Annotated in this window: 56 protein-coding genes and 2 pseudogenes (1 of these 58 running past the window's edge); 27 read left to right on the top strand and 31 right to left on the bottom strand. The window is 40.8% G+C overall.

From position 1 onward, the window contains the following. Positions 1–922 carry the 5' portion of a hypothetical protein gene (locus GKS34_RS19990; RefSeq protein ID WP_163386757.1) on the bottom strand. 356 nt of this gene lie to the left of the window's left edge, so the window shows 922 of its 1,278 coding nt (coding positions 1–922); the start codon lies at positions 920–922; its stop codon lies off the left edge, out of view. Between the two features lie 335 nt (positions 923–1,257). Then, positions 1,258–2,391, bottom strand: a complete 1,134-nt coding sequence (locus tag GKS34_RS19985) for a dienelactone hydrolase family protein (RefSeq protein WP_163386756.1) — start codon at positions 2,389–2,391, stop codon at positions 1,258–1,260. A 456-nt stretch (positions 2,392–2,847) separates the two neighbouring features. Here GKS34_RS19985 and GKS34_RS19980 point away from each other — a divergent pair, with 456 nt between their 5' ends. Both GKS34_RS19980 and GKS34_RS23795 read left to right on the top strand, forming a co-directional pair. Beyond that, positions 2,848–4,005, top strand: a complete 1,158-nt coding sequence (locus tag GKS34_RS19980; RefSeq protein ID WP_163386755.1) for a DUF4221 family protein — start codon at positions 2,848–2,850, stop codon at positions 4,003–4,005. Between the two features lie 20 nt (positions 4,006–4,025). Continuing rightward, positions 4,026–4,211, top strand: coding sequence for a phage tail protein (locus GKS34_RS23795; protein WP_353960096.1), 186 nt, complete (start codon positions 4,026–4,028; stop codon positions 4,209–4,211). Here the strand turns inward: GKS34_RS23795 and GKS34_RS19970 are convergent. Then, complete coding sequence (locus GKS34_RS19970; RefSeq protein ID WP_163386753.1) at positions 4,198–4,365, bottom strand: PIN domain-containing protein; 168 nt, start codon at positions 4,363–4,365, stop codon at positions 4,198–4,200. The genes GKS34_RS23795 and GKS34_RS19970 overlap by 14 nt on opposite strands. Positions 4,366–4,389: 24 nt before the next feature. Then, entirely contained in the window at positions 4,390–4,542 is a 153-nt protein-coding gene (locus GKS34_RS19965) for a hypothetical protein (RefSeq protein ID WP_163386752.1), read from the bottom strand. Between the two features lie 425 nt (positions 4,543–4,967). On the opposite strand from GKS34_RS19965, the gene GKS34_RS19960 reads away from it, so the two are divergent. The 4 genes from GKS34_RS19960 to GKS34_RS23790 all read left to right on the top strand — a co-directional run bounded on the left by GKS34_RS19960 (position 4,968) and on the right by GKS34_RS23790 (position 10,439). Then, on the top strand, positions 4,968–6,164 hold the full coding sequence (locus tag GKS34_RS19960; protein WP_163386751.1) for a DUF4221 family protein: 1,197 nt from the start codon (positions 4,968–4,970) through the stop codon (positions 6,162–6,164). A 448-nt stretch (positions 6,165–6,612) separates the two neighbouring features. Continuing rightward, positions 6,613–8,787, top strand: a complete 2,175-nt coding sequence (locus GKS34_RS19955; RefSeq protein ID WP_163386750.1) for a TonB-dependent receptor — start codon at positions 6,613–6,615, stop codon at positions 8,785–8,787. A gap of 215 nt (positions 8,788–9,002) precedes the next feature. Further along, positions 9,003–10,067, top strand: coding sequence for a hypothetical protein (locus GKS34_RS19950; RefSeq protein ID WP_240459382.1), 1,065 nt, complete (start codon positions 9,003–9,005; stop codon positions 10,065–10,067). Between the two features lie 114 nt (positions 10,068–10,181). Next, complete coding sequence (locus GKS34_RS23790) at positions 10,182–10,439, top strand: DUF4221 family protein (protein ID WP_163386858.1); 258 nt, start codon at positions 10,182–10,184, stop codon at positions 10,437–10,439. Between the two features lie 839 nt (positions 10,440–11,278). On the opposite strand, the gene cysI is transcribed toward GKS34_RS23790, so the two are convergent. From cysI to GKS34_RS19895, 10 genes are all read right to left on the bottom strand, one after another. Continuing rightward, on the bottom strand, positions 11,279–12,979 hold the full coding sequence (gene cysI, locus GKS34_RS19940) for an assimilatory sulfite reductase (NADPH) hemoprotein subunit (protein WP_163386749.1): 1,701 nt from the start codon (positions 12,977–12,979) through the stop codon (positions 11,279–11,281). Positions 12,980–13,141: 162 nt separating this feature from the next. Further along, complete coding sequence (locus GKS34_RS19935; protein WP_163386748.1) at positions 13,142–14,962, bottom strand: assimilatory sulfite reductase (NADPH) flavoprotein subunit; 1,821 nt, start codon at positions 14,960–14,962, stop codon at positions 13,142–13,144. 213 nt (positions 14,963–15,175) lie between these two features. Further along, complete coding sequence (locus GKS34_RS19930) at positions 15,176–16,069, bottom strand: LysR family transcriptional regulator (RefSeq protein ID WP_163386747.1); 894 nt, start codon at positions 16,067–16,069, stop codon at positions 15,176–15,178. Between the two features lie 1,249 nt (positions 16,070–17,318). Beyond that, positions 17,319–17,576 (bottom strand): DUF6755 family protein, encoded by a 258-nt coding sequence (locus tag GKS34_RS19925; protein WP_163386746.1) that lies wholly within the window; start codon positions 17,574–17,576, stop codon positions 17,319–17,321. A gap of 2 nt (positions 17,577–17,578) precedes the next feature. Next, on the bottom strand, positions 17,579–18,097 hold the full coding sequence (locus GKS34_RS19920) for a QcrA and Rieske domain-containing protein (protein ID WP_163386745.1): 519 nt from the start codon (positions 18,095–18,097) through the stop codon (positions 17,579–17,581). A 13-nt stretch (positions 18,098–18,110) separates the two neighbouring features. Then, positions 18,111–18,680, bottom strand: coding sequence for a 4Fe-4S dicluster domain-containing protein (locus GKS34_RS19915; RefSeq protein ID WP_163386744.1), 570 nt, complete (start codon positions 18,678–18,680; stop codon positions 18,111–18,113). Positions 18,681–18,737: 57 nt separating this feature from the next. After that, positions 18,738–20,957 carry a molybdopterin oxidoreductase family protein gene (locus tag GKS34_RS19910; RefSeq protein ID WP_163386743.1) on the bottom strand — a complete coding sequence of 740 codons (2,220 nt, stop codon included), beginning with the start codon at positions 20,955–20,957 and terminating at the stop codon, positions 18,738–18,740. 20 nt (positions 20,958–20,977) lie between these two features. Next, positions 20,978–22,033 carry an MFS transporter gene (locus GKS34_RS19905; RefSeq protein ID WP_163386742.1) on the bottom strand — a complete coding sequence of 352 codons (1,056 nt, stop codon included), beginning with the start codon at positions 22,031–22,033 and terminating at the stop codon, positions 20,978–20,980. A 105-nt stretch (positions 22,034–22,138) separates the two neighbouring features. After that, complete coding sequence (locus tag GKS34_RS19900; protein ID WP_163386741.1) at positions 22,139–23,734, bottom strand: MFS transporter; 1,596 nt, start codon at positions 23,732–23,734, stop codon at positions 22,139–22,141. Positions 23,735–23,746: 12 nt separating this feature from the next. Further along, entirely contained in the window at positions 23,747–25,255 is a 1,509-nt protein-coding gene (locus GKS34_RS19895; RefSeq protein WP_163386740.1) for an MFS transporter, read from the bottom strand. A 230-nt stretch (positions 25,256–25,485) separates the two neighbouring features. On the opposite strand from GKS34_RS19895, the pseudogene GKS34_RS19890 reads away from it, so the two are divergent. The 10 genes and pseudogenes from GKS34_RS19890 to ric all read left to right on the top strand — a co-directional run. Continuing rightward, positions 25,486–25,695 (top strand): annotated as a pseudogene (locus GKS34_RS19890) (HPP family protein); the annotation flags it as partial. Between the two features lie 215 nt (positions 25,696–25,910). Beyond that, on the top strand, positions 25,911–26,345 hold the full coding sequence (locus GKS34_RS19885) for an RrF2 family transcriptional regulator (protein ID WP_163386738.1): 435 nt from the start codon (positions 25,911–25,913) through the stop codon (positions 26,343–26,345). A gap of 37 nt (positions 26,346–26,382) precedes the next feature. Beyond that, positions 26,383–28,242, top strand: a complete 1,860-nt coding sequence (locus tag GKS34_RS19880; protein ID WP_240459381.1) for a cbb3-type cytochrome c oxidase subunit I — start codon at positions 26,383–26,385, stop codon at positions 28,240–28,242. An 11-nt stretch (positions 28,243–28,253) separates the two neighbouring features. Next, a complete protein-coding gene (locus GKS34_RS19875) occupies positions 28,254–29,255 on the top strand; it encodes a cbb3-type cytochrome c oxidase subunit II (RefSeq protein WP_163386737.1) in 1,002 nt (333 codons plus the stop codon). An 8-nt stretch (positions 29,256–29,263) separates the two neighbouring features. Continuing rightward, a complete protein-coding gene (locus GKS34_RS19870) occupies positions 29,264–29,497 on the top strand; it encodes a hexameric tyrosine-coordinated heme protein (protein WP_163386736.1) in 234 nt (77 codons plus the stop codon). Then, a complete protein-coding gene (locus GKS34_RS19865) occupies positions 29,497–29,760 on the top strand; it encodes a hypothetical protein (protein WP_163386735.1) in 264 nt (87 codons plus the stop codon). Before GKS34_RS19870 ends, GKS34_RS19865 begins: the two co-directional genes overlap by 1 nt. A gap of 13 nt (positions 29,761–29,773) precedes the next feature. Then, entirely contained in the window at positions 29,774–30,196 is a 423-nt protein-coding gene (locus tag GKS34_RS19860) for a cytochrome C (RefSeq protein WP_163386734.1), read from the top strand. Continuing rightward, positions 30,196–30,591, top strand: a complete 396-nt coding sequence (locus tag GKS34_RS19855; protein WP_163386733.1) for a group III truncated hemoglobin — start codon at positions 30,196–30,198, stop codon at positions 30,589–30,591. Before GKS34_RS19860 ends, GKS34_RS19855 begins: the two co-directional genes overlap by 1 nt. Positions 30,592–30,700: 109 nt before the next feature. Further along, positions 30,701–30,832 carry a hypothetical protein gene (locus GKS34_RS23650; RefSeq protein ID WP_262888595.1) on the top strand — a complete coding sequence of 44 codons (132 nt, stop codon included), beginning with the start codon at positions 30,701–30,703 and terminating at the stop codon, positions 30,830–30,832. A gap of 324 nt (positions 30,833–31,156) precedes the next feature. Then, positions 31,157–31,897 carry an iron-sulfur cluster repair di-iron protein gene (gene ric / locus GKS34_RS19850; protein WP_240459380.1) on the top strand — a complete coding sequence of 247 codons (741 nt, stop codon included), beginning with the start codon at positions 31,157–31,159 and terminating at the stop codon, positions 31,895–31,897. Positions 31,898–32,018: 121 nt separating this feature from the next. Here the strand turns inward: ric and GKS34_RS19845 are convergent. The 3 genes and pseudogenes from GKS34_RS19845 to nadA all read right to left on the bottom strand — a co-directional run. Next, positions 32,019–32,324 (bottom strand): annotated as a pseudogene (locus tag GKS34_RS19845) (6-pyruvoyl trahydropterin synthase family protein); the annotation flags it as partial. A 40-nt stretch (positions 32,325–32,364) separates the two neighbouring features. Then, on the bottom strand, positions 32,365–33,912 hold the full coding sequence (locus GKS34_RS19840) for an L-aspartate oxidase (protein WP_163386731.1): 1,548 nt from the start codon (positions 33,910–33,912) through the stop codon (positions 32,365–32,367). A 12-nt stretch (positions 33,913–33,924) separates the two neighbouring features. Next, on the bottom strand, positions 33,925–34,899 hold the full coding sequence (nadA, locus tag GKS34_RS19835; RefSeq protein WP_163386730.1) for a quinolinate synthase NadA: 975 nt from the start codon (positions 34,897–34,899) through the stop codon (positions 33,925–33,927). A gap of 224 nt (positions 34,900–35,123) precedes the next feature. Between nadA and GKS34_RS19830 the strand changes: the two genes are divergently transcribed. The 3 genes from GKS34_RS19830 to GKS34_RS19820 are packed head-to-tail and all read left to right on the top strand — an operon-like array spanning position 35,124 to position 38,092. Next, a complete protein-coding gene (locus GKS34_RS19830; protein WP_163386729.1) occupies positions 35,124–37,244 on the top strand; it encodes a ribonucleoside triphosphate reductase in 2,121 nt (706 codons plus the stop codon). Further along, a complete protein-coding gene (nrdD, locus tag GKS34_RS23645; RefSeq protein WP_163386728.1) occupies positions 37,228–37,413 on the top strand; it encodes an anaerobic ribonucleoside-triphosphate reductase in 186 nt (61 codons plus the stop codon). Before GKS34_RS19830 ends, nrdD begins: the two co-directional genes overlap by 17 nt. Continuing rightward, positions 37,373–38,092: an anaerobic ribonucleoside-triphosphate reductase activating protein gene (locus tag GKS34_RS19820; protein WP_163386727.1), complete on the top strand. Its 720-nt coding sequence runs from the start codon at positions 37,373–37,375 to the stop codon at positions 38,090–38,092. Before nrdD ends, GKS34_RS19820 begins: the two co-directional genes overlap by 41 nt. A gap of 218 nt (positions 38,093–38,310) precedes the next feature. Here the strand turns inward: GKS34_RS19820 and GKS34_RS19815 are convergent, their stop codons facing one another. From GKS34_RS19815 to GKS34_RS19785, 7 genes are all read right to left on the bottom strand, one after another. Further along, positions 38,311–38,559, bottom strand: coding sequence for a cytochrome C oxidase subunit IV family protein (locus GKS34_RS19815; protein ID WP_163386726.1), 249 nt, complete (start codon positions 38,557–38,559; stop codon positions 38,311–38,313). A gap of 2 nt (positions 38,560–38,561) precedes the next feature. Continuing rightward, positions 38,562–39,149 carry a cytochrome c oxidase subunit 3 gene (locus GKS34_RS19810; RefSeq protein ID WP_163386725.1) on the bottom strand — a complete coding sequence of 196 codons (588 nt, stop codon included), beginning with the start codon at positions 39,147–39,149 and terminating at the stop codon, positions 38,562–38,564. A 115-nt stretch (positions 39,150–39,264) separates the two neighbouring features. After that, the gene (locus GKS34_RS19805; RefSeq protein ID WP_205602114.1) at positions 39,265–39,489 is read right to left on the bottom strand and encodes a hypothetical protein; all 225 of its coding nucleotides are present in this window, start codon (positions 39,487–39,489) and stop codon (positions 39,265–39,267) included. A 1-nt stretch (position 39,490) separates the two neighbouring features. Beyond that, positions 39,491–41,257, bottom strand: a complete 1,767-nt coding sequence (locus GKS34_RS19800) for a nitric oxide reductase activation protein NorD (protein ID WP_163386724.1) — start codon at positions 41,255–41,257, stop codon at positions 39,491–39,493. 39 nt (positions 41,258–41,296) lie between these two features. Then, a complete protein-coding gene (locus tag GKS34_RS19795) occupies positions 41,297–42,076 on the bottom strand; it encodes a CbbQ/NirQ/NorQ/GpvN family protein (protein ID WP_163386723.1) in 780 nt (259 codons plus the stop codon). Between the two features lie 147 nt (positions 42,077–42,223). Next, positions 42,224–43,585, bottom strand: a complete 1,362-nt coding sequence (locus GKS34_RS19790) for a cbb3-type cytochrome c oxidase subunit I (protein WP_163386722.1) — start codon at positions 43,583–43,585, stop codon at positions 42,224–42,226. Between the two features lie 120 nt (positions 43,586–43,705). After that, complete coding sequence (locus GKS34_RS19785) at positions 43,706–44,140, bottom strand: c-type cytochrome (protein WP_163386721.1); 435 nt, start codon at positions 44,138–44,140, stop codon at positions 43,706–43,708. Positions 44,141–44,982: 842 nt separating this feature from the next. On the opposite strand from GKS34_RS19785, the gene GKS34_RS19780 reads away from it, so the two are divergent. The 3 genes from GKS34_RS19780 to GKS34_RS19770 all read left to right on the top strand — a co-directional run bounded on the left by GKS34_RS19780 (position 44,983) and on the right by GKS34_RS19770 (position 47,100). Beyond that, positions 44,983–45,267 carry a hypothetical protein gene (locus GKS34_RS19780; protein WP_163386720.1) on the top strand — a complete coding sequence of 95 codons (285 nt, stop codon included), beginning with the start codon at positions 44,983–44,985 and terminating at the stop codon, positions 45,265–45,267. Continuing rightward, positions 45,264–45,599, top strand: coding sequence for a hypothetical protein (locus tag GKS34_RS19775; protein ID WP_163386719.1), 336 nt, complete (start codon positions 45,264–45,266; stop codon positions 45,597–45,599). The genes GKS34_RS19780 and GKS34_RS19775 overlap by 4 nt, the downstream gene beginning before the upstream one ends. Positions 45,600–45,828: 229 nt before the next feature. Then, a complete protein-coding gene (locus GKS34_RS19770; protein WP_163386718.1) occupies positions 45,829–47,100 on the top strand; it encodes a sensor histidine kinase in 1,272 nt (423 codons plus the stop codon). Positions 47,101–47,284: 184 nt separating this feature from the next. Here the strand turns inward: GKS34_RS19770 and GKS34_RS19765 are convergent, their stop codons facing one another. After that, the gene (locus GKS34_RS19765) at positions 47,285–48,295 is read right to left on the bottom strand and encodes a hypothetical protein (RefSeq protein ID WP_163386717.1); all 1,011 of its coding nucleotides are present in this window, start codon (positions 48,293–48,295) and stop codon (positions 47,285–47,287) included. A 320-nt stretch (positions 48,296–48,615) separates the two neighbouring features. Continuing rightward, complete coding sequence (locus GKS34_RS19760) at positions 48,616–50,334, bottom strand: hypothetical protein (protein WP_205602113.1); 1,719 nt, start codon at positions 50,332–50,334, stop codon at positions 48,616–48,618. Between the two features lie 427 nt (positions 50,335–50,761). On the opposite strand from GKS34_RS19760, the gene GKS34_RS19755 reads away from it, so the two are divergent. Next, entirely contained in the window at positions 50,762–51,415 is a 654-nt protein-coding gene (locus GKS34_RS19755) for a JAB domain-containing protein (RefSeq protein ID WP_240459378.1), read from the top strand. A gap of 460 nt (positions 51,416–51,875) precedes the next feature. Here GKS34_RS19755 and GKS34_RS19750 read toward each other — a convergent pair whose 3' ends face one another. The 4 genes from GKS34_RS19750 to GKS34_RS19735 are packed head-to-tail and all read right to left on the bottom strand — an operon-like array spanning position 51,876 to position 53,551. Then, positions 51,876–52,415 carry a hypothetical protein gene (locus GKS34_RS19750; protein ID WP_163386715.1) on the bottom strand — a complete coding sequence of 180 codons (540 nt, stop codon included), beginning with the start codon at positions 52,413–52,415 and terminating at the stop codon, positions 51,876–51,878. Then, entirely contained in the window at positions 52,412–52,930 is a 519-nt protein-coding gene (locus GKS34_RS19745; RefSeq protein WP_163386714.1) for a stage II sporulation protein M, read from the bottom strand. Before GKS34_RS19745 ends, GKS34_RS19750 begins: the two co-directional genes overlap by 4 nt. 6 nt (positions 52,931–52,936) lie before the next feature. Beyond that, positions 52,937–53,200, bottom strand: a complete 264-nt coding sequence (locus GKS34_RS19740) for a hypothetical protein (protein WP_163386713.1) — start codon at positions 53,198–53,200, stop codon at positions 52,937–52,939. 24 nt (positions 53,201–53,224) lie between these two features. Then, positions 53,225–53,551: a hypothetical protein gene (locus tag GKS34_RS19735; RefSeq protein WP_163386712.1), complete on the bottom strand. Its 327-nt coding sequence runs from the start codon at positions 53,549–53,551 to the stop codon at positions 53,225–53,227. A 183-nt stretch (positions 53,552–53,734) separates the two neighbouring features. Here GKS34_RS19735 and GKS34_RS19730 point away from each other — a divergent pair, with 183 nt between their 5' ends. From GKS34_RS19730 to GKS34_RS19715, 4 genes are all read left to right on the top strand, one after another. Then, entirely contained in the window at positions 53,735–53,956 is a 222-nt protein-coding gene (locus tag GKS34_RS19730; RefSeq protein ID WP_163386711.1) for a helix-turn-helix domain-containing protein, read from the top strand. A 1,007-nt stretch (positions 53,957–54,963) separates the two neighbouring features. Beyond that, positions 54,964–55,614, top strand: coding sequence for a hypothetical protein (locus tag GKS34_RS19725; protein WP_163386710.1), 651 nt, complete (start codon positions 54,964–54,966; stop codon positions 55,612–55,614). Positions 55,615–55,639: 25 nt separating this feature from the next. Further along, positions 55,640–56,314: a hypothetical protein gene (locus tag GKS34_RS19720; protein WP_163386709.1), complete on the top strand. Its 675-nt coding sequence runs from the start codon at positions 55,640–55,642 to the stop codon at positions 56,312–56,314. A gap of 91 nt (positions 56,315–56,405) precedes the next feature. Further along, a complete protein-coding gene (locus GKS34_RS19715) occupies positions 56,406–56,810 on the top strand; it encodes a hypothetical protein (protein ID WP_163386708.1) in 405 nt (134 codons plus the stop codon). Positions 56,811–57,033: 223 nt separating this feature from the next. Here GKS34_RS19715 and GKS34_RS19710 read toward each other — a convergent pair whose 3' ends face one another. Next, positions 57,034–57,525 carry a hypothetical protein gene (locus GKS34_RS19710; RefSeq protein ID WP_205602112.1) on the bottom strand — a complete coding sequence of 164 codons (492 nt, stop codon included), beginning with the start codon at positions 57,523–57,525 and terminating at the stop codon, positions 57,034–57,036. Between the last annotated feature and the right edge of the window lie 146 nt (positions 57,526–57,671).

The following is a 57,671-nucleotide window of genomic DNA, read 5'->3' as shown; positions in this document are numbered from 1 at the left end:
TTCCAAATACGGTTTCTTCCATATAACTTCGCTTGTCAAATCCTGCGCTGTAGGCGAGGGTAACTTCCTTTCGAAGCGCTTCTTTATAAGGATAAAAACTGTATTCAATAGCGGGCCTTACTGAAATTCCAAAGTCAATATTTCCATAAGTCGAAGAAATCATGGTGTTGAACAAACCTACCGACCAATGGGAGTTGATACTTTTTACTGCGCGCCCATAAAATCCATTCCGGTGAAGGATACTCTGGAATTCTTCCTCGTTTCTAATGAAATTTATTCGATTATAATTGAAATAGGGACGAAGGCGAATTCGCCAATTTTCGGTAATATGATCCGCAGAAAAGCCGTATCTCAGGTCAAGAGCACTTTTACTTGTTTCTTTTTCAAAGTTGATGCCTCCATAAATCTCAAAAATCCAGTTGTTCCAGTTATCCTTTTCAGGGGCCTGCTGAAGTTCCACGTCAGAAATAGAAACAACAAGTTTCTCAGCTATCGAAGTGTGGGCCACATAAGGTACTAGACCTAATTTTATAATGGAATTCAGTCCTTTTCTTTCTTCATCTCTGGTAGAAGTTTGGAGAGAGGTGTATGTCAATTTGTTGTTGATTCCTTCAAACTCACCTTTTCCTATAAATGAAAGAGAGAATGCACGTCCACCGCTGCCGGTACCTTGAGAATTTATAAAAAGATGCACTTGTCCTAAGGTCGGATCTCTAACATATTTGACAAAATCTATTTGCTGTCGGATAAAGTTGTTGTCGCAGCCTCGGCAATCCAAAAACACTGAAATAAAATCCTGACTCCGTATTTCCATGGTTTTTATACCTGATGAATCATTTTCTGAAGCGTCTATAATGGTCTGGGAAGCAAGTGTTCCAGTAAAAATCAAAAAAACGGATGCGATTACTAATGTTTTATTCATATGGGAATTGGTACTTGGAAAATTAATCAAACTTCTAAGCTGGTGATAATTTGTCTAATAGAGGGGGCGAAAGGGCATTTTTAAAAAACAGATAACTCTCTCTGGAATTTTCAGTCTATTGGGTATATAAAAGGATTAAGTCGATTTTATAGTTCAACTAAATACTGTTTTTAAAAGGTTTTAATGAAATTAGTCCAAATTTTAAATAGAAAACCCATTCTCAAAGGCTTTTTCTTCGGAATTCATTGTCTAATAAAAAAATCCCTGCTATTAACCTGGTAGCAGTGTGTAAATGGAAAAGCGGCCGATGTGGTCGGAAAGGACGATTTAATCCGCTATTTTTCGTTAATGGTTCCAGTTAGCCAGTGAGTCAAAAATCTTACCCCTTCCTCCACTATCGCCTCATGACCTCCTTCATGTAGTATGAGTTCTATCCGTTCTGGCATTTTTAGTTTATGATAATGAACCATTGCTTTTTCATACTCTTCCACAACCTGTGGCCAATGCGCTATATTGTCTTTCTTTCCATGCTGAATCATCAATGGCCGTGGAACGATCAGGGAAACGAGATCGTAATCTGAAAATTCTGTCAACCAGCCATTAAAAAAAGCATGTTCTTCCCTTGGTGAAAAGCTCGAGTAGCGCTCATCCGGCACCGCCATTTTATTTCTTCGTTGATTGAACCAGGCCGAAACCACCCCTGCTTTTATGCGGGGTTCAAGAGGCATCCAGAACATGGTCGCCATCCCTCCCAGGGAAACGCCCCACATCCCGACTCGTTCTGCATCCACCCGGGGATCTGCGAGTACAACATCCAACAGGTGCTGGACCCGAACCAATTCTATGCCGGGCAAACTGGTACCCGCCAGGCGAGCGTAGCGTTCCACATTATTTCGTCGCTCTACAGATCTCAGGTTCATCGGCAGCAGCACCGCAAACCCGGCGCCGAGCAGTGCTTTGGCGTACTCATGGTAGGCACCGGTAGAAAAAGGTGTTTCCGGTGTGCTGCCAATGCCGTGTTGCACAATGATCAGCGGTACCGGATGCTGTTCGCTGGTCCCTTCCGGAAAGGCGAGTACCGCTTCCGCTGTCAGCAAGCCCAAAGGAAGGGTAAGCCATTGGGCCTTTATTTCACCCAGGGGATGGGGTTTATTTTCGAGCGGTCCGGTCTTGGAGAGTACCGGAGGGCTCAACACTTCTTCCCATCGCCTGCGGTTGGGGCTGACGCTTCGTTCAAGGGCGGCAGGGCTGCTGTAATCGCGGTTCCACCGGTTGGCTGCACGGGCCTCGTACTCCTCTACCAGAAAATGCCGCAGGTAATTTTCCAGTTGCTCTTCGTAGGCATCCGTACGGGCGGTTTCCACTTCCGGCGCGATCAGCTCCGTGTTTTGAGCGACCGCTTCCTGGAAACCGGCAAGCAAAACCCAAGCAAGAAAGCATATCCCGGGGTAACACATTTTATTATTCATGTTTTTAAGGTAGGAAATTCCTGTCTTTAATTGGATACCTCCTGCAAAATAATTGTCCCCATCTACTTGATAGCCGCCTAAAGACAATTATAAATATATGAAATCGAGCATGACGAAAACGTCACACGGAGGGATGACTATAAAGCATGCGAGATTCCATATGGCCGCTGAAAAAAAAATATAAACAGATGAAACCAATCAACAAAAAAAAAACCGAACCAGGGAGTATTAGACCCGCAGGATGATCCAGGAAAAGTTTGCTCCTGTTTTATTTCGTTTTATCGGCATCTTGAATAAATTCTAAAGAGGGCATTAAAGGATTAAGCCTCACCTGGACAATTATCGCTTTAAGTTTACCAATCAGCATGTGAAATAATGGTTGAATATCAGACCATTGAATCGGGTTTTTATATCATAAAATTTGTTTATGTGGTTTTTTAGTTCAAAATTAGGCTTATGAAAAGTCTTCTAATTTTATTTTTAATAATACTTTCATTTTATTCCTGTGATCAATCCTCATCTGGGAATGAGAATGTGAATGGATTGGAGGTTTCCATTGATACGGTCTTGATCGATACAGGAGAGGATTTTATCAACCTGCGTTCCGGGATTTATTTTTCGGGTCTCAGCAATGATGGCAAGTACCTTTTTAATTCTGGCGGGACAAGTCCCTACCTGGAAAGGATAAATTTGGAGACCTTGAAGTTTGAAGAAAAGATGGATTTTGACGAGGATGGGCCCAATGCATTTGGTGATTATGTATATGGGGTAAGTTCGGATGTCAACAACAATTTGATTTTGACGAGTCATTTTTCCACAAGTATTTTCAACATTGAAAAGCAAAAACTGAAAAAGTATCTTTTAATTGGACGAGATTTTAAAGGGGATCAACTAGTAAAAAGGGAGCAATTTACCTCGAAAATTATTCCTACAAAGGATTATAAAACGATTTTTGGCCTGGTGCAGAATCATGATACCGGAGAAATATTTTTTGCAATTTTAAACGAGGAAACGGATGTTTTAAGAAAAGTAAAACTAAATGGATTTGAGAAGGCAAAAGATTTTACGGTAAGGTACCAGCAAGGAAGAGGTGCATCCGTTTCTCCCCAAAACACAGAAATTGTTCGATTGGGAAATAAACTCGTCATCACCAATCCCGTGTTTAGCAAAATCGCCGTATATGATTTAGTCGAGGAAAACTTGAAGTATTATGCCTGCTTACCAACACTAACAGCATCAGAAAAAGTAGGTAACTATACCAGGGAGGTCAATTCAAGAGAAGAATTTAACATTCGAAAAATAGAGATCGGGAAAGAGGTCACCTTTTTACCCTTAATGAGAGATTCAACTAATAACCAGTATGTTAGAATTTCAATCTTAGGTCTACCAAAGATGAATGAAAAAGGCCTTCCGGAAATGAATGACCACAAAGTGTTTATCAGTATTCTCAATGATTCTTTTGAAGTGATCAAAGAGGCAGCGGTAGCAAATGGTATTGGTAAACTTTTTTCGACTCCCATACCGCAAAAACCATTTATGAAAGACGGAAAAGTATGGCTTTATCTTAATGTCAATGACGAATTGGCTTTTGTCCGGTTGGCCCTTGATGCATAGCTGTTTTTCCCAATTTGAAAATGCCTGCGATGCACAAGTATGGTAATGTGATATTGAAGAAGGGTGTGTTTAAGACTGAGAGGCTATTTGGGGATTGGCACAACAAGATCAGGATGAATACCATTGAACCACAAACCGTAATCATCAAACTTTATGATGGTGAAGGTAACCCAACCATGACATGGACCCGTTCTATTCAAGGATGAATAACCCCGTTATCCTACGGGAAAGATCCGTATTTTTTGTGTCAATTTTCAAACCATTATCTTCTGCAGTTGCCCCAATCAATAAGTCGGGAATGGCTATCATCATGTTGTTCAGTTTTAAGTTCTTTTGAATACTAACCGCTTCTCCCGCCATTGGCTAAATTTTTTTCTATTATTTTCAAACTCCTTTTATTTTTTCATCGCCCATTACCGGGCCATTGGCGATTATACTTTCTAATTCATCAGAAGCATCGACATTTTTTTCAAAAGAAATTTTCTCAATTTCTGCTTTCAGTTTAATCCCTTCATCAAAAGAAAATTGGTTGTTCATAGCAATCAGCTGGTTAATGTAGTCGCTGCCAGGTGAGTGAATACTGGGTGATTATTTTTGGGGTGATTTCTGGAATATGAGGCTTTACCGGTAGATGTTTCAAGATAGGGTCGGATAGGTGCGCAAATTTAAAACATATGCAATTTTGTTTGTTTTGGAATCTGTTAAACCCAAAATAGTGACAATTTGAAAAGGGCAGGAGCGGTGTTCAATCATTCAGTAATATTTTTTGCAGAAAAAGAGTGGCTTAACTTATTTTTAAATATTATTATAAGTATAGTTTTGTAATAATTCCGTATATTTTAGTTTAAATTGGGTCAAGCAGTAAATTGCTCATTATGAGGATTTAAAGATAATAGCCAGTCAAATTGAATGGGTTTAAAATTGAGAGCAATTGAAATGGGACTCACTTAAACAACAGAGAAATGCGAAAGTTGAAACTATGTAGCTTGGAGCTTATTAATGTACCATATAAAAGTCAATTGACCAGGGCAGGTGAATTCCAGGGTTGGAAATGTTTACTATTTTCAGTTCTATTTTATATCTCCTCTGCTTGCCAGGAGAAGGGCACTGAACAGGGTAGTCAGATAACAGCCTACTCGCTAGATACGGTTATCATAGACTCAAAAGACCGAATATTGGATTTGTCAGGGTATATGCAGCGTACAGACTTGAATACTGATGAAAGATCCTTTTTCCTGTATAATCGCCATGATCATTCCATTGACGAAATTAACCTCGATCGGAAAACGTTTGTGAGATCCTTCCCCCTGGATGCTGAAGGACCCAATGGGGTAGGCCAGTATATTTTTGCTTTGCAGTCTTTGAAGGATAACCTGCTGTTTCTAAAATCCATACCGTTTTCCTCGGTGATTGATAAAAGCGGGCGTGTGGTGCAAAAAGTCAATTGGCTTTCAGCCAAGGATTCCTTAGGGGGGCCATTTGGTGATGTTCCGCCGAGAACGGAGTTAATTGTGGACATCGAGGACTGGCGGGTGGTGGGAACCAATCTCGATTTTATGAAAGAGACGGCATTTTTGGGAGTTTTTTCAGTCCTGGATAACCGGGTTAAGAATATCGATATAGATTCCAAGAATTCCTTTTCCGGCTATTTCTTGAAAGCTGGAACCAACTTTCGTCCCCCATGGGTATATCTCACTTCTGACGACAACCATATATATGTCACCCACGAATATTCCAATGAAATAATCCTATTTAATCCAGCGGGTGAGCTTGTAAAAGTAGTTGATTACGAACCAAAACTGACGCCTAAGAGGCCTAAATTGCCGGAAATTTTAAATGGAACCCGGGAGCAAATTAGAAAGGAGCAACGAAAGCTTGGGGAACAAGTCTATTTTCAACCCCCGGTATGGGACAAAGTAAACCGACGGTATTTCCGATTGTCGGCACAGTGGATCTACGGAGATGGATCTGATGAAACCGCATCGTTTCCCAAGGCCAGGGTGTTTTTGTCGGTGCTCGATGCTGAATTTGACCTCGTTGGAGAGGTTGAACTCAAAGAGCTGTTTTCCGCGAATTACAAGTATTTTGCGAAGGACGGGAAGCTTTGGGTAAGTCAGAATTTCTCGGATGAACTTGGATTTTTTGTTTTTGATCTATAAGGAGTACCCCTTGTTCAATCCCTGAAAGAGAAATTTCAATCAAAAACAATTTTACGTACCTTTAAGCGATGAAAGGATGGGTATTTCCATTGGTGTTATTAATCGGCTGGTTCTCCATAGTACCCTGTTGCGATGCAGCAAATCATAAGGAGGCAGAGGTTGATAGGTGTACAGGGGAGTCCCAAACAGCGGGAGAGGAATGCCCTGACGAACTCCCATGCTCTCCCTTTTACAGCTGCGGGGCCTGTGCGGGCTGTATTTCTCCAAAAACCTTGCTATTGGATTTAAAGGCTGCTAATCAACCGGTTTCCTTGTTATTTTTTGACTATTCTTTTAAACTACCTATTGGTGATTTATTTCTTCCTTTGAAGCCCCCTCGAACATTTTTTCAGCTTGCCTGATCAACCGTACTTTTCCTTTTATTATTCACCTTAATTCTATCCAAAAAATGAAATATTTATTTGGGCTGATGTTGGTCTTGCTATTGACCAATGAAGCCTTTACCCAATCCGCAGTTGACTATCAGGTTAAGATCATTGATGCCGAGTCAGGACAGCCCCTTCCGGGCGCTACGCTTCAGTTTTTAAATACTACTCTGGCTGCGGTAGCCGATGAAGAGGGAAAAATCAGTTTTGATTCGATTCCTTCCGGTACCTATATCATTGAAGTAAGATTTTTGGGATACCGAACTGCCAGATTGGAACGCAAATTTCCGCAGAATCAGACCCAACCTGATCTTATTGCCCTTCATTCACAGGAGGGTGAAATGGAAGCCATTGTGGTCCAGTCTATGCGTTCCAGCCGGGTGATCGAGGATGTACCTACCCGTGTGGAAGTCATCGCCGGGGAGGAACTTGCCGAGAAAGGCAATATGAAACCCGGCGATATCCGCATGTTGCTTAATGAAAGTACTGGAATTCAGACGCAGCAGACCTCCGCCACAAGCTACAATTCCAGTATCCGTATTCAAGGTCTGGACGGAAAGTACACACAGCTATTGCGGGACGGCCTGCCACTTTATGCGGGGTATTCCGGTGGGCTGAGTTTAATGCAGATCCCTCCGTTGGATTTGGCACAGGTGGAAGTGATCAAAGGTTCCGCTTCGACGCTCTATGGAGGAGGTGCCATCGCAGGCCTGGTGAATTTAATTTCAAAGCGGCCACAAGAAGATGGAGGCGTAGATCTGATGGTCAATGGTACTTCGGCTTTGGGGCTGGATGCCAGCGCTTTTTATTCTGAGCAATTCGAAAGCCTGGGGACCACACTATTTGTTTCCTATAATAAGGGGAATGCCTATGATCCTTCTTCGGTGGGATTGACGGCGATACCTGAGTTTGAACGATTCACTGTCAATCCCAAGGTGTTTTGGAATCCGAATGAGGAGTCGGAGTGGATGCTGGGCTTTAACTGGACCAGGGAGGATCGATTGGGAGGCAATTTGGACTACATCGAAGGGGAGTCCGTGAACGATCCCTATTTTGAGCGAAATGAAACGGACCGCTTTTCTACGCAATTGAGTTACCAAAAGAAATGGGAAGGGAATAAGGTATTGGAATTTAAAAACAGCCTGAACTTTTTCGATCGAAAGATCTCTTTACGGGATTATCAGTTTGGTGGTAAGCAATTTTCCTCTTTTTCCGAACTGAATTTCCAAATGCAAAGCGGCAAAACTGAATGGATATCCGGAGTCAATCTGTGGACCGAAAATTTTGATCAAAATAGGGGAGACCTGTCCGATCCGTTGGATTATCAGTTGAATACGGTGGGGGCATTTGTACAGAATATTTGGAATATGGCCGAAATGTGGACCTTGGAATCCGGGTTTAGGCTGGATTATCAGAATGACTACGGGCTATTTCCCTTGCCAAGGCTTTCTCTGATGATGGAGCCCTCTGAGCGATTGACTTTCCGGCTGGGAGGAGGGCTTGGATACAAATCTCCGACAGTATTTTCAGAAGAAGCAGAACGGATTTCCTTTAGAAATGTACAGCCTATCAATCCTTCCCAGTTTGATGCGGAACGATCTGCCGGAGCCAATCTGGACATCAATTATAAATTGGCGCTGGGTGAAGAGCTAACCTTGAATACCAATACGCTGTTTTTTTATACCCAGATTCAGGATCCACTATTATTGGTTGCGGAGGGGTCGGAATTTAAATTTCGCCAGCCTGAGGGTCAGATTCAGACCCAGGGATTGGAGCTCAATTTGAAGTGGAACTACCGGAATTGGAAGCTGTTTTTTGGATATACCTTTTCGGATGTCGAGGAACGGCAAGGTGGTATTAGCAAGGAATACCCACTGGTGGCCAAACATAGACTCAATAATGTGCTGATGTATGAAAAGCATGAAGATTTTTGGATTGGACTGGAGGCCTATTATTTCAGCCCACAGCTCTTGAATGATGGTCAGACAGGACAGTCCTATTGGATTGTGGGATTGATGTCTGAGAAGAAGTTTGGGGAGAATATATCGGTTTTCCTGAACTTTGAGAATTTCCTGGATACCCGTCAGACAGCTTTTGATACCATCTATACGGGCTCCATCAGCAACCCCCAGTTTAGGGATATCTATGCCCCGGTGGATGGGTTTGTGATTAACGGTGGGGTTAAGTTACATTTTTAAATCGGATCAATTAAATTCATCTTCATGGCCTACTTTTAGGGGAGCTTACACAGCCATTTATCTTTTTAGGAAAAAGGTGCCTGTAAAAGAATATTAGTTTTAACATCTTTCTTCGGAATAATGCTGTATTTCCACCTTACAATGGTTAATTTGTAATCTAAAAATATATTCGGTATAACTAAATGGTTTTGTTCGTTCTCCAAAAATTACATAGTATGAGAAATTTTCTGTTTCAAGTTCAGGCCCTCTTTTTGTTGGGGTTATTATTCTCTTTTTCAGATCCTGATAGCAATATCATAGCAACTGGAAAGCAGCCGCAACTTAGTATAGATTTTAAAGGTGTGGTTAGAACTGTTTTTGGCAGAAACGACAGTATATTTTGCTCTACTTCAATAGATGATGGAAATTCTTTTTCAAAACCTGTATTAGTGGGTAAGGTGTCCCAAATGCACCTGGGGATGACCAGGGGGCCTCAACTTGCCAGCTCAAAAAATTACTCGATAATTACCGCCATGGACAAACCGGGAAATATCCATTTTTTTCAATTGGATCATTCTAATGGTATATGGAGCAAAAAAGGCCTTGTAAATGACATTCCATCCCCTGCACCCGAAGGTCTAATGAGTATTGCAGCAGATAAGCAAAACAACTTTTATGCGGTATGGTTAGATTTACGGAATGACAGAAAAAATAAAATAGGTTTTTCCTCTTTATCTGCAAAGGAAGGCAAATGGGAAAATAATTCAATAGTTTATACCTCACCGGATGGGACGGTATGTGAATGTTGTAAGCCAAACATTGCTGTAGAGGGTTCTCAGGTAGTGATCATGTTCAGAAACTGGTTTGACGAATCAAGGGATCTCTATTTTATTCAATCTGCTGATAGGGGGAAAACCTTTGGGATAGCTCAAAAATTGGGAAATGGCACCTGGAAACTCAAAGGTTGCCCAATGGATGGAGGAGCAATAACTTTGGGTAAAAACTCGGCGATACATACTGTTTGGCAGCGGGAGGGAAAGATTTTTTATGCACAACCACAAAAGAACGAGATTCAAGTTGGAAATGGGCGTTCTTGCTATATAACAGGCAATAATCATCCAGTTATGACATGGCAGGAGGGCAAAAAATTGAAGGTGCAAGAATTGGGTTCTGCAAGTCCAGTTACAATCGGCGAAGGCAGCTTTTTAGTGGCAATCAGAACAACAGATAATAAAATAGTTTATGTGTGGGAAAAAGAAAATACCATAGTTTTTAAAAAAAGCCAGGGAAGTATTTTATAGACAACACCACTTCATTTCTTTTTCAGTGGTTGCAAAAAAAAAGGAACCGCTTGTGGGCATGAGACTGTGGAAAGCCAAATAATAGTACAGAAACAGACGGGATAAAGAACGAATATTGGATGCGTCAGGGTATATGAGGGTTTCGGACTTGGTGATGATGAAAAATCCTTTTTCATATCTAATTACCATGATCATTCCATTGACGAAATTAACCTCGATCGGAAAGAGTTTGTGAAAACCTTTCCCCTGGATGCTGAAGGGCCCAATGGGTTAGGAAATGCTATCTATGGGCTGCAGTATTTAGATGATGATAACCTATTTTTTCCAAATCAGTGCCTTTCTCCACGATTATCGATAGAAAGGGGCGTGTAGTTCAAAAGGTCAATTGGCTTTCAGCAAAGGATTCCGTAGGAGACCCATTTGGTGCTGTACCGCCGAGAATGGAGTTAGTGGTGAACACCAGGGATTGGCGGGTAGTGGGAACCAATTTCGATTTTATGAAAAAGACGGCTTTTTGGGAATTTTTTCAGTCCTGGACAATCGGGTTAAAAATATCGATATAGATCCAGTGAATTCCTTTACTGATTATTTTTTGAAAGATGTCAATTACTTACGTGACCCTTGGGTATTTCTCAATGTTGACGGGAATTATATTTATGTAAGCCACGAATATTTCAATGAAATAATCCTCTTTAACCCAGGGGGTGAGCTTGTAAAAGTAGTCTAGAATTTAATCACAGCGATGTGAAATTACGAAAAGGGGATAGTTTTGGAGCGATTCATTGTAGGAAGGATACAAAAATCCCGCGAATTTTTTGAAGGCACATGAACATGACTCGTATAACCATAGGCTCTTTGTTTTTGAAATGTACAGGTGAAAGATAAATATTCCATCATAGCTTGGAAGGCTTATCGCACATGCTCCAAAACTGTCTTTTCTGTTTTTGAGGATACTTCCTTTTTTTGTTCTTCCCCTGCAGCCTGGCCAATCTAACATCTAGGTTTTACATCTGGCGACTATCTGGCGAAAGCTGATGCTCAAGTTGTGGTTTTTCACCTTATCAAATACTGCTCTGGCGCTATAAAAGCCCGCGGGTAGAGATTGCCAACAGGAGTGAGAAATTGTATATACCGGGGAAAAGCTATAAGAAAATCTATCCTTTTTTTAAGGGCAACTTGTATAAAAATTCGGCAATAAAAGCGGTTTATTATTAAGATAAAACTTTTAGGGGCCGGTCTGTTGCTTCCACTATTTTTTTTCTGATCACAAAATCCCCAAAGTGTTCCTCTTTTTTCCGCTCCTTTGCATAGGCTGCAATGATGGGTTCCAGCTCTTGCAATATGGCATCTTCCGAAAGCATTTCTTTATATAAGGTGTTCAAACGATCCCCGTTATGGCTCGCACCCATATAGAGATTGTACCTTCCAATAGCACGGCCTACAAAGCCGATTTCTCCCAAAGATGATCGGGCACAATTATTAGGGCAGCCGGTCATTCGAATGTTGATTTCATCCTCTTCAAGACTATTTTTCCGCATAATTTCATCCAGCTTGTCAATCAGGGAAGGCAAGTAACGTTCAGCTTCCGCGAAAGCAAGTCCACAGGTATTTAGGGCAACACAGGCCATAGAATTTTTGCGCAGCCCGGTAAGCTTTGGATTATTTAAAACGCCGCTATCCACCAAAATGGCTTCAATGGTTTTTTTATCTTTTCCCTCTACGTTGGCAATAATTAGGTTCTGGTTTCCGGTAAGTCGAAAATCTCCCTTTAGTATTTTGGCTATTTCCCTTAATGCTTTTTTAAGTTGGTAACCTTCCTCATCTTTTATCCTGCCATGTTCTACAAATAAGGTGTAAAACCATTTGCCATTTGTTCCTTTAACCCATCCATATTTATCACCGTTGGTATCAAATTTAAAGCTCCGTGGACTTTCAATTTCCCAACCAAGTCGTGTATGCAATTCATTTACCAACCAATCCAATCCCCTGGTATCGATGGTATACTTGAACCGGGCATTTTTCCTGTCTTCCCGGTTACCAAAATCCCTCTGGATAGCGATAATTGTTTCGGCAACTTCAATAATTTTATCTTTTTTGACGAATCCAATTACGTCTGCCAGACGGGGATAAGTAGTTTTCTCACCAAAGGTACTTCCAAGTCCACCGCCTACACATACATTAAATCCCTTTAATTCATTATTTTCTTCAATGGCAATCAGACCTATATCGTTCGCAAATACATCAATATCATTATTGGGGGGGATAGCTATGGCAATCTTAAATTTCCGGGGTAGATAATGTTTATGATATAAAGGCTCCACATCGGGGCTTCCGGCCACTTTTTCCTTATCCAACCAGATTTCATGGTAAGCGGTAGTTTTAGGAAGAAAGGCCTCGCTTAATAGGCCAGCCATTTCATATACTTCCTCATGGATGGGCGACTGGTATGGATTTGGACTGCACATCACGTTCCTGTTAACGTCACCGCAGGTTGCGATAGTGGTTAACAACGCCTCGTTTACAGCTTTGATTGTTGGTTTAAGGCTGCGTTTTAGGATCCCATGAAACTGAAACGACTGCCTTGTGGTAAGTTTCATGGTGCCATTACCATTCTTATCTGAAAGTTCATCCAAAACAAGCCATTGTTCAGGAGTGGTAATTCCACCCGCTGCCCTCACCCTCACCATAAATTGGTAAAGGGGTTCCAGTTTCTGCTGTTTACGCTCACTATCCAGATCCCGGTCATACTGCTGATAAGATCCGTGGTATTTAATGAGCTTCGTATCATCCGGATCCAGGGCACCCGTCAGGGGATTGCTTAAGCTCTCCTTAATGGTTCCCCGCAGGAAATCACTTTTATCTTTAATGAATTCATCTTCTGATAGTTTCGGGTTATCCAATCGCTCTTCCATAAATCATTCAATTCTTTTCTGTAAAATACATTTATCCTCTGTTAATGCAAATGAGGTTGTGCTTCTTTTAATGGAATTTCAACCTTGGGGAAGTTATCAACCCAAAAGATCTCTGCGGTTGAAAGCAATGTACATTTTCAGTTTAAGTTCAATGTGAGTTATCTAATAGACATCTGACTGATAACGCTTTGATACCTGAAGATACTTTACATATTCTTCCGCTTTTTCAGGGGTTACCCCCCCTTGTTGCTGAATAATTTCCCTTAAGGCCATATCCACATCTTTGGCCATTTTTTTGGCATCGCCACAAACATAGAAATGAGCTCCTTTTTCCAGCCAGTCATAAAGCTCTTTTCCCTTTTCCATCATCCTGTGTTGCACATAATATCTCTGCTCCTGGTCCCGTGAAAAGGCTACATCTGCTTTTGTGAGTATGCCTTCTTTAAGATATTGCTGCCATTCCGTTTGATAAAGAAAATCAGTAGTGAAATTGCGATCTCCGAAAAAGAGCCAGGACGGACCTTTTTTCTCCGAAACCTCACGATGTTGCATAAAGGCCCTGAAAGGGGCAACTCCTGTACCTGGACCTACCATGATTACCGGAGTCTCGGGATCCGTAGGAAGCTTAAACCTACTGTTTTTATCGACAAAAACTTTGACTTTATCATCTACCTGAAGCCTGTCGGCAAGGGTCGTAGAACAATGTCCTTCTTTCTGCCTGCCAAAGGCGGAATAGCGCACAACAGATACACACAGGTGCACTTCATTTTCCACGGCATCCTGCGAAGAAGCTATGGAATACATACGGGGTGTATTTTTTCTTAATACAGAAAGCAACTCGTTTGCCTCAAATGTATGAGGCTCCTCTTCCAATAAATCCAAAAAATCACGTCCGGGCAGGTATTCAAGAATTTTCATATTATCTGAAAGGACCTCCTTTAGCTTTTTGCTCCCTGTTAATTCCTCATATTTAGATAAGTTTACTCTCGAAAGCGGGGTAAGCTCATAATCGTAAGTGAGCGCTTCTTTCAGGCTTTTTTCGCCCTTATGACTCTGTACTTTTTCATTTCCTGAAAGGTTGGTAGCACCTAACACCTTTTCTATAAGCAAAGGAGGATTGGCTCCATAAACCCCCAACGCATCACCTGGCTCATATTGCAATCCTGAACCTTCCAAATCCAGCTCCAGGTGTATGTTTTCCTTGGATGATCCTCGCCCATTCAGTCTTACCTTTTCCAGAATAGTTGCCTCAAACGGATTGTTTCTGGAGTATTTTTGTTCCTTAACCGGGACAGCAGTATTGATTTGTGTCTCTCCGGTAGACCCGGCATCTACAGATTTTGAAAGCCTCTGGAGAAAAGTCTGTTGCCATGCCTGGGCCTCTTCTTCATAATCCACATCACAATCCTGGCGGGAGATTACGCGCTGAGCACCGAGTTTCCCTAATGCATTATCAAAATCTTTCCCTGTCTGGCAAAAATCAACATAGCTGCTGTCACCAAGGGCCAGTACCGAAAATCGCACATGTGAAAGGTCAGGCGCTTTTTTGCTGTGCAGAAAATTATAAAGATCCTCTGCCTGTACAGGAGGCTCTCCCAATCCGTGGGTGCTTACAATTACTGCGAGATTGGTGATCTTCTTAAGGTTCCGGGGTTTAAAGGAAGCCATATCAGAAACTTCCGTTTCTATGCCCATCTCCTTCGCCTTTGAGGCCAGGCTATATGCCAAACCCTCGCTATTTCCCGTGTGGCTTCCAAACAAAATGCTGAGTTTTTCTGCCTGGCTTTCAGAGGCAGCATTTTTAGAAGCAACAGGTTGTTGATCCACCGTCCTAATTGTTGCAGGAGAAACCTGGCCAATACCTGAAAAAAATCCGCTCAGCCACTGAAGCTGTCCGGAATCTAGTCCCGACAGGGCTTCATTTAATTTTTCCGCCTGCGTATCATTGAACGGCCCTCTTTCCAATCCTTTCTTTATATCCATGGCAACAAAATTAGCGTGCAAGAAATTTAAATACCAATTGCAAATATTAATATTGGATAACCATTAGTTATAGGGAGAGCAATGTGAAATAATAATTGAAGGATATCGGGACCTCAAATCTGGCTCATTTTCAAAAGGAAATATCCTTAATTAAAGTTCTTCCAAAAAAGGAAATGGACTGATTGCCCTGTTATTTCTCTTACACGTGTATAATCAAAAATTATGGTTCCTAATCAAATATTGGATGATTAATGCGGGGAGCCCCCCTTCGGGTCCCTGAGGAGTTATAAAGTAGAAATCCCGGTGAATTTGCAACTTTTTAATCTCGATAATTTTCAGGGTTCCGTTTTTCAGCTCGTTGAGGATTGCATGTAAAGACACAAAGGCCATACAATCAGAATGCTGCATGTAGGATTTAATAGCTTCGGTACTTCCCAGCTGCATTTCGACCTGGAGTTCAGCAAGGTTAATTCCCTTTTGCTTTAACGCATCAGCAGTTACTTCCAGCGTTCCCGAGCCCGGTTCTCTCAATAAGAGAGGGATTTTTTTCAGCTCTTCCGGCATGATTTCATCTTTTTTTGCCAACGTATTTTTACTGCTGCACACCAGTACAATTTCGTCTTTTAGGAATGGCGTATAGTGAATTTCCCGGCGTTTGGATTTACCTTCAATCACCCCAACTTCAATTTTTTTATTTAACAGGGCCTGCTCAATCTGCTCGGAGTTTCCACTGAACAGTTCTACCCGTACATCCTGGTGGATCTTGTGAAACCGGGCCAGTAAAGGGGGTAAAATATATTGTGTAATAGATGTACTGGATCCTATATGGAGGACACCTTTAAAGGTTTGATTGAGTTGGTTTAGGTCGAATTCTATCTGTCTGTATATTTCCTTTATCTCTTCGGTATGTTTCAGAAGTACCTCTCCGGCAGGAGAAAGCTGCACCTTATTTCCTCTTCTGTCGAAAAAGGCAAGATTAAACTGGTTTTCCAGTTCCTTTATATGCTTGGTCACCGCAGGCTGCGTTATATGTAATTCTTCGGCAGCTTTCGTGAAACTTAACCTTCTGGCAACAGTATTGAATACTTTAAGACGGAAATCGAACATACATAATAATACCCATAAATGTCATTATCGCCTAATTTCAAAACGGTTATTGTGAAATCTATTTGGCCTTCAAAACTTCCTGATTCCCGAAATTATTTCAACCAATTTCAGGGTTATCGAGTAGTGATAGCAAATAATTGCGGTAGTAGCTTAGGGAATTCGCTAGTTTCAAGGATAAAGTCATACCGTACTCCTCTTTCCAAGCTCTTTTTATTCTCCATTGTCGGAAGGATTGGAAGTTCATACTTCTTCCATTCCGATTACGCACCCGCCAAATGCTTATGTACCCAAACGTATTTGAAGTCGTCTCGGAGCAAGTCTTCAACGATTCCTAATGTCGCGAAGTCGAGGATTATTCTAAAACAACCAGATGCCGTTTCGTAAATCGTATTAATGTTCTCTTGTAGGCTAACTTTCTTCATTTCTTAATGCACACCAACAATTTTTAGTGAGCATTTTTATTTTATTTATCAAATTCGCTTTCAATGTCAATGATTTTTTCTGACGTCCTTTTTCAACTTAATTCGTCCAAAATCCTCCTGTTTTCTATAGATGGATAAACCCTTTTACTGCTAAGCATCATTCCCTGATTCTTTTTTATTGCAGCTTTTCCAGTAACATGGCCTATCCTGTTTCCGGTTGTGAATTGTGATTAACGCAAAGATGGGGGCTGCGATCCATCCGCCAAGGGTACGCTTGGCCCGCTCAAAATATTGGATTTTCCAGAGGAATCCTTCCCCCATTTTTTTGCCCGGCCCTTGGCTATGGCAGCCGCCTTTCTCTCAATCAAATTTCAAACCTTAAATAGTAAACGTCATGTCACAATTTGAAATCGAGCATGACGAGGGCTACCTACGGAGGGATGATTTTAAAACATGAGAGATTCTCCCGATTTAGTATGGGACAGGCTATGTGACCTATAAAAAACAATTATTAACACATGAAATCGAGCATGACGAGATCGACACACAGAGGGATGATTATCAGGCATGCGAGATTCCATCTGACCGCTGAAAAAAAAATATAAACAGATGAAATAACCTACATCGGCAAAGGAACTCAGTTAAAGGATCTCAAAATTATCTGGGTATCCATCTCCAAAGAAACATTGGAGGAAATTCTTAAGGAACATCTGGTCGACCACGACGGCAATCAGAACTTGATATTTGAAGTCGCCTCGGTGAAAGAGCCGGATCAATTTGGAAAAACCCATACCGTCTATATCAGCAAAAAGGTAGCTAAAAAACATTTATAATTCGTTATCCGGAGAGTCAATTGGATCAGGCAAGTAGCGCAGCAACCAAAATGAGGCTACTGCTAAAATGGATGAACCGATAAAAGTTGTGAGTGCAAAATTAAAATTTTCTCTTAGTGCATTGTTTAGGGCGCCAAACAAGAACCATATCTGTATGCTGACAAAGAGTATGAGCAGCACAAGAATTCCAGTCATCAATGCATTGGTTTTATTGGGGTGCGCCTGGTTTTGCGATCTTCTGTAATTACTCATGGCTAAATGAATTTTTCCTGATCTTTGGCTTTCACATAAATTTGCCCATCTTTTACCACCACCGCCAATTGTGGCAGTGGTCTTGGGGGTGGTCCCTGCAGGACATCTCCTGTTCTTGGATTAAAGTACCCTTTGTGGCACGGGCATTCTATTTTTTCGATATCCGCTCTATATCGAACGGCGCAAGCCAAGTGTGTGCATTTTTGTTCGAATGCCCTCCACTCATTATCCTCCAGATGAATAAGTATATACGGCACCACGGTAGTGCCCGCTACTTCAAACTGGAACATTTCACCTACAGGCACATCAGCCTGATTGCACACAAAATGTTCTCCCTTTAATTCTTCTTCAGGAAAATAAAGAGATTTGATAACTATTGCTCCATTCCCTAAGGCAAGTGTCCCGGAAAACAGACCCAGGTATTTGGCAAATTCCCTGCGGCTTACATGAGTTGCCTTTTTTTTCTGTATCGGAAAATCCCTTTTCCAATTGGGTACTTTATCAGGTTTTTTTTCGTCCATTTTATTGAATTGTTTATTCAACTATTAATGTGTGGGTGCCTTTGGGCATCATAACATTTACCTTGGTTTTTACCTCCTGGTTTCCAAATTTGAAGGAATTGACAGGAACACTATCGGGTCTCATTTCTTCTATTTCTTTTACTGTACCATAAAAAAGGGCCTGGCTAGGACAAACCGTTGCGCACATTGGTTTTTTACCCACGCTGGTTCGGTCATAACACATGTTACATTTCATCATAAGTTCTGCTTTTTCCTCTTTTTTAGGCACTCCAAAAGGACAGGCCAGCACGCAGTTTGAGCATCCAATACACCTTGAAGTATTGGCGGTATGTACTACTCCAAAATCGTCCTGATGAATGGCATCTGCCGGGCAAACATTGGCACAGGTAGGGTCTTCACAATGCATACAGACCTGAACGGTGGTCTGCGTACTTACGGCCCGGTTTACGTAATTTACGTGAATCATACTTTCCTGCCCATTTGTTTCGCATTCAGCACAGGCCATTTCACAGGCATGGCACCCAATACATCGTTGCATGTCTACAAAAAAGGCCATTTCGTGATTGTAATTGGTTTCCGGCATAATTTCAGGTTTTAAATTTTAAAATTCAGTTATTGCTCAAAGCTCGATTTAATCACTTTATGTATAGCTTTGATAAGCTGTGTCAGTAAGTTCTTGTGTCGATTTTTTACCTGTTACTATTAGCTGACAGGCACATACCTTAAATTCCGGTATTTTTGAGACCGGATCCAGCGTGCCAATTGTAAGCTGATTTGCGGATTGTTTCCCACCCCAGTGATAAGGAATAAAAACAGTATCCTCTCTGATCGTTTCTACAATTTGAGCAGGAAATTCAGCCTCTCCTCTTCTGGTTATCACTTTTATCATATCCCTGTCTTCTATTCCGTACTGGAAAGCCAATTTTGGATGAATTTCCAGTAAGGGTTCAGGGTATTGATCTACCAATTTACCTATTCTGCGTGTTGATGTTCCACTCAAGTATTGGGAGACTACCCTTCCCGTCGTCAGTAAAATGGGATACTCTTTATCGGTTCTTTCAGCAGGAGGCCTGTAGGAAACCGGGTTAAAATGGGCTTTACCATCTGACGTTTTAAATTTTCGGTCTTCCCAAAGGCGAGGTGTCCCCGGATGATCTTCTGAGGGGCAGGGCCAAAAAACGCCCATATTATCTACGACTTTCTTATAGGTTATCCCGAAGTAATCGGCTGTGCCTCCCTTTGAGGCCACCCTTAATTCATTGAATATATCCTCGCTGGTAGGGTAATTAAATTTGTCTCCGACACCAAGACGATCGGCGATCTCCATTAAAATCTGACCATCTCTGCGTGTATTTCCGGGAGGAGAAACCGCTTCATTGATCCTTACCACTCTTCCTTCGGCGGTAGTTACGGTACCATCTTCTTCTTCGTGAAGCGAACCGGCCATAACAATATCCGCATGCCGGGCAGTTTCAGAGAGAAATGTATCAATACAAATGTAAAATTCTAGCTTTTCTAAAGCTTCCCTTACAAAATTATTGTTAGGCAAAGAAACCAGCGGATTGAAGCAAATAGAGATCATACCCTTTATTTCGCCTCTATGAATGGCCTCTATTTGTTCATAGGCAGTTAACCCCTTACCGGGCATGTCTTTTTCGTCTATTCCCCAGACTTCAGAAATATATTTTCTATGTTCGGGATTGGTAATATCCCTATTCCCTGGCAGCTGATCGCATTTATGACCATGCTCTCTACCTCCTTGTCCATTTCCTTGCCCGGTTATAGTACCATACCCGCAGTAGGGTTTTCCTATTCGACCTGATGCCAATACTATATTGATACAGCTCAATACATTTTCCACTCCTTTGCTGTGGTGCTCTATTCCTCTGGCGTGAAGTAAAAAGCTGGATTTTGCTTTGCCCCAAAGGGTTGCGGCTTCTAAAATCTGCTCCTTGGGTATCCCAGTTGTTTTTTCTGCCCAATCCAAATCATAATCTTTTACGGCTTCAATGGCTTCCTCGAAGCCGGAAGTATGATTGTTGATAAAATCATGATCAATCCAGTCATTGTCCACCATAATTTTTAGGATGGCACCAAAAAGAGCTGAATCACCTCCGGGTTTAACGGGTAAATGTAGGTCGGCGGTTCTTGCAAGAGGAATAACTCTAGGATCAACGACGATTAACTTTGCTCCCTTATCCCTTGCTTGCCAGATGTAATGGGTCAATGTCGGGAAGGTTTCGCTGATGTTTGCCCCAGCGACTAGTATAACTTCAGCATGTTTTAAATCAGCCCAGCTATTTGAAGCCCTGTCCAATCCAAATGCTTTTTTATTACCTCCACCCGCACTTACCATGCACAAACGTCCATTGTAGTCAAGATTGGCGGTCTTTAGGGCTACACGGGCAAACTTACCAATCATGTAGCTCTTTTCATTGGTCAGCGATACACCGGACAACATGGCAAATGCATCATTGCCATATTTGGCTTGAATGCGTTTGATTTCGCTAATGGTTTTACTCATTGCCTGTTCCCAACTTATCGGCTCAAAACCGGCACCTTCTACTCGCTGTATTGGATCCATCAGTCGGTCAGGATGGTTGTTTTGCATGTATCGTTGTACCCCTTTTGGGCAAAGCCGTCCTTCATTAAAGGGGAATTCCATCCAGGGTTCGAATCCTGCAATTTTATTATCTTTCACTTTAAGCTGGATGCCACACTGCATGCCACAATAGCAACAATGCGTTTTTACCAATTTATCAGGCTCATGGCTACCTTCAAAGCCACTTTGTGGTGGGTAAGCTTTGTGAGGCCCATATTTATCTATTATTTTTTCAACTGATGCTGGTAGTTTCGCCATTCCTTTACCTCTTTATATTTTTATCCAAAGAATTTTCCTGATTCCTTTCTTGCCTCAAAATGGGCTTTTGCCAAAGCCGAACGCTTGCCTTCAGGGCTAAGATCCAAATGATTTCTTCCGTCCTTTTTATCATAATCAAATCCTAGTTCCTTGGTAAGGGTCTTGAGGTCATTCACATGCAATTGGGTAGCAAACTCCTGTCCAGTGTGTTCACAGGTTGCCATTCCTCTGCGCTCCCCTTCATGCTTGTACAGGTTTGCACCCAATTGGGCGAGACGTTGGAAAATATGAAAAAACTTTCCAAAAGGTAGCCATACCAGCCATAAAATCACGACAATCGCATGGGTAACGGCCATAAACTGGTAGGTTTTGCCTTGGAGAAACGTATAATCGTAGGATATGCCAAGCCCTGTCACTGAAATAGCGATAAGTAAGATCAACGGTAGTAAATCTTCGGAAAATGATTGGGTAGCTATTAGCCCACCGTCTGTCACCCTTCGCTTCATCATCATCACCGAACCGATGATGACTAAAAATGAGCACCAAACCAATCCGTGGAATGCTACGAATGCCTGAACGGATCCCAGTGGAAAAGTCCCGGCATCAAAACCAAAAACTTTGGCGTAATAGGTAACATCATCACCTGGCCTTAACTCAAAGTGAATCCAGCCGAAGGTAAGCGGGATGGTAATAGCAAATGCTAATAAACAGCCAATGGCCATGAGAAAATGTCCGGCCCAACGAGTTTTGCTACGATGGGCTATGAACCGTTGTAAAAGGATATTTTTAAAAAACAGCCTGATGGAGCGCAAGACATACTGAATGAAATCCTTGCTGAACAAAAAGCTCATACTCCTACGCCAGTAAAGGCGGGTGGGTGGTCTTTGCAGCCAGACAGAATATCGGTAGGCGATGCCAAATACGGCAAATAAAGTTCCGATCAAGTAGGAAATTAGTGCTGGATCAAAATTTTGCAAATCACGGGATCCGAGCAAAACCAAAAAAGCCACAAATACCACGGCAATCGTGGCTTTGATCACTGCTATCCGGTTAAGGGTTTGAAATAGTTTGAACATAATCAAAAACTTCAATTAGGTTTCACTAATGATTAAAGATACTAATATCAGCAAGCTTAACCTGATCTTCCGCACTTTTTTGGCCTTTTCATAAGAAAAATTTAATTAGCAATGAATTCCAGATCCTTTTCTATCGTAGTACCACCAGTTAAGCACCAAGCACAGCAGATAATAAACGGCAAATCCATAGAGGGCAAATTCAGGTGTACCCAATTGAATTTGCTCACCAAAAACATTGGGGATAATGAATGCCCCGTAAGCAGCAATTGCCGAAGTCCATCCTAGAACCGGACCTGCTTTTTCCTTGCTGAATATGTAGGGAATACTTCTAAAAGTAGAACCATTCCCAATCCCTGTAGTAATAAACAAAACCATAAAACAGGCAAAGAAAGGCCACCAGTAAATCTCCGGGCTCGCACTATCTCTGGCCTGTACCACGAAATAGGCCACTGCCAAAGTCGCAATCACCGTAACTATAGTACTGTATGTAGTAACCCTGGAGCCGCTTTTTATTTTATCTGACAACCAACCCCCTAACGGTCTTACCAGTGCCCCAAGCATCGGTCCTATAAACACCCAGGTAAGGAAATCGGGCGCATTGGGATTGGTAAATTGTGGATTTTCTGGATCTGTATAGACAAATAAATCCTGGCAAAGTTTTGGAAATGCAGCAGAAAATCCGATAAATGACCCAAAGGTCATTGTATAAATAATGGTCATAATCCAGTTATGCTTATCATTTAGAATAGAAAACTGCTTATTAAGGCTTTGTTTAATTTCTGCGGGACTAAGATTTTTCATAAGTAGAAGGGTAAGTAAAACCACTACAGGGAGCACTATCCACATATTGATCTCAAGCCCAACCAGCAAATATGAACCGACAGCAGCAGTTACAAGCCCAATTCCTACCATAAATAAAGTTTTTAAAATACCTTGGAGAGTGGTTGGAAGTTTAGGAGTTCCCGTTATCACATTGTTCATCCCAAAAAAAGCGGTTACAGCTGCAAAAACAATAGGGATCCAAATCCAGCCTGCATTTTGTAAACCGGCAAGGGGTTGACCATCTACCACCTCACCCCCTGAGCCTACCGCTGAAAAAAGATAGATCCCAATAACAAAAGGAATCATTTTTTGCATAATTCCCACCCCAAGATTACCTATACCTGCATTTAGTCCAAGGGATGTTCCCTGCATTCTCTTCGGAAAAAAATAACTGATGTTGCTCATTGAGGATGCAAAATTCCCTCCGCCAAAACCGGACAACAGGGCCAGTACGGCAAAAGTAAAGTAAGGCGTGCTTTGATCTGCCAAGGCATATCCAACTCCAAAGGCAGGTATCAGCAAAAGTGCGGTTGTAGTAAAAACCACATTGCGTCCTCCTCCAAGTGCTATGAGGAAAGAATTTGGAATCCTAAGTGTGGCTCCGGCAAGTCCGGCTATGGCAGGTAAGGTGTAATACAGGTTATTTATTACCGCCAGTTGCTCTTTCACCATTTCTTCAGACATGTCTGGTGTAATCATTCCAAAATGGAAACTATATTCTTTCATTTTGGTGGTAATTATGCTCCACATCATCCAAACTGCAAAAGATAGCAACAGAGCAGGGATAGATAGCCAGAGGTTCCTGTAAGCTATTTTTTTACCCCTTTTTTTCCAAAACTCCGGATTCTCAACATTCCATTCTTCTAAATTAATCCTCATAATATTGTTGGTTTAATCAGTTTTGTCCTCTTTTTTTGATTCAATCTGGCGCATTAGTTTGGGTTGTTCCCTGTACATCATTTTTTGAATGGTTCTGTGCATCCACCAAAGGCATATTGCCGAGAGGATAAGTGTAAACATCCAGGCACTGGTCCACAATCCCGATCCATCGAGTAAATATCCAAAGATAATGGGACAGAAAAATCCACCTAGACCTCCCAAAACGCCCACCATTCCACCTACTACTCCCACTTCATTTGGAAAATATTCGGGAATGTGCTTATAAACCGCCGCTTTACCGACACCCCAAACGCTACCGAGGATGATCACCAATACGGTAAACACCCAAACATTGGCCTGAAAGAATATTTTGGTTTCCCCTTTTGCTAATAGTTCTTTTTTCTTCACCTCCTGTCCCACTTTCACCACAGGTTCCTGCCACGCGTTTTTCCTGGGAAGAACCACGTCTCTATCGAGTGATTCAAAATCTTCACCTTTATTAGCCTTCAATTCGTAAACAACTCCTGCGGCTACTATTTTTTCGTCGGTTACTTCTGTTACCTCACCGGCTTTTTTCGCCATGATCCCATTGCCTGGCGAGTATATTTCCATCTTTGGGAAAATCAATAAAAAGCTGATTACCAGCGAGGAACCCAATACCCAATACATTACTTTTCTAGCACCCCACTTGTCAGACATCCAGCCTCCCAAGGCCCTTATTACTCCTGAAGGGAAGCTGAACGCGGCAGCCAATATACCGGCTGTGACCAGGGGCAAATAATAAACATTCACGTAATACGGCACCAGCCACTGGGAAAAGGCTACAAAACAACCAAAAACTAAAAAGTAGTACAGACCAAAACGCCATACCCGCAGGCTTTTCAAAGGCTGCATTAGCTTTTTAAAGGTGCGTTGTGTTTCAGGTTTCTTATTCTGGGCAAAGACGACGAAAATAATTGCCATCGCTACAAGAGATACGGCATAAATTATTGGAAGAATTCTCCACCTTTCTATTTCCTCTCCATTATTGGTCAGATTTTGTAAAATTGTCGGCGCAAGAAGGGTAGTTATGGCTGCACCGGCATTGCCCGCACCAAAGATACCCAATGCACGACCTTGCCAGTCTTTGTTATACCAAATTGATGTATAGGCTATACCAACAGCAAAACCTGCTCCCGTAAGCCCATACCCAAAGCTGCACAACGCAAAACCAAGGAATGAATCGGCATACTGCAATAAATACATGGGAATGGCACTTACCAGCAAAAGTCCTCCAAATACCCATTTTCCTCCAAATCTATCGGTCAGAATACCTAATGGCAGCCTAAAAATAGATCCCGTTAATACCGGAATCCCCAAAAGCCATCCAATTTGTACGGAATCCCAATTATATACTCCATTATCGACTAAGAAAGTAACTGTCACTCCATTAAACATCCAGGCTGCGAAGCAAATCGTAAACGCAAGCGTATTCAGGAAAAGCATTTTATGAGAAGTAAAAGTTGGTTGTTCCTTATTCATAACCCTCTGTATTCGTTAAAATTTGTTCAAAGCACCTATTTTTTAAAAGAAATAAACTTAATGTCAATCAACTTAAAAGATGATTCTAATCATGTTTTGTGTTTAATACTCATGTAATGAATCCCATTAATATTTTTCCTCATATCTGTATATGCAGCTATTCAAATATAGGAGAAATGTATTGGTCATTCTGGATTTAACTTTTAGATTTTGAGTCCTTACTCGCACTCAGTGGTATCGGATTATTACAGATGGTATTCAACAAAAATGAAAGCCAGGATTTTTTATTTCTGATCGGTACTTTTGGAGCAACGTCGGTATTACTGTTTGGAGCTCCCAACAGTCCACTTGCCCAGCCCAGGAATATAATTTTTGGAAGCTTTATCTCTGCAATAATCGGCGCAACCATTTACAGGTTATTTAATTCACCCCCTTCCTAAGAAGGCTGGCTGGGTAAAGAGTCACTTTTTCTCTTAGAATTTACATTTGAAGCAAATTATTTCTGTCAATGGAGATTCTAAATAAAAGCGTTTTTGCCGGATATTTTTAAAAATGATAGTTTGAATCGACATTTGAGAGTTATAGTTTTTATTAACGATATCTTTGTCGTAAATATAATTTCGCTTACATTTGTTGAAAATAACTGACCAATATCATGTTTTCCAAGTCCTGTGAATACGGCATCAAGGCCATTATTTATATTGCCACCAGATCGCTGGAGGGTGAAAGGGTTAAAATAGGAGAGGTGAGCAAAGGTATTAATGCTCCTGAAGCGTTTACGGCCAAAATACTCACCTCCTTGATTAAAAAGAAAATTCTGGAGTCAAAAAAAGGACCGTATGGAGGTTTTATCATTGGCATACAAAGGATAGCAGAAATTAAAGTCAGTGAAATCGTTTCCGCAATTGATGGTGAGGATATTTACATAGGCTGTGGCCTTGGTCTTAAGGAATGTAACAGTAGCCAACCCTGTCCAATGCACGATAAATTCGTCAAAATAAGGGAAGAGCTTAGAGAGATGCTTGAAAGTACTACTATTCTTGAATTGGCCACTGGTTTAAAATCAGGCAAGACCCTTTTGATCAGATAAAAAAAATTTCAATTTATTTCCGATAATTTTGTCCAAAATGAATATCAGAAAGTTTTATTTCAGCCTATTAGCTATTTTTGCCTTTTTTCCAAAGGTTGTATTCGCTCAACCTACTCCAAACCCGGATACCTCGAACTGGCTGGCAAGCCCTGGAATAATAGGCACTATTTTGCTGATTGTAATAGTGCTTGTCATTGCCATATTCATCCTGACCGTGAAGGCTTCGGCCTATTTCACCCAGCTTCAATCCAGGACTGAGAGAAATAAGAAAATTGAATTCGGTGAGCGGCTTCTGGAAATGGACAAAACGGAGATTGACACCGTTTTGGAAAAACGCAGGAAAGCAGTTTCCTATCGATTGTCCGGAGATGAACTGGGAAGCAATCTGGAAGTGGATGACAGCAGGGGTGTCGTTGCAGCGATAACTCATGAGCCTAGCAATCCCCTTGTAGATGAAAAGAAAAAGTCCCCCATCACCATTGATACACCATTTCAACTGAAAAAAATGATTACCTGGTATATCGGAGCGGCTGTTTTTTGGCTGGTATTCGGCACGCTAATCGGTCAATACCTGGGGTTGAAATTTATATGGCCCGAAATGGATACTATTTCCTGGCTTTCCTTTGGAAGGTTGAGGCCAGTACATACCAATGCGGTTTTTTGGGGTTGGGCATCCCTTGCCATGATCGGATTGGGATATTTTGTGATCACAAGGACTTCCAATACCAAATTATACAGTTATAAACTTGCTTGGTATGCCTGGTGGTTGATGAACAGCAGTGTTGCAATAGGCACCCTGTTTTTAATGTCTGGAATTAACAACGGCGGAGGTGAATACAGAGAATATATTTGGCCGGTGGCCTTGCTTTTTGCCATTGGTATGGTCCTGACGTTCTACAATTTCTACCAAACGGTGGCCCATCGAAAAATAGATGAAATCTACGTGTCAAACTGGTACCTGTTGGGAGGTCTGGGATGGACCATAATTCTGGTTATAATCGGCTATCTACCCATGTATCAGGATGGTTTGGGAGAGACCGTGATCCAGGGATATTACATGCACCAGGGAGTGGGCATGTGGTTTATGACCTTTACCTTAGGCCTAATTTACTATTACCTTCCATCATCTCTTAACAAGCCGATTTATTCTTATTCGCTTGGCGTTTTGGCGTTTTGGACGCAGATGTTGTTTTATACACTCATCGGCACCCACCATTTTGTTTTTAGCCCTTTACCCTGGTGGCTACAGACGGTGGCCATTGTATTCAGTGCCGGTATGCTGATACCGGTAGTAGCCGGAACAACCAACTTCCTGATGACCATGAGGGGGAGTTGGAATGAAATTTCCAAGAGCTATGTGCTGCCGTTCTTCTTGGTTGGAGTAGTATTTTATTTTGTCGGATCCGCTCAGGGAAGTCTGCAAGCTTTTCGGTTTACGAATTTCATATGGCATTTTACTGATTTTAATGTGGCCCATTCCCATATGACCATGTACGGCATCATCACCTTTATTCTTTGGGCTTGTGTGTACGCCATTCTTCCTAAAATAACAGGCAGAGAACCTAAGCAAATCATGGTAGGGATGCATTTCTGGATGGCATTCATTGGCCTGTTTGCTTACATGGTATCTCTGATGGTTGGGGGAACCATGAAGGGACTGAGTTGGATAGAAGGTAAACCGTTTATTGAATCCGTCATCCTGATGCAACCTTTCTGGCTTTGGAGGGCTATCGGTGGAACGCTTATGTTCATCTCCCACCTACTTTTTGCCTATAATTTCTTCTATATGACAGGAAATCAAAGGAAGCCAATGCTAAATCCAAAAATAAATGGGCCAGATATGGAAAATCGGGAAACAATTTATCCAGACCCAAAGAACAAAACAGTCACCTTTTAACTGAATTTGAAATGTTAGATTTTCATAAGAATCATAAACTGCTGGTGGGCACAGCGCTATTTGGATTTTTGATGCTGAGTACTTTTGTTGCACTGGTACCTGCCTTTCAGATCCAACAAACCCAGCCCCTCCCTAGTATGGAGACCTTCTCGGAGGAGGAATTAAAAGGCCTGCACATTTATGTACAGGAAAACTGTATGTCATGCCACACACAACAGGTGAGAAATATAGAAATGGACAATACCTGGGGCAAACGGCCTTCCATCCCTTCCGATTATTACTACAGCAAGCAAAGGCAGGATCTGTGGAGGCAATCTCCATCACTTTTGGGAAGTGAAAGAACCGGTCCCGATCTTACGAACGTGGGGCAAAGGCAATCCGGAATGGACTGGCATTTACTTCACCTTTATAATCCAAGAATTGTAGTCAAGGAATCCATTATGCCTTCCTATCCCTGGTTATTTGACATTAAAGAAGAGTCGAAAATAAGGGATACAGACCATTTGGTTCCTGTTCCTCAAGAATTCCTAAATTCATCCACGAAAAAGGTCGTTGCTTCCCAAAAAGCCTTGGACCTGGTGGCCTATCTCCAATCTCTGAAGCAAGCCGAAATGCCTAAAAATTCTTCTGTCAGCTTCATACCTTCCTCTAAGGAGAATGAGTCTGTAGACGATTCAGGCGAGGAGTTGCTTCCGGATGGCGAGAATTTGTATATGAATAATTGTGCCGCCTGCCATCAGGCTGATGGGAGTGGATTGTCGGGAGCCTTTCCTCCCTTAGCCGGAAGCACCATTGTCAATGATGAAAATCCCGAAACTTTGATCCGAATCATCATGGAGGGCTATGATGCCAGACCAGAATATGGGGTAATGGCAGGCTTTCAGGAGACCCTTTCTGATGAGGAAATTACGGCGATTGTTAACCATGAACGCTCAAGCTGGGGAAATGCTGCCGATGCTGTCACTATTGACGAGGTAAAAGAAATCAGGTCATTTGTAAATTCACTTAAATAATAATCATCATGGAAACAAAAGAAATTTATCTGGAATCATTGATCACCGGTACCCCTCAGGAAGGCCGCGAACTGGCCATTAAACTTGCCCGTAAATCAATTGCCGCCATCCAGCCGGATAGCGAAACCCGTAAAAAACTCAGAAGTGACTATGCAGAGGATACTGCAAAGCTGATTGCTTCATCGCAGGTAATAGCCACAGAATTCCAAACCATTGCCATGGCAAATAATTTCTGGAAGTGATGGGAAAAGTAAAAACCATTTTGGTCAGCCTTGTCCTTTTCATGTATGCATCTGTAAGTTTTGCATGCGAGGTCTGTAAATCAAACCAGCCAAAAATGCTGGAAGACATTACCCACGGACAAGGGCCCCAGGGTAATGTAGATTATCTGATCACCTGGTCAGCTGCGGTTTTGGTTGCTTTTACCTTGTTTTTCAGTATCAAATATCTCGTCAAGCCCAAGGAGAACAGGCCTGGTCATATCAAAAACATTGTCTTGGAATAATAAAGTTGAAGCCATGGAAGATAACAGAACGGTAAAAATATTTCTTGACTCGGATCCCAAACCTTTTGCGGAATTTGCGCCCCCTGTGAAATTTGTTTTGGACACGACGAAAATCCCGGATGGAAAGCATACGCTTACAATCCTAGCCAAATCCACTTCAGGTAAGGAGGGGATTAAAACAATTCCATTTGAAGTAAGAAACGGACCGGATATTTCCGTTCTCGGAATTAAGGAGGGGGAAGTCGTCAACCAACAAATTCCAATTACGGTGAATTCGTATGGAAGCGAGCGTAACGATTTTTTCATGATCAGGGGCTCAGAGACCCCAAATGCGATTCCCGCCTGGGTTTGGGCCCTTATCATTTCTTTTGTCGGTTTTGCCGCATTTTATTTCACCATGTTCTGGAACCCGGAACTGTATAAATCCTTTTTCTGATGCAGAATAAAAGAGAAATTACCAGCATTGAAGACATTAAGCTAATGGTGGACAACTTCTATGGAAAAGTCCGAAATGATGATCTCCTTAAAGATATTTTCAACGAAAGAATTCAGGAAAGGTGGTCGGAACATCTGGAGAAAATGTACCGGTTTTGGCAAACTGTTTTATTGGACGAACACACCTACCATGGTAGCCCCTTTGTTCCACACGCAAAGTTGGCGGTGAACAAAGAACATTTTGACCGTTGGGTCCAGCTTTTCTTCGAAACGGTCGAAGAACAATTTTGTGGTGAGAGAGCAGATAGGGCCAAATGGCAGGGAGAAAGAATGGCTGAACTATTTCATAACAAAATCAAATATTATAAAAATAACCCTGTTCAGCCGATTTTATGATTAAAACCGAAAGTTTAAAAAGTTTGGAGACCAAACAGTCGATATTTAAACCATTAATCTAAAGCTTATTGTACATAAAACTGAATCAAACGATTTAAAATGTTAAGCCATGAATATCATAGATAAATTAATCGATCATGTGAATAAACCCAAAGAGGAAACAGAAAACACAGCTCCTGAAGGTTTATGTCCGGTTTGCTGGGGGATTCAGGAATATGATGGGAAATCCGGGTACTGGTAAAGGACAGGCAAATTGAAATCAACACCCAGCAAAAGAAAGACATTCTCTTAAAAGCTTTTTTTAAAGAACATATAGATGGTATACGGCTTCATGAGGGAGATGTCCATGCATGTCCAACCTGCTCGGGCAGGATGAGAAAGGGCAGATAAGTGGGATAAAATAATAAAAGATAAATTTGTCTTTTATTATTTTATACTTAACTTTGTCTTATTAAATAAAGGATTTGAGATTGTGAACATCCAATACCTGAAATCAGTAAAATTTATTAAAAGTTTTTAGGGTATTAATATATTAAAGTATCCATAGAAACAACAATAGAATTAGATGATGGAAACTGCACAAAAAATTACAATCGGGGAGTTGGTTGCCAAGGATTTTAGAGCTGCCACGGTGTTTGAATCATTTGGTATTGATTTCTGCTGCAAGGGCAACCGCACAATCGAGGAAGCTTGTGAAAAAAAGAGGATCGATGTTTCTGAAGTAAAGGTAGCGTTGGATAATTTGTTGTACAATTCTTCTGACGATAGCCATGATTACAATTTCTGGCCTTTGGATTTATTGGCAGATTATATTGAGAAGAAACATCACCGGTACATAGAGGAAAGGATTCCCCTCTTATTACAATACCTTAACAAACTTTGTAAGGTACATGGGGAAGCACATCCTGAGCTTTTCGAAATTACCCGGTTGTTCAGTGCAGGTGCAGGTGAACTCACCACACATATGAAAAAAGAGGAATTGATTTTATTCCCATACCTTAGAAAAATGGTAAAAAAACCCATTGGCACCAGCACTGTAAAGGCCTCAAATTTCAGGTCAGTGAAACTGCCGATCAACATGATGATGGAGGAGCATGAGGCAGAAGGAGATCGGTTTGAAAAAATAGCTGAGCTGACTAATAATTATAATCCTCCTGCCGATGCCTGCAATACCTATAAGGTCACTTATTCGTTGTTAGAAGAATTTGAGAGTGATTTGCATAGGCACATCCATTTGGAGAATAATATATTGTTTCCCAGATCGATTGCTTATGAGACAAAGGTACATCAATTGGAGTTAAAGTAAATTAAGTGAATTGACACCTACTTACTAAGTTTGAAAGGGTAGAAGGTTGTGTTGGTTAGGTCCCGTCGGTAACTGGGAATTGGTAACACCGTTATTTATTTCCTCCAACCGTCGGGTTTTTTTAATAAAGTTTAAGTTTTCGCAAAGCCACTTTTTCGGGTAATAGTGGAGTAAGGGTTTCAGCTATCCATTCGACCAATTTTTCGGCTGTTGGTTCGGATTCCATCCAAAATATTTTTAAGTCAGATGGATTGAATAAAGCTTGATTATCTCTGTTTTTTTTCAGGATTAAACCATGATCAACGACTACCCCAATATTTTCCTGAACCAGAGTTTTAAAGGCTTTAAAATCTAACAACATGTTATCCGAGCCTATTTTATGTGCTGACAATGTAACATGCAACTCATAGGTATGTCCATGAAGCTGATTACATGGTCCAACTTAGTTGGATATTCTTTGGGCGACTTCAAAGGTGAATATTTGGGTGATGCTCAACATTCTTTTTTTGATTTTTTTGTATCAACATAGCTTCAGAAACTTCAATAAGATTTCTTAATTCCAGCAATTCCGGGTCAAATATGGTTCGTTGATAACAAAGACGAATGATTTCTTTCCATCGGCAAATTTTCAGCCTGAAGGTTTCCAACTTTTCAGGTGTTACGGATTCCGAAAGCAACCACAGTGTCATCATGGATTTTAAGTCAAAACGAATACTTTGGATTTTTTGGGCGTTGTCTCTTTGATTATTTTCTTGAAGATAAGATTGGGATTGAAACTGCTGCTGCTCGATTTCAATTCCATTGTAGTTTTTCGTGATCGTTTCTACCACGTTTTTTGAAAAAACCAAAGCTTCCAGGAGGGAATTGGAGGCTAATCTATTGGCGCCATGAAGTCCTGTGGAAGCACATTCTCCCAAAGCAAACAACCGATCCATGCTGGATTGTCCTTTACTATCTGTTTCAAGACCACCACATTGATAGTGGGCAGCCGGGGCAACAGGAATCAGTTCATCTGTGATATCATATCCCTGATCGGCACAATACCGTACTACTCCGGGAAATTCAGCCAACAGTTTCTCACGCCCTAAATGCTTTGCATCCAGATAAACACAAGGCATATTGGAGTGTTTCATTTCCTTGTGAATCAAAGAAGTAACGATGTCCCTGGTGGCCAGTTCACCTCTGGCATCCCCCCGAAATAAAAATCTTTCTTTATTATGGTTTAAAATATGGGCTCCGGCTCCCCGCAATGCTTCCGTGATCAAGAAGGCCTTTCCATTTCGCCCATTGAAGAAGGCGGTGGGATGAATCTGGTAAAAATGAAGATCCCTGGTTTTAACACCTCCCCTAATTGCCATTGCTAATCCGTCACCCGTTGCTACAGTAGAGTTGGTGGTCCTGTCGAACAATTGCCCACAGCCTCCGGTCGCAAGAATGGTGACTTTTGCTCCAATAAAAAATACTTTTCGGTATCCAAGGTTGCAGGCGCTTACACCTTGACAATAATTCTGATTTCCCTCATCCCTCCTTGAAGTAATCAGATCTAATGCGAAAATCCCCCTCATTAACTTTATATTGTGATGTTGTTTGATTTTTGTCAAAAGCTTTTGTTGAATTTCCAAGCCGGTTCTGTCTTTATAATGAACAATTCTTGGCCTGGAATGTCCTCCTTCAAGTCCTAGAAGCAAACTTCCCTTCTGGTCTTTATCCAATTCCACTCCCCATCTCAGCAGATCCATTACACGGAAAGAAGCCAGATTAACGACCTTGACCACAACCTCCGGTATGCAAAAGCCCCTGCCCGAGGCCAAGGTATCCCGGATATGATCTCCTAAAGAATCTGGATTTTCCGTTAACACAGCGGCCATTCCTCCCTGCGCATATCGGGTATTGGACTCCTGGTCAAAACTTTTGTCTAAAACAGTGACCTGAATATCCGGATTACTTTCAGCCAAATGAAGAGCGCTGGACAATCCCGCAATACCAGATCCCACGATAAGCACATCGGTTTTCATTTTTTTGGATTATCAAGATAAAGACAGCATTTTTTGAATTGGTTTCAGGGCATTTTTCAGGATTAATGGGTCCATCAAAATCTCAGGTTTTTCCTTCACCATAGCCTGGTATAGTTTTTCTAAGGTATTTAATTTCATAAAGGCACATTCACTACATGCACAGGTATTGTCTTCGTTAGCCGGAGCTGGTATCAGAATTTTATTTGGAACAACTTGCTGCATTTGGTGTAAGATGCACGCTTCGGTTGCTACAATATAGAGTTGGTGTGTATCCTCTTTTACAAATCTCAGCATAGCGGAGGTAGAGCCCACAAAACGAGCTATTTTCAGTATGTGGGATTCGGATTCCGGATGAGCGATAAGCTTTGCATGGGGATATAATTTCCAAACATCAAGCAGCTTTGCCATGGAGAAGGCTTCATGAACCACACATGAACCGTCCCATAGCACTAATTTCCTTCCGGTTACATTTATCAGGTATTTTCCAAGGTTTTTGTCAGGAGCGAAAATTATGGGTTGACTCCTTGGAAAGGATTCGATGATCTTTTTTGCATTGGCAGAAGTACAAACGATATCACTCAAAGCCTTAACCTCGGCAGAACAATTGATATAAGTTATTGCAATATGGTCAGGATATCTATTTCTAAAATCCTGAAAAGCCGCCGCCGTACAATTATCAGACAGTGAACATCCCGCAGCCAAATCCGGCAATACTACCTTTTTTGTTGGATTGAGAATCTTTGCGGTTTCTGCCATGAAGTGTACCCCTGCAAATACAATTAAATCGGCCTGGGTTTCTACCGCTTTTCGGGAGAGTTCAAGGCTGTCTCCCACAAAATCTGCCAAATCCTGTATAGCTGCCTCCTGATAATAATGCGCTAAAATAATAGCGTTTTTTTCTTTTTTTAATCGTTTGATTTCCTTTTTGAGGAATTCAGAACGGTGGTGTTTCAATGCTGTCTTACTATTTTCCGGAATTTGGGGCATGTTTATTGGCTGCTTAATTGCATTTTTTAAAATTCTACATTCTCCGTTTATGCACCTGTAAAAATACCAATTCAATAAATAAGCCATTAATATTAAGCGCTTTAATTTAGGATAAAAAGGTATGATTTAAATCATTTAATAATATAAAGGATAAATTTGTCGCTTATTATTTCTGTCCGTAGTTTGCCCCTGGTTAAATCTTAAAAATCCCGATCTCACAACTTATGGAACAATATGTAATCAAAAGAAACGGTGAATATGAAACTTTCAAACCCTATAAAATTGAAGATGCATTAAAGAAAGGTTTCCAAAGTGTTGCTGTACCTTATACCACTTCTTTATTTGAAAAGATTTTATTTCGATTGGTTCCCAAAACTACCTGGGCAGTAGAAGACATCCAGGACATCATCGAACAGGAGCTTTTTGAAGCCGGGCTATTTGAAGTAATGCGGTCTTTTATGCTATACCGCCATACCCGAAAAATGCAGCGGGAACATGTAGCAGGGCTCAATGAAGATACTACCTATGTGGACAGTACACAGACAATCGAGGAATATGTAATGCAGACAGATTGGCGTATCAATGCCAATGCCAATACTTCCTACTCCAGTGCCGGTTTGGTCAACAACGTAGCGGGAAAAATTATTGCAAATTATTGGCTTGATAAGGTGTACAGTAAAGAAGAAGGATATGCCCATAGGAACGGTGATCTCCACATCCATGATCTGGATTGCCTTACCGGATACTGTGCCGGGTGGAGCCTCCGGGTATTGCTCAATGAAGGTTTTAATGGAGTTCGTGGCCGGGTAGAAAGCAAGCCTCCTTCCCATTTCCGTGAGGCTTTGGGACAGATGGCCAACTTTCTTGGCATCTTACAAAGTGAATGGGCTGGTGCCCAGGCATTTTCCTCTTTTGACACCTATCTCGCTCCCTATGTGTTTAAGGATGGTCTTTCTTTCAAAGATGTAGAAAAAGCCATTAGGTCTTTTGTGTATAACCTCAATGTACCAGCCAGGTGGGGACAGTCCCCATTTACCAATATCACATTGGATTGGGTGGTACCTGAAGACTTAAAAGAGCAAATCCCCACCAAAAATGACCTTCACTTTTTCACGGGAATCAACGAGCCAGAACTATTGCAAAAAGCGAAAGAAAGAGGTGTGCAGTCCCTTGATGGACTCAGCTATAAACATTTCCAAAAGGAAATGAGCATGATTAACAAGGCCTACTATACGGTCATGACCGAGGGAGATGCCAATGCACAACCATTTACATTTCCCATTCCTACAGTGAATATTACCGAGGATTTTGATTGGTATGGAGAAAATACAGACCTGCTGTTTGAAAATACCGCCAAAATCGGTTCTTCTTATTTCCAGAATTTTATAGGAAGTCAATACACCTACGATGAAAATGGGAATAGGGTAGAAAACCCATTGGCTTACAAACCCAATGCGGTCCGGAGTATGTGCTGTCGCCTGCAATTGGATCTACGTGAACTTCTTAAAAGAGGAAATGGTCTCTTCGGTTCTGCTGAGATGACAGGAAGCATCGGAGTAGTCACCATCAACATGGCAAGACTTGGATACATCTTTAGAGGAAACAAAGCGGGATTATACCAAAGGTTGGACCAGTTGATGGAAATTGCCAAATCTACCCTGGAGAAAAAAAGAGTTTTTATACAGGAGATGTACGATAGGGGTCTTTATCCGTATACCAAGCGCTACTTGAAGCATTTCCGTAATCATTTTTCAACTATCGGTGTCAACGGGATGAACGAAATGATCCTCAATTTCACTGACAGCAAGGAGGACCTTACAGGCCATTCAGGTCAAACCTTTGCGGCTGAAATCCTGGAACATATCAGAAACCGGATGAAGGAATTTCAGGAAGAAACAGGTAATCTTTACAATCTCGAAGCGACTCCTGCCGAAGGTACCACTTACAGATTCGCAAAGGAGGATGCGAAAAGATTTCCCAACATCGTTCAGGCAGGAATGGAGGAGAACATCTATTATACCAACAGTTCCCAAATACCGGTAGATTTTACAGATGATCCTTTTGAAGCATTGATGCTTCAGGATGATTTACAGTGCAAATATACCGGAGGCACAGTCCTACACCTATATATGCGGGAAAAAATTTCTTCACCCGAAGCTTGTAGAAACCTGGTAAAAAAGGTCTTGTCTAACTTCAAACTCCCCTATATCACGGTAACTCCTGTATTCAGTATTTGTCCAATTCATGGCTACCTCAACGGAGAACATGAATTTTGTCCTAAATGTGATGAAATATTGATCGATAGTTTAAACCAAAACCTCAATGATTATGCAAAACACCCTTGAAACTCAAAGCCTGCCTGAAACCCAAAATCTGCTGGAGAAGCATCAGGAAGCAAGAACAAAATGCCTCGTGTATACCCGGGTCATGGGCTATCATAGACCTGTAGAAAGTTTTAATATCGGAAAGAAAGGTGAACACAAACAAAGACAGCATTTTAACGAAAAGCCGTAATACGATAAGACCGATTTATAACATCAGTCCCTTTACATTACTGGATTTTCCGGATTTTGCAGCCTGCATTCTATGGTTTGCAGGTTGCAATATGCGTTGTGGCTATTGCTACAATCCTGAGATTGTGGAGGGAAAAGGAAGGGTTTCCTATGAGGAAGCCCTTTCCTTTTTGGATAAAAGGAAAAACCTCCTAGATGGAGTGGTGCTTAGCGGAGGAGAATGCACCCTGCATCAAGGCCTGCCTTGGTTGGCCAGTCAAATCAAAAGGAAAGGCATGAAAGTCAAAATCGATACCAATGGCAGCAGGCCTTCTGTGCTCGAAAACCTGATTGCAGAAAGATTGGTGGACTACCTGGCGTTGGATTTCAAGTCATTGCCGGAAAATTTCCAGTCCGTTACCAAATCAAAATTTTTTGCTGCTTTTGAGGAAAGTCTGGAATTATTGGTGTACAGCAAAGTCCCTTTTGAAGTCAGAACCACGATACATTCACATTTATTTACCCCAAAGGATATTACCGAAATGGTCAAGTTCCTTGAGGCCTCTGGCTACCAGGGCAATTATTATTTACAGCATTTCGTAGGTAATACAAGAACCTTGGAAGAGCTTCCTCCAAGCGAACTAAGAAAAATTGAAAGAGATTATTCTGTGCCAGGGATCAAGGTAATCTGGAGAAAATGACCTTAAGAATTAATAAACAGAAACCCACAAGAATTTAAGACCAGAGGTGTCATCTCCTTGATTTTTCCTTCTAACCAAGCAGATTTATTGTCTTTTGCATTCCCGGGCCCCAGGAGTCAGCATTACCACCTGTAAGGTGGAGAAGGTACTGTCCAGGACAAAAGTCTCGACAGGTCTGACTTGTAAATAAAATGGAATATTATGGGGAATCTTCAAAATCATGCGGCCATTGAGCTTACTATTGTAATGATAAGGAAACAGATTCCTATCACTGTGATCTGCCAAAACCGATTAGCTTTTCTCAATTCCATAAACTCAAAAGCTACCAAATAAAACTTCACACCTGCTATTCCCATAAAAAACACCGCCAAGAATCCAAACATGTTCCAGTCAAAAATTGTAGCCAATCCGGTCAATAATGTCAATGCGATCAAAATGACCAATGTAAATAGCGTTTTATTTTTCATTTTCAGAATATCAGATAAAGTGATGGAAACAATAGCAGCCAAACCAAATCACACATGTGCCAGAATGCGGCTCCTGCCTCTAGATCGCCTACTGAAATAGCTGAGTTAACGGCTCTCATTTTGTACAGCATCCATCCCAAAATAACCATCCCAACCAGGACATGTACCAAATGGAATCCTGTGAGCAACCAATAGAAAGTGAAGAACATATTGTCGTCCATATCGATGCCCGAGCTCAGCTTTTCATAGTATTCAAAGGTTTTGATCCCCATAAATATTCCCCCACCGATCAATGTCCATTTCAAATATTGATTTGTTTTTGCTTTGTATCCTTTCCTATAGAAATCAACCGCACTTGCCATCATATATCCACTGAGCAGCAGTACCATGGTGTTGGCAGTGCCCAGTCCAATATTGAGTTGTATGCGGGAATCATGGAAAAGAACGGGTTCCAAACTTCCATAATAGACAAAACCGATCAACCCCAGGCCGAATGTAAATAATTCAAGCAAGATGATGATCCAAAGTAGCAGACCTCCCGGTGGATAGAATATATCTCTATGGTCGATTTTTTCAATTTTTACTTCCATCCTAACAGTCTTTTTTCTCCTTCAATATCCTTAATACCAGTAATATCCTGCGCCACCTCTATGACTCCGGGGTAATTTTTTCCGGAATCTCTTACAGCGAAATAGCGGATATAAATCAACCAGCCTTCTCCAGGAACGAGAAAAGCTGATTTTCCTTTCTTTCATAGCGGCGCTCAATGCTGTTTAGTTTGTTGAATAAATTGTAGAATAGCTGGTATTCATTTTCAATATCGGTTTGGTTCAGTTCATCAATCAATTGATGGATCAAGGCTGTTTCCTGCAAATAGGTATGTATAGGATGAACTTTGGGAAGGTCTATTTCCTGTTTGTAGGCATTCATACTATTGTTGTTTAATCTTTTCATATAATTTGACTAAGGATGGCAATAACTCCACTGGTGTAGTCAGAATTTGATAGTGATTTTGACCGAACATCTGGGGCAGGTAATATTTTGCTTGGGCCTCAATTGCCAGGGCATAGGAATTGATCTGTTTCTCATTCAGTTCTCTCAATGCTTGCTTTACATCCTGAACCCCATATTTTCCTTCATATTTATCATAGTCATTTGGCTTTCCGTCAGAGATCAGAATCAGCCATTTATTTTTCGTATTTCTTTTCTCCAATCTGCCACCGGCATGCCGCAATGCTGCACCGATTCTGGTATAACCCTGAGGATCTACTGCACCGATTTTTTGCTTTCCTTTTTGCCAGGATTCATCAAAATCTTTGAGGGTTAAGAAGGTGGAATAATTTCTGGTTTTGGAATAAAAGCTGTCTATGGAGAAATCAATATTGAACTCATCCAGTATTTCTCCAAATAGGATGGAAACTTCCTTTTCTACATCAATGACTCTGTTATTGGCAGCATAGCCGTCACTAGACAAACTGATATCCAACAAGAGTAATATGGAAAGGTCTTTTTCCTTTTTCCTGTTTGAAATATAGATGTTTTCAGAGGGAGTCTTCCGGGCATGCACATCAGTGAATAAGTCTGTCAGCGAATCAATATCAAATTCATCGCCCTGACTTTGCCTTTTCTGCTGCATCATTTTGTTATTGACAGAAGTGAGCATCTTCCGGAGTCCCATCAGCGTTGATGCATTTTTAGCTATTGTTTTCTGATAATAGGGGATATCTGTTTTCGCCTGCAACCTGGGATATACCTTACAAAAATTGGGTTTGTAGCATCTTTTCTTAAAATCCCATTCATCATATTGTAGAAAAAATCCCTTTTCGTCAGATTCCGAACTTTCCGAAACGGTGGTGTTTTCCACGAATTCTGCCTGATAGACAGAATGTGCCGTATCATCCACCCTGACAGTAAACTTCATACTCAATTCTTCCAAAGCATCCTGATGATCCGCCAAATCATCTTTCCCATCAAAATCCCGCCACACCCCGTTGGCCTCCTCGGCAGTCTCCACCTTTTCAAAATTGTGGGTCATGACATAATCCTCCTGTTGTTTCTTGTCAATCGTCAGATTTTTTACCTCCTCTACTGCTTTTGCTTGAAGGGTCGTAGTCGGTGAAGGATCATTTTTCTTTTTTGTTTGATCGTCAAAATTTATGAGTAGGTTCTCTCCATCCGAATCACTACTATCATACATCCACTTCCCATAAAGCCATGAGTAATCTACCGGACTATTGGGTTTACTCTTTTCTTCATAATGCTTTTTGAAGCGCCTGTGAAGTTGATTTGCAATACTATATTCCACTTGAAGCTTGTCCAAAACCGCCTGTGAACTTTGATAGGCCATCTGTCGGGAAAGAATCAGGTCGTCGGTCTCTTTTTGCCAGTTTGCCCCCAAATCCTGCTGTACACTTAGATAAAGTGTCCGGAAAAAATAGAACGAAAGATTTTCTTCCCAGGTGGAAAATTCAGCAAAAGAAATCGGTAAAAAGAAGTTGTTATTTTTATATCCCCCTTCTCTTTCGGCCGGGAAAATTTCAATGGTTTTCCCGGTGATGGCACGGGAAAGAATGGTCAGACGTGGTTTGATTTTTTCTAAATCCACTTTATGGTCCATTTTTTCCTCCGACGACTGACGGCTTTTTCTAAAGTATTTGACTACTTTACCATAAATCCATTCATCCAAATCAAGTCCCATAGCTTCTTTATTTCTATCCTTCTTCCAATTTATTTCTTTCTATATCATCAACCCTACCAAATCCTTCAAAGACTGAATAGTCTGTGGATCATCAGTCAGGGGTTCAACAATTGCTACATGAACTGATAACCGTTTGGGTAATCCGGTATGAATCAGCTTTGCTGCATCAACCAAAAGCCTCGTGGAAACTGTTTCAGTCAGGCCTAATTCGGTCAGGTTTCGGATTTTCGCCGCAATGGCTACCAGTTTTTTGGCTATATCACTATCCACTGCAGTTTCATTCACCAATATCTCTGTCTCGATTTTGGCTTCAGGATAGTCGAAGGTAAGTGCAATAAACCGTTGCCTGGTTGAAGGTTTCAGCTCTTTGAATCCCCTTTGATATCCCGGATTGAATGAAGCGATAAGCATAAAGTCCTCTTGGGCCTTCACTGTCTCTCCCAATTTATCAATAAAAAGCTCCCTTCTATGGTCAGTAAGAGAGTGAATGGCCACGATCACATCCGGTCTTGCTTCAGCCACTTCATCCAGATACAAAATGGCTCCCTCCTTGACAGCAGTGGTTAAAGGCCCATCCAGCCATACTGTTTCGGCCCCTTTGATAATAAATCTTCCTATCAAATCAGTGGATGAAGTTTCTTCATGACAGCTTATTGTGATCAGCTTTTTTTCAAGAGCGTGGGCCATGTATTCCACAAAACGGGATTTGCCTGTTCCAGTGGGCCCTTTGAGCAACATGGGTATTTTGTTTTGAAACGCATGGGAAAAGACTTCCGATTCCTTTTGTGTTTCATGATAATAAGGCGCTGTAAGTATCATAATGCAATCTATTTGAATGGCTTAAGCATCCAGACCATCATTGGAATGGTCTGGATTTTTGATTGAATAATCAGGTAAGAACCTGTTTGTTGAAACAAACCCTGGGGCTACGGAATCGGCCCAAAAATGTCTTTGAGGGAGTAGCCGCTAATGGACAAGCGCAGGTTCCTCCTCCTTTTTCATCTCAAGGGCCTCATCAGTAGGCCTTCCATATTTGATGAATTCATAGATATACAATCCTATACCAGTAGCAAATAAGGAGGCATTGAGCAACATTACCACAAAGTGGATTTTCACTTCTTCCTGAGCCACCATAAAATCCATGCTCAATCTTCTTTCCAGATAAACCTGCACTACACCTGCTACCCCCATGGCAACCACCATTCCCAACATTCCTATATTGGAAAGCCAGAAAGCCAGGTGACCATTGGTCTTGTCATGTCGTTTTCTTCCTGTCATGTTTGGCATGGCGTAGCTGATGATGGCCAATACAATCATGACATAAGCCCCCCAAAAAGCATAATGACCATGCATTGCAGTTATCAATGTCCCGTGGGTATATAAATTTACCTGCGGCAGGGTGTGTGCAAACCCCAATAAGCCGGCTCCTACAAAAGATACTATGGCCGAACCGATAGTCCAGAAAAGTGCAATCTTATTGGGATGGTTTCTTTCACCCTTTCGGTACATATACACTGCAAACAATGCCATCGCCAGGAATGCCAACGGCTCTAAAGCCGAAAATACACCCCCTACAATCAACCAGATTTTATTGACACCGATATAATAATAGTGATGGCCGGTTCCCAAAATTCCTGATAAGAAGGTAAGTCCAACAATTACATATAGCCATTTTTCGATCACTTCCCGGTCCACACCGGTCAACTTGATCAGCAAAAATGCCAGAATACCTCCCATAATCAATTCCCAAACACCTTCTACCCAAAGGTGGACCACCCACCAACGGAAAAAGGAATCGGTAACCTGGGAGTCAAACCAAATCATGCCCGGCAAGTACAACAGGGCGGCAAACACCAAACCCATTGTCAGGACCAATGCGGTCGTCGTCCTTCTTTTACCTTTGTAAAGTGTGGTTAAAATAATCCCTAAAAACAGCAGAACATTGATTACAACCAGATAGTCCAGTTCTCTTGGGATTTCAAGGAATTTACGTCCTTCCCAAATATTGAAATGATACCCGGTAATGGCCAGCACCCCTACCAAGGCTAGGGAAATCAGCTGGACATAAGCCCATTTCACACTGACCAGTTCTCTTTGGGCTTCTTCCGGAATTATATAATAAGCTGCTCCCATAAATCCGGACAGCAACCAAACAACTAGCAAATTTGTATGAACAGCCCTTGCAGTATTGAAGGGTATCCAATCATGAAGCCCATCCATACCTATTCGGGCAAAGCCCATGATAAATCCATAGACTATCTGTAAAGCGAAAAGGAGCATACACAGCGCGAAAAACCAGTAAGCTACCTGTTGTGATTTGTATTTCATCTGTTTATATTTTGATTTTCAAAGGTCAGAACTTGTCCCGATTTATCGGGGTGGAATCTCGCTATACTAAACATCCCACTGTGTGGCGTGTTCGTCATGCTCGATTTCATATAAGTATGATTATTGTTTATCTTTTGCTAAAGGAGACACAATTCGATCAAAACCATTCAGGTCTATTTTTCCGATCCATTCCAAATAAGCAACCATGGCCGCTGCTTCTTCCTCTGGCATTTCATAGGCAACCATTTTTCTCCCATTTGGGGCCCAGGGTACTGGGGATTGAAGAATGGCTTTGATGAGAGGGGCACCCCTTCTGTCAATCACTTTAGTCAATTCCGGGGCATAATACCCTCCCTCTCCCAGTATGGAATGGCACCCCATACAATTATTGGTTTCCCAAAGGTGTTTTCCTTTGATTACATCATCGGTGATGGCCAGGTGGTTTGTTTGGTCATTTCCCGGGGCTAAGGAGTAAATCGTTAATCCAATAAAGATCAGAAAGGTTACTACCGTTCCTCCAAAGAAAAATGTCCGTGCCTGTGATTTAGATAGCATTTGAATAGAATTTTAGGTTTAAATAAGATAATAATACCCTTTTATCTTTTTTTGAATAAAAGTAATTATGGAAAGTTAAAAACAAGGGGATGAAATCTTTTTTTTTATAAAACCTGACTACAATCATGATTTATTAAAATTTCGACATTGGAAAAGGCTCTTGATATCATCATCAGGGAGCCATATCCGGAGAAACTGCAGGAAGTAATCCTGAAAATCAACCAAGCAGATTTTGAAGCAAAAAATGGCTTCGTATTGAAGAGATCACCCCTCAAAATAGCTGAACCTAAAAACCGTCAATTTTCACTAATACGTCACAATTTGAAAAAAACTACATTGGCAAAGGAACCCAGGTAAAGGACCTCAACATCATCCGGGTTTCCATCTCGAAAGAAACACTGGAGGAAGTTCTAAAGGACCATCTGGTCGACTATGATGGCAAAGAATAACTGGTATTTGAAGTCGCCTCGCTGAAAGAGCCGGATCAATTTGGAAAAACCCATCCGGCCTATATCAGCAAAAAGGTAGCTGGTCCGAAAGGGGTGAAGGCCAGGAAATCGAAAACCTGATAAATAGTCCTCCGGGCTTTTTTAGTTCTTTTCAGGCAATATTTAAGATTGTATTGCATATCATCCCGGGACTGGTAAAAAAACGGTCAAATAGACAGAGTTTGGCCAATCAGGGACAAAAAATCATTTTCCCTATCGTGTTTTTGAAAACTTTATGAGATACTTTGGTTTGGTAGAGGTGAAATACGAGGATGAGCTTTGGAAGAACAACCTTTCCGTTTTAAAAACAGATCTCTTTTGTAAACTGATCAGCGTTGAAAAGCCTAAGTAAAAATGATTAACTTAGGCTTTGCCATTAACAGAAGAACCTCAATCAATCCAAAAGGTGTCACAGATCATTCGTTGCCGGTAATGAAAATTACAGATTTGAAAGGTGAAACTAAGGCTGTGTTGGTAAATTATGCCTGCCATGCAGTTACCCTGGGTCCCTTGAATAATGGCGTTCATGGGGATTGGGTAGGGGAAGCACCACTTCAGATAGAAGAAAACTTACCTGCCGGGGCCATGGCCATGATGGTCATAGGCTGTGATGCCGACCAGAATTCCTCCCCCGAATGAATACTAATCATCCGGAGATGGATTTGGTTTATGCTAAAGACCAGAGGAAACAGATTGCTGAGGAGGTCAATCGATTGCTGACAATTCACGACTGGAAAGCCATCCGGCAGCTGCCGGATGGCAAAATGAAATATGTGGAATTAACCTTTGCCAGAATGCCCGATCCTAAAAAATTAGCAGCAGATGCCAAAGGGTCGGGCAGGACGAGTAATTACTCACTTCTATTATTGGGTAGAATAGCAAGAAGCGGGGATATTCCCGAGAAAATCGATTATCCGATCCAGGTGTGGGACTTTGGGAAAGACCTGGTAATGATTTTTCTGGCTTTTTAACTGATTTTGCCTGGATTCGCTCCACGTTTCTCCAATGTAATTTCCTGCAATGGAATTTGCCTATGCCAAAATGGCCAAAGGAAAGTTCAATTTATAGCATGGTTTTTGAGTGTGATTCATTGATTATAAATGACCCATAGTGCCCTTACGCAGAGCAATTGCCTTCTTTAGTTTGTTTTTCATTTTGGTTACTACTGTCGGTATACTATCCATATGGAATGTGAAAAACATGAATGCCACACAGGATGCCATCAGCAGAACCAACAGGGTATTTTATGAACTGGAACAGATCAATTCGGATTATAAGGAATTATCCATAACAGTAAGGTCCTATGTCATCACCGGGGATTCGATGGATTTGAGGCACAGAGATACGATCAAGTCCAGGATTGAAGCCAGCACCGATTTTCTTGAAACCACTTTACTGGACAGTCTTTCTCTCGCCTATCTTGATGCTTTGACCGAGGCATTGAATACCAGGAATGAGACCTTTGGTGAGGAGGTAATTAAATTGAGAAAGGAAAGGGGTTTCCGGGAAGCCCAGGCGTTCTATTCTGAAAATGATGATCAGGAGCTGATAGTCCGAAACATCCCCAACCTTACTCAAAATATCAAAGGAAGACTGGCGGTTTTGCTTGATGAACGGGTCAAGTTGTCGGAATTAAATGCCAAAAAAACGGTTTATGTCATTGTCCTGGGAACACTCATTTCTCTGGGGCTCGTGTTTTTTGTAATTTTTATTTTTATACAGGACCAAAAAAAAATCAGTTTGCACCTGAATGAAATTGAGCAAAAAAAGGCAGAACTGCAGGTGTTGACCAACCAATTGCAAAGTCACAATGCAAGACCTTTGAATTTTTCTCACCTTACTTCCCATAATTTAAGGTCTCCGGTAAATAACCTGAATTCCTTGCTTCATCTGTATAAAGAATCTCAGGAACCTTCAGAAAAGAGCCTGTTTTTTGGTCATATAGAAACCGTAACCCGACACCTGGCTGAGACTTTAAACGAACTCATGGAAGCACTAAAAATTCAGGAGGAAAATGCTATTGATCGGGAATGGCTGGATTTTGAGGAAATTTTTCAGAAAACAATAGAAACATTTTCTGCTGATATATTAATGAGTGGAGCCCTGGTTACCCGTGATTATGCCAAAGTAAAAAAGGTGGAATACAATCGGTCCTATTTGGAAAGTATTATGCTGAACTTGCTCTCCAATGCCATTAAATATAAAGCACATGACAGGGTTCCCCAAGTCCATTTTGAAACGTTTATTTCAGGGGGAAGTATTGGATTAACAGTCAGGGATAATGGCCAGGGAATTGATTTGGAAAAATACGGCGAGAAATTATTTGGTTTGAACAATACTTTTCATGGGCATGCCGAAGGAAAAGGCGTAGGGCTTTACCTTATCAAAACCCAATTGGCATCTCAGGGAGGAAGTATCAGCACAAAAAGTGTGGTAGGGGAGGGGTCTGAATTTAAGGTGGTTCTTTTTTAATTGACTGACGCGTCCTAAAAAAAGTTTACAGATTATTGTGTAAATACTGCTGTAGGTATACAATTTTATATAGTCCTGCAATGAGTTACAGGTGTAGGATTTTCTCGGTAATAATTTTTCCATGGTGAAGGAGTTTATGGGGACCAGGAACACCTCCGGAAATAGTTTCCGGGCGGATATTGCTTTATTTTTCGCCGGGTTTTCCCGAGTAAAAGGTGTATTTATTTTGGTAAGTAATGGCCTCGCCAGGCGATAGTGTCAGGCGAATGTAGGGTTCGGCGCAGTACGCTGATGGGTTGGCCCAAAATACCATCTTTTCCAACGGTTTATTTCCCTGTACCCTCACACCAGCACCGGTTTTAGTGTTTTCGAGCGAAAACTGGTGCTCATCCGGGCTATTACCAAAACCGGGCAGCCCACTACTGTATACTTGCTCACCTTTATTAAATTTTCGGTTAAAACTGAGTACGCCTTCTTTGATGTCAGCCAGGGTGCCAAATCCTCGCGAATTTCCCTCCTCACCCGTACTCATACGGACATCTGCGGGGAATGTAAATTGAATATTGGGTCCTGTAGGTTCCCCGTCCAAAACAAAGAAATGATGGTTATACGTTGTGGTGTTGATGGTTTTTGTACCGGTGTTTTTTAGTCGATAGGAGAGCAACATCTCTGGTTTTCCCGCTACTAATTTTACGGTTTTGGTATAGCGATAGCCATAGCCGGAATCATCCTGAAGGTCGTGGGTGAACTCAATCCGATCTTCAAAGGGCGTGACGGTCCATTTTCCCGGGTTGGTTATGTCATAGGTAAACATGAACCTGTATCCGTTTTCGTCCACTTTGCGTAGACCGCCTACGCCAATTTTCACAAAGGTTTCTCCTGGACGAGCTTCTTCATATCCCAGCGGGCCAAATTCATCGACAGGACCCATGATGGCATCGTTTATTTTTGGATCATAGGTTTCGAACCATTGCCCAAAATATTCATGTCCATTGTATTTCAGGCTTGAAATCACTCCTGACCAATCAAACCTGGAGGCTCGGTAATACCCCTTCTCAGGATCAGGCAGGTAGAGGCGTGCACTCAGCAGCCCATTGGTAATTTTTGCTTCCGGGGGAACATTTTTTAACGTAAAACCAATCCCTACCAGAGCAAGGATGAGGACGATAGGCTTGATGTTGATGTTTTTTTTCATTTGACAGTAGATTAATTCGTTACTTATGGACGGAAGTCCTATATATTTCCTCCAATTTTTGCTCCCTTCACGCTCCTGTGGCGATCATGATAGGACAAGTTGCTGTCCCTCTACATTATAACATGTACCCTCCTTCAGAAATCCGATACATCCGGTGGAGTGGAGTATACCGGAAGTTTTATCGAATGCTATAGAGGTCAATATGGTGATTTTCGAGCAGTATCTAGTTTCACGGATACTACTCGAAAAGTCTCGAATAGGCAGATAAACACCAGATGATACGAGGTATGAAACGTCGTGCGCCGAGTATAGGCTGGTTCTTAATAATGGGTATGATTTACCACATTAGATTTCAAATAGTCTTTATTCACCTTTTTATCGACTCCGTTTTGCGCACTTTTTGATCCATAGATCCTCAAAAAGCCACTCTCAATGGTAATCACTTCTTCCGATCCGTCTCCTAAAAAATCGAACATATGAAAAACTCCGTCGGGGAAATATAGCTCGCCTTTACCCTGATCGTTTATCCGAAATTTATACCAAAACAATTCTTGTTTACCATTGCCTTTCCAGTCGCCCAACACAAAATCCGGATTGCCGTTTATAGGTTGTCCGGGCCATTTTTTTATTAACTCTCCACTATTGCTAAACCAATACAGTTGGCTCGATAAATAGGGCTCGCCTATTGATCGGTTGCCATACGTACGGGCGCCAGCCACGATCTGTGGAGCCGGCTCTCCCTTTAAAAAGTCACCTACCTGAATCTGCTGTGTGTGTTCCGCCACATTCTGCCAAATAATCTCACCGGTCATGCCTTCGTATATAAAGACGCCAGTTTCGCTGTTTGCCGTAGCGATATCTATTTTGCCATCGCCATTTATATCAGTGAATTTGTAGCTGTCAGCATGATCGTGGTTGTCTGGCATTAGCTCAAAGCGATCCCACACTTCTTGGCCTTTGGCATCCAATAACAGGGATCCTACCAACACCTCATCAATACCATCATCATTAAGATCGACCGGATAAATATAGTGACCAAGATTGTCCTTTTTTCTTATTTCGGTATGTTTCCACAATTGCTTCAAAGAAGCATCGTACGCGCAAATGGTAATGGTTCCACCATAATCGGTGAAAACAGCGATTTCATTTGGTGCTCCGGGAGTAAGTTTAGCAATGGCAAGCCTGAAATTATTATACTTATGAGGCAGTTCTGCAGTTGGCCAAAGCACTTTGTTTTTGATTTCTCCGTTTTCTCCATCCGCCATTACCAGCCATTCTTTGTTATCAGGTGTCATACGCCAATGTACCACTTCCGACTTCCCATCCCCATCAAAATCCCAGATCACTCCGGGGGCTTCAAATTCAGAACGTTCTTTACTGTAACGTTCGGGTGCCTTCCAACTCCATAATTCCGAACCATGATGATCAAACATGCGGGTCGTATAATCTCGCTCGAAAACCAAAAAGTCTGTTTTTCCATCACCTGTTACATCGCCAAACTTTACGGCATTGGAATAAGGGATTTCATATTCCTGCAAGAGTTTAACATCCGGATGTAACTGCTGTTTCTTTATTTCTTCTTCATCCAAATCTTCAGCGGTTGTTAGCACCATGACATCAAAAACGCTCCCAGGCTCAATACGGGTTATCTTCACATCATTTCTTCCCGCTTTCAGCGTAAACACGCCCCCTTTCTTCCACTGCCAGTTTTCGGTTTCCCCAAACTTTGCATCCGTTACCTCATCATTAATAGCGACTTTGAAAGAACCCTCTTGTTTGCTTCCACTACTTCTGACAAATAGATTATACGTTCCCGCAACAGCTACCTCAAGGGGCAACATAAGGTTCGTTTTTGAATTTAGAATTAAACCAGTGTTGTTATAAAGCCAGGTAGGGCGAGGGCCCCAGGGAGAAGTGATTTGATTACCTTTGGGGATCTCTTCCAAAAATGAAGACGCCGGGATAATAATTTGCCGGGCTTGTAATGCCTGCGTGGAAAAGAGCCATGCGCCAAGGGCGGATAAGAAGATGATTTTCATTCTCATACTAGTTTGGTTATCGGGTTTACAAATATAGACAGTTTTTCATCTTCCTTACGGTAGGTGGATCATTGATAAACATTTTCACTCCACTCAATTGGTACGAGATGATTTATTTTAAGCTTACACATAACAACTGATGCCAGACAACCAACTGTAACTGACCTCTCTCTTCCACCATAATAAAAGTACCGATTTTGGAAAAGATGGATTCACTGGACCAAATCAATGACGCACCAATTTATGGGCTATTTTTCCACATGCATCCGAATTGACTATCTGAAATGTTTCAAGGAACTTCGACATAATAGGAGGTGAATAACTAAAACGATTTATTCCGTTCCTCCTTGTGCTTAGTGAAAAACTCCCCCGCGCATCATTCATTTAGCCCTCCAGTGCCAGGAGTTTTAAAGTCGGTAAGCATATTATGAAATCTTTTAATCTATTATCAGAACCCACCGAGATGCTTTACAAACAGGGGAAATCGGCCATGGCAGACTACCATCTCATCGCTGCGATTGCCAACATTCCCGTGGACAAAGCCAAGGAAATACTTGTTCGGGCTGATAACAGATTGGCAGAATTGGCCAAATGGGATATGGAAAGGTGGCTCAAAATAGCGGGCATCGGATATACCCGGGCCACCGCATTGGTGACTCCCTGTGAATTGGGAAGAAGAAGGATGGTTGAACAACGGGGTAAAAGAATTAAAATCGACTGTTCCCAGGATGTGTACAATTGTATGAAACCGTATCTCTTTGATGAAGTTGTGGAGCACTTTTACATCGTATTGTTGAACCGGAATAACCAGGTGGTCAAGCTACATAAAATCAGTTCAGGAGGAACACACGGTACTTTGGCGGATCCCAAGTTGATCTTCAAAAAAGCATTGGACTACCTTGCCTCGGGATTGATCCTGGTGCATAATCATCCTTCCGGGAATCTTAACCCTTCCGAATCGGACAAGAAGCTTACACAGCGGCTGATAGAAGTCGGAAAAAGCCTGGAAATACCGGTTCTGGATCATCTGATGTTTACAGATGCCTCCTACCTTAGTTTTGCAGATGAAGGCCTGATATAGGCCTTCATTTTTAAACAAGTGAATGGGATTTTAGTTTTGATAAATCTCATTCACTTTGTTCCAAATTCCACTCATCTGCTGGTTAAAGTACTTTAAATAGCATTCAGAAACATGATCCTTAAATATTTTCACTTTTTTATCTTCCGCCTTGCAGATTTTGGCGTTAAGAATTCCGGGCAGTGCGGTGGGAAGAACAGAGGCATGTTTGACAAGGGGTTTGAGTGAAATATGAATCTTTTATGGAGTAATTTTAAAACCCCGAGGAGTTTGCCTATGTGTGGGTGGTGCCCGGAATTTAGCCAAAAGATGCACAGCGGCGGGATTTTTTGGTTACTTTTTTGGCCTGTAGCAAAAAAGTGACAAGGTAAGTAATGGAAAGATGCCAAATTTGCCCAAAACCAGGTGTGCTATTTATCAGATACTAAATGAAGATTGAAAATTGGGTCATTTAATAAAAATATCAAAAAACACCTATCGCCCACTTACCCAACACAACCAATAAAGTAGGCGTACAGCTAATAGCAATAGCCTTCCCTAATCCCACCTCAAATTCATGCCCTAACAAAATGGCAAAAAACAGGTAAAACCCCAACCAGAAAATATAACTCAGCTCCTCCATATCCGACAGTCCCAATCCGAGGAAGGAAGGTTGGTGAAATATTTCAGAAAGCGTTCCGCCGTCTTCGATTCCATCCAACACCAACAGGTAAATCAGGCAGTTGAGGATAATGGGGATGAATGATGTGGTAATGGCAAAGGCAAGCTTCTTGGGATTGATTTTTTCATCTAGCAGGGTAAACATCAGTCCGGATGTCAGGATGTAAAACACCAAAAGCATCAAGGGAACAAAAAGGGCGATCAGGTTGCTTATCCCACGGAACAACCTGAACAGTTCCAAGCTTTCCAGTTCACCGGACTGGAGGGCATAGGACCGGCTGGAAATCCAGTAGAACAGGATGGAAAGGGTAAATAGAATGATATAAGGCAGGTGTTTTTTCATCCGGAGAAACTGACAGATACTTCCATAACAGCCGCTAATAAAAGGATGACCAGGGAAGTGGCCGACAAAATCAGAAACTTTTGGTAGTCAAATACAGGACCTCTTCCAAGAACGAATTTGTTGAAAAGGTATAAAGCCAGGTAAAACCCGAGTGAACCCGAAAGAATGATGGCCACGATTTCGATGGCATGGGGGAGCAGGTGTCTTATAATTAAGGCAAACGAAAAATTATCCCCTGCCACAGATAGGGCATAACCCAATACGACACCATTGTGGAAAGTATTCAGCAAGGAAATGGCACCCAGGGAAAAACCACCACCTATATTGATCAGGGCGACCGATATATTGTTCCCGGCAATGGAACAGAACAACTTTGATTTGGAATCAGCCATCATTGCTACCGGAGGCTTGGCTTCCGATAGGCTAAAATCAAAATCAGAATCCATATAATACCCTACCAGCAGCCCTGTAAGGTAGACGGCGGCAGCTGATAGGGTAAGGGGTTTAGCGTTCATGACTCACTACATACCGGCAGTGGCTCCTGCGATCATCCCTCCGGCAGGGCCTGCCACCATACCAACGCCAAAGCCCCATGCGGCGGCATCTATCAGGCCAATGGCATTGATGGCCAATCCAGCTTCAGCCGAAGCACCTCTTCGTGCGGCCAGGTAACTAATACCCGCCCAAACTTCTCCTTCTTTAGGCGCGGCTTGTTCTACGCTTCCCATTGCATAACTGGCACAAATGGCAATCAGGATAAGCAGACTTTTCATTTTAGTTTTCATAGTTGTTTTGTTTTAGTGAATGAATCAAATTAAAAAGGAAATGGCTTTTGAAAATTTGGTATTGTAATAGAGATATAGGGATACCAGACCAAATGCGGTGAGGGCATGGACGAATCCGACCAGGAATGCCATCACAAAATCTTCGTGCAGGTAGAATACAATTTGTTCGGGTACCACAAACGACAAAAATCCGATCACATAGCCCCAGGTGAAGGATTTGGTTTTCTGCGGAACCACAGCACCTCCGCACCTGGGACAGGCAAAGGCATGATCGTTTTTTACCTTCAAGATTACCCTAAAAGGCAGCTTTTTGTCACAATGCGGGCAGGTAAACGATTCTTTTTTCTCCATAATTCTCAATCAGGACCGGTGGACTCTAAGACCCCGAACTTTATTTGTGTTGAAATATAAAACGATTGTTTCTATTTTCTAAACAATAATATAGAAAATAAACCTATTTTCAAAACAGTTATTTGATTTTTAGTAACAAAAGTATCGGTTAGCTAAATTGATGTATTCTAAAACGATACATCCATGACAGATTTGGGCTTGTATTTAGCCAAAAGGACGGTAAACAAGGCAGAAGTTTCCAGGCGCACGGGCATCAGCAAATCCCGCCTCACCCAGCTAACCTCTAACGATTCCGCCAAACTCCGTGCCGACGAACTTTACCTAATCGCCCTGGCCATCAATGTGGATCCCGGGGAGATGTTTAAAGAGTTGTTTGGGGGGTTGGGGTTGAGGGATAGAGACTAATTTCTCTAACTTTTCGAAGGACTTGGCGTTATGCATTATTCGAAATGGAAAGATGAAGCATAAAGGAGCAAAGTTCATTTAAGGGATCATCACAGGTGTATTGGAATAGCCTAATTTGGGTATCATTTTTAAGTTTGGTAATTCATCATTGGTCAAGAAAATTTAAACCTATTATTGCCAAAATTATTAATTTCGCTTATAAAGTCCTGGTTTTTAAGCCTGTTATAAGCAATTCCCATAGATATTACTTAGAATTAGCTTTAAAGGAAACCGGGAATGGGCTCATTAAGTATATTTCTGTGCGGATTTAATGGTTTGAATTTTTCAAATAAGAATTTTTTTCTAAAAAATTGATTAAAGATTGGCCCTAAAAATTTGATCTTAAAAACCAAAAATACAACATTCTTATAATTTAATTTGAAATTTATTAATATTCCTTTATTTAATAAAATTTTAAAATTTTAATGATCCTATTGAATTTTGTATGAGAAATTTTTCTTTTTGAAATGCTTTGTTAGCTTTGTTAAATATCTTGGTGATTAATTTGAAGGTAAGTGTTTTTGACTTTGAATCCGCAAAAATTTGTTTTGCATTGGGTTTTTTTAGTTAAATCCTTTTTTATTGAAATTATTTACTGTTTTTTAAGCAGAAAAGATTTGAGTATATATATTCCCTTCATTAAAAGTATTTTTATAGGTATTTACTTAGTTTCTATTTGTAATTGTAAAGTTTAATTATATACTTGAAAATATGAATTTATAATTCATTTGATATTATTTCAAATATATTGATAGGAGAAAAGACTAATAGCAATTTTCTATTAGAATAAATTATTTTTTAAAATGATTTAAATATGTTTAAAAATTATTTTTTTTAATTGAATGTAAAGTGGAGATATTTAAAAATTTTATATTTTTTTACTGAGCTTATATTTTCATTTTTAAAAATTAACTCAAAACTCAGTTCGAGATATATTTATTAATTATTTAATCTATTTATAATCCATTATGATAAAATACCAAATTAAAAAGAAGGAAGTCACTATTTCAGATACCTGTATTAGCTATGGTAAAGAAAGTTTACGATTTGATGAAATAATTGATTTCGAATTTTCTCATTCCTATTTTAATTTTTCCGGAGGTATTGAATTAAATTTAATAGGGAAGAAGAATAGGTTGTTGATTTACGTATCTGCAAGTAATTCAGTTTTGCAAAGAAAAAGTACAACTAAAAATGTAAATAAAGTTGAAGAAATAGCGAATTATATTCTTCCAATAGCTATAAATGGATTTGTTAAGGATAAATATTCAGAATTAGAAAATGGAGGGATTGTAAAAATTTGGAAACTAACTTTCGAAAAAGATACAGTAAAAATGCGTCCACGGTCTTCATTTTGGACAAAAGTTATTGAGGTTAAGTATTCAAGAGGTACAGTAATTTATGAAAATCAAGGGATAGGTATTTTTGGTTCCAGTGGGTCTGGTAGTTGTTTTTATCTAAATGATTTATACGAAAATGAATTTTATAAATATTCAAATAGTGCTTCAGCCCAACCTACTCAAGGTGAATTTCTTAAGATTGAAGGACTATTTGATTTTATGAAAAGTATTTCTGTAAAAAATAGTGAAAGCAAAATTAATTTAGATTTTCTAAAATAGATTTTTTCGAATTTATAAAACTATAATGTTGAATAAAATAACACACGAAGAGGTGATTCGCCTAATTGAAAGTAAAAATATATCTGACCAAAATGTTAGATTAATTGCATCAAAATATGTTGTAGGGCAATCATTAGTCCAGTATATCGGCAATTTTAAGATATCTGAAATTTATCTGGTCCATTATCTCGAATCTAAAAATTTAATTCGAATAATAAATAGTTTTCTGTTAGTAATGAAATTAAATGATAATTATCATCATTTTTACCAATCCAAAGAAGTTAAAATGTTACTTAATATTGTTGGTACAAGTAAAGAAATAAATAAACTTTCAGAAGTTCAAATTAATTTTGCTTTGTTCAATAATTTAATAAAATATGCATTATCTATTACTGATAATGGAGATAGAATGGATTCTAAAGCTAAATTTTATGGAAAACTTCCAACAAGGTTTCTTTCCTTTCGTCAAGATAAAGCAGATGCTTGGTTAGATCATTTTTGTGATTACCTTCTTCAGTATGCAAGTAATATTAAATATTATACCGATTCTCAAAATACAATAAATTATGTGTTAACAAATATTTGTTTTTACTTGATAAATTTTCGGCCTAACACATATTACATAAAAGATAGTGATAGTGACATAAACTCAACAGTAAATAGAATTATTAGTGAATTGTATGATAGCGTTAATTCCTAATTTATTTTATATGCTTTTTGAATTCGATAATAATTATATTTTTACTAGGATGATATCAAAATTTTATATATAATATAAATATTTATATAATATGGAAAATAAAAGAAATCGAATTAAAGAGCTGACCTTAGAACAAGTCCTAGGTATCAAACATAACCATGCAAAAGATTTATTTAAGTTAGGGTATTATAAAATAATTGACATAATGGCATTTGATGCAGAAGGTTATGGACCATATTTACCCGAACGTTTTCAAGCTACCGCTTATTTCAGAAAATCCCCCAATGAAGAATATTCTAATGAAATTGAACAATTAGATAGACTAAATCCTTTACTTAATTTAGTTGCGAAACATAATTTAGTTGAAATTGGTATGGGTAAGCCTCAAAAGTCACTAGATTATTTTCAAAAGATCGCAGCGATAGGTGAAATAAGAATTATTGAAATAACGAGAGGTGAAAGTTATGAAATTGAATGGGAATTGATTCCTTTTTGATTATTTCCTTGGTAATTATTGTTTATATTTGGATATTTCCTTCCGGTCATGTCTGAATTTAGGAGGCGACTGAAATATTCTGCTCAGGATTTACTACAATTCCCTAAAGAGTTAGATCATTAAACGGACCTTAATTTAATATTCACAGAGCAAAATTTATAATATTTGACAACGGTAAATTATAATTGGTTTACATCCTTTTTTTATCCATTCGTAAAATAAATCAATCATTTATGATTTGAGCAATTATATCGACGTCTTTCCTGAGCTTTTCCACCATCTCAACAACGTAATCGAATATTTCATCCGCCATCTGTTGAATGCTTTCTCCGGAATCAATAAAATTTGATATTTTATGAAATTTTCCTTTGTATTGAAGTTGAGAAGTATTTTGAGGTGGCCACCTTTTGGCATTTTTCGGATAAATGGAGGTTATTTCATCCCAAGTTTTTTGATCAACAGGATTAAAAAGCATCGTTGGTACCATACCTTCCATTAAGGATGGGTTGCCTTGGAACAAAATTTTCAGATCGAAAGGCCAATTACTTTTTCGTAAAAAAAATCCCCAATAGCGAGAATCTATTGTACTTGCATCTAATTGATTTTCCCATTCAGGGTTTGGGTAGTTTACAGACAATTTATTTGTAATAGCTCCGATATTATCTGACAGTTGGGTAAATTTAGACCGCGTTTTCTTAAGGGGTATTACTCCCAAAATGATTGTAAGATAAGGGGCTTTTAACGGCCCCTTGCTCATTTCGGTCGGCCGGGATATTCCTGACAGGTTGGTCGCCACCAGAGCCTGTTTCCGCTTCGCCCGGCATGGGTAAAGTTACGACTTTTTCATGAATCAAGTCCAGC

It is taken from the genome of Cyclobacterium jeungdonense (assembly GCF_010994275.1).
GTDB classification, from domain to species: Bacteria; Bacteroidota; Bacteroidia; order Cytophagales; family Cyclobacteriaceae; genus Cyclobacterium; species Cyclobacterium jeungdonense.
The sequence above is the reverse complement of the archived record's forward strand: the minus strand, read 5'-3'. Positions and strand labels throughout refer to the sequence as shown.

Bases quoted from the DNA above. Each gene is read 5' to 3' on its own strand.
- GKS34_RS19985 (WP_163386756.1), bottom strand. From the start codon at position 2,391: ATGAATAATAAAATGTGTTACCCCGGGATATGCTTTCTTGCTTGGGTT.
- GKS34_RS19980 (WP_163386755.1), top strand. From the start codon at position 2,848: ATGAAAAGTCTTCTAATTTTATTTTTAATAATACTTTCATTTTATTCC.
- GKS34_RS23795 (WP_353960096.1), top strand. From the start codon at position 4,026: ATGCCTGCGATGCACAAGTATGGTAATGTGATATTGAAGAAGGGTGTG.
- GKS34_RS19970 (WP_163386753.1), bottom strand. From the start codon at position 4,365: ATGGCGGGAGAAGCGGTTAGTATTCAAAAGAACTTAAAACTGAACAAC.
- GKS34_RS19965 (WP_163386752.1), bottom strand. From the start codon at position 4,542: ATGAACAACCAATTTTCTTTTGATGAAGGGATTAAACTGAAAGCAGAA.
- GKS34_RS19960 (WP_163386751.1), top strand. From the start codon at position 4,968: ATGCGAAAGTTGAAACTATGTAGCTTGGAGCTTATTAATGTACCATAT.
- GKS34_RS19955 (WP_163386750.1), top strand. From the start codon at position 6,613: ATGAAATATTTATTTGGGCTGATGTTGGTCTTGCTATTGACCAATGAA.
- GKS34_RS19950 (WP_240459382.1), top strand. From the start codon at position 9,003: ATGAGAAATTTTCTGTTTCAAGTTCAGGCCCTCTTTTTGTTGGGGTTA.
- cysI (WP_163386749.1), bottom strand. From the start codon at position 12,979: ATGGAAGAGCGATTGGATAACCCGAAACTATCAGAAGATGAATTCATT.
- GKS34_RS19935 (WP_163386748.1), bottom strand. From the start codon at position 14,962: ATGGATATAAAGAAAGGATTGGAAAGAGGGCCGTTCAATGATACGCAG.
- GKS34_RS19930 (WP_163386747.1), bottom strand. From the start codon at position 16,069: ATGTTCGATTTCCGTCTTAAAGTATTCAATACTGTTGCCAGAAGGTTA.
- GKS34_RS19925 (WP_163386746.1), bottom strand. From the start codon at position 17,576: ATGAGTAATTACAGAAGATCGCAAAACCAGGCGCACCCCAATAAAACC.
- GKS34_RS19920 (WP_163386745.1), bottom strand. From the start codon at position 18,097: ATGGACGAAAAAAAACCTGATAAAGTACCCAATTGGAAAAGGGATTTT.
- GKS34_RS19915 (WP_163386744.1), bottom strand. From the start codon at position 18,680: ATGCCGGAAACCAATTACAATCACGAAATGGCCTTTTTTGTAGACATG.
- GKS34_RS19910 (WP_163386743.1), bottom strand. From the start codon at position 20,957: ATGGCGAAACTACCAGCATCAGTTGAAAAAATAATAGATAAATATGGG.
- GKS34_RS19905 (WP_163386742.1), bottom strand. From the start codon at position 22,033: ATGTTCAAACTATTTCAAACCCTTAACCGGATAGCAGTGATCAAAGCC.
- GKS34_RS19900 (WP_163386741.1), bottom strand. From the start codon at position 23,734: ATGAGGATTAATTTAGAAGAATGGAATGTTGAGAATCCGGAGTTTTGG.
- GKS34_RS19895 (WP_163386740.1), bottom strand. From the start codon at position 25,255: ATGAATAAGGAACAACCAACTTTTACTTCTCATAAAATGCTTTTCCTG.
- GKS34_RS19885 (WP_163386738.1), top strand. From the start codon at position 25,911: ATGTTTTCCAAGTCCTGTGAATACGGCATCAAGGCCATTATTTATATT.
- GKS34_RS19880 (WP_240459381.1), top strand. From the start codon at position 26,383: ATGAATATCAGAAAGTTTTATTTCAGCCTATTAGCTATTTTTGCCTTT.
- GKS34_RS19875 (WP_163386737.1), top strand. From the start codon at position 28,254: ATGTTAGATTTTCATAAGAATCATAAACTGCTGGTGGGCACAGCGCTA.
- GKS34_RS19870 (WP_163386736.1), top strand. From the start codon at position 29,264: ATGGAAACAAAAGAAATTTATCTGGAATCATTGATCACCGGTACCCCT.
- GKS34_RS19865 (WP_163386735.1), top strand. From the start codon at position 29,497: ATGGGAAAAGTAAAAACCATTTTGGTCAGCCTTGTCCTTTTCATGTAT.
- GKS34_RS19860 (WP_163386734.1), top strand. From the start codon at position 29,774: ATGGAAGATAACAGAACGGTAAAAATATTTCTTGACTCGGATCCCAAA.
- GKS34_RS19855 (WP_163386733.1), top strand. From the start codon at position 30,196: ATGCAGAATAAAAGAGAAATTACCAGCATTGAAGACATTAAGCTAATG.
- GKS34_RS23650 (WP_262888595.1), top strand. From the start codon at position 30,701: ATGAATATCATAGATAAATTAATCGATCATGTGAATAAACCCAAAGAG.
- ric (WP_240459380.1), top strand. From the start codon at position 31,157: ATGATGGAAACTGCACAAAAAATTACAATCGGGGAGTTGGTTGCCAAG.
- GKS34_RS19840 (WP_163386731.1), bottom strand. From the start codon at position 33,912: ATGAAAACCGATGTGCTTATCGTGGGATCTGGTATTGCGGGATTGTCC.
- nadA (WP_163386730.1), bottom strand. From the start codon at position 34,899: ATGCCCCAAATTCCGGAAAATAGTAAGACAGCATTGAAACACCACCGT.
- GKS34_RS19830 (WP_163386729.1), top strand. From the start codon at position 35,124: ATGGAACAATATGTAATCAAAAGAAACGGTGAATATGAAACTTTCAAA.
- nrdD (WP_163386728.1), top strand. From the start codon at position 37,228: ATGCAAAACACCCTTGAAACTCAAAGCCTGCCTGAAACCCAAAATCTG.
- GKS34_RS19815 (WP_163386726.1), bottom strand. From the start codon at position 38,559: ATGAAAAATAAAACGCTATTTACATTGGTCATTTTGATCGCATTGACA.
- GKS34_RS19810 (WP_163386725.1), bottom strand. From the start codon at position 39,149: ATGGAAGTAAAAATTGAAAAAATCGACCATAGAGATATATTCTATCCA.
- GKS34_RS19805 (WP_205602114.1), bottom strand. From the start codon at position 39,489: ATGAATGCCTACAAACAGGAAATAGACCTTCCCAAAGTTCATCCTATA.
- GKS34_RS19800 (WP_163386724.1), bottom strand. From the start codon at position 41,257: ATGGGACTTGATTTGGATGAATGGATTTATGGTAAAGTAGTCAAATAC.
- GKS34_RS19795 (WP_163386723.1), bottom strand. From the start codon at position 42,076: ATGATACTTACAGCGCCTTATTATCATGAAACACAAAAGGAATCGGAA.
- GKS34_RS19790 (WP_163386722.1), bottom strand. From the start codon at position 43,585: ATGAAATACAAATCACAACAGGTAGCTTACTGGTTTTTCGCGCTGTGT.
- GKS34_RS19785 (WP_163386721.1), bottom strand. From the start codon at position 44,140: ATGCTATCTAAATCACAGGCACGGACATTTTTCTTTGGAGGAACGGTA.
- GKS34_RS19780 (WP_163386720.1), top strand. From the start codon at position 44,983: ATGATTAACTTAGGCTTTGCCATTAACAGAAGAACCTCAATCAATCCA.
- GKS34_RS19775 (WP_163386719.1), top strand. From the start codon at position 45,264: ATGAATACTAATCATCCGGAGATGGATTTGGTTTATGCTAAAGACCAG.
- GKS34_RS19770 (WP_163386718.1), top strand. From the start codon at position 45,829: ATGAATGCCACACAGGATGCCATCAGCAGAACCAACAGGGTATTTTAT.
- GKS34_RS19765 (WP_163386717.1), bottom strand. From the start codon at position 48,295: ATGAAAAAAAACATCAACATCAAGCCTATCGTCCTCATCCTTGCTCTG.
- GKS34_RS19760 (WP_205602113.1), bottom strand. From the start codon at position 50,334: ATGAAAATCATCTTCTTATCCGCCCTTGGCGCATGGCTCTTTTCCACG.
- GKS34_RS19755 (WP_240459378.1), top strand. From the start codon at position 50,762: ATGAAATCTTTTAATCTATTATCAGAACCCACCGAGATGCTTTACAAA.
- GKS34_RS19750 (WP_163386715.1), bottom strand. From the start codon at position 52,415: ATGAAAAAACACCTGCCTTATATCATTCTATTTACCCTTTCCATCCTG.
- GKS34_RS19745 (WP_163386714.1), bottom strand. From the start codon at position 52,930: ATGAACGCTAAACCCCTTACCCTATCAGCTGCCGCCGTCTACCTTACA.
- GKS34_RS19740 (WP_163386713.1), bottom strand. From the start codon at position 53,200: ATGAAAACTAAAATGAAAAGTCTGCTTATCCTGATTGCCATTTGTGCC.
- GKS34_RS19735 (WP_163386712.1), bottom strand. From the start codon at position 53,551: ATGGAGAAAAAAGAATCGTTTACCTGCCCGCATTGTGACAAAAAGCTG.
- GKS34_RS19730 (WP_163386711.1), top strand. From the start codon at position 53,735: ATGACAGATTTGGGCTTGTATTTAGCCAAAAGGACGGTAAACAAGGCA.
- GKS34_RS19725 (WP_163386710.1), top strand. From the start codon at position 54,964: ATGATAAAATACCAAATTAAAAAGAAGGAAGTCACTATTTCAGATACC.
- GKS34_RS19720 (WP_163386709.1), top strand. From the start codon at position 55,640: ATGTTGAATAAAATAACACACGAAGAGGTGATTCGCCTAATTGAAAGT.
- GKS34_RS19715 (WP_163386708.1), top strand. From the start codon at position 56,406: ATGGAAAATAAAAGAAATCGAATTAAAGAGCTGACCTTAGAACAAGTC.